At 65.6% G+C, this 56392-nt stretch carries 56 protein-coding genes, 1 tRNA gene and 1 pseudogene (2 of these 58 running past the window's edge); 42 read left to right on the forward strand and 16 right to left on the reverse strand.

What is annotated here, in order from left to right:
- On the reverse strand, positions 1-335 hold the beginning of the coding sequence (locus tag MO486_RS06485) for a hypothetical protein (protein WP_242905429.1). The gene continues 496 nt to the left of window position 1, outside the view; 335 of the gene's 831 nt are visible here — the first part of the coding sequence; it begins with the start codon at positions 333-335; its stop codon lies beyond the left edge, outside the window.
- Between the two features lie 235 nt (positions 336-570).
- Here MO486_RS06485 and MO486_RS06490 point away from each other — a divergent pair.
- Together MO486_RS06490 and MO486_RS06495 are read left to right on the forward strand one after the other, a co-directional pair.
- A pseudogene (locus MO486_RS06490) lies at positions 571-1803 on the forward strand (tryptophan--tRNA ligase); the annotation flags it as partial.
- A gap of 277 nt (positions 1804-2080) precedes the next feature.
- Positions 2081-3169, forward strand: coding sequence for a sensor domain-containing diguanylate cyclase (locus tag MO486_RS06495; protein ID WP_242905433.1), 1089 nt, complete (start codon positions 2081-2083; stop codon positions 3167-3169).
- Between the two features lie 57 nt (positions 3170-3226).
- Here the strand turns inward: MO486_RS06495 and MO486_RS06500 are convergent, their stop codons facing one another.
- The 5 genes from MO486_RS06500 to MO486_RS06520 all read right to left on the reverse strand — a co-directional run bounded on the left by MO486_RS06500 (position 3227) and on the right by MO486_RS06520 (position 11065).
- On the reverse strand, positions 3227-3613 hold the full coding sequence (locus MO486_RS06500) for a VOC family protein (protein ID WP_242905435.1): 387 nt from the start codon (positions 3611-3613) through the stop codon (positions 3227-3229).
- 144 nt (positions 3614-3757) lie between these two features.
- Positions 3758-5119: a dihydrolipoamide acetyltransferase family protein gene (locus tag MO486_RS06505; RefSeq protein ID WP_242905437.1), complete on the reverse strand. Its 1362-nt coding sequence runs from the start codon at positions 5117-5119 to the stop codon at positions 3758-3760.
- Positions 5120-5198: 79 nt separating this feature from the next.
- The gene (locus tag MO486_RS06510) at positions 5199-6188 is read right to left on the reverse strand and encodes an alpha-ketoacid dehydrogenase subunit beta (protein ID WP_242905439.1); all 990 of its coding nucleotides are present in this window, start codon (positions 6186-6188) and stop codon (positions 5199-5201) included.
- A complete protein-coding gene (gene pdhA / locus MO486_RS06515) occupies positions 6181-7257 on the reverse strand; it encodes a pyruvate dehydrogenase (acetyl-transferring) E1 component subunit alpha (protein WP_242905441.1) in 1077 nt (358 codons plus the stop codon). The genes MO486_RS06510 and pdhA overlap by 8 nt, the downstream gene beginning before the upstream one ends.
- A gap of 148 nt (positions 7258-7405) precedes the next feature.
- Positions 7406-11065, reverse strand: a complete 3660-nt coding sequence (locus MO486_RS06520) for a Calx-beta domain-containing protein (RefSeq protein WP_242905442.1) — start codon at positions 11063-11065, stop codon at positions 7406-7408.
- A 127-nt stretch (positions 11066-11192) separates the two neighbouring features.
- On the opposite strand from MO486_RS06520, the gene MO486_RS06525 reads away from it, so the two are divergent.
- The 3 genes from MO486_RS06525 (at position 11193) to MO486_RS06535 (ending at position 14128) form a co-directional block, all read left to right on the forward strand.
- Positions 11193-12077, forward strand: a complete 885-nt coding sequence (locus MO486_RS06525; RefSeq protein ID WP_242905443.1) for a tryptophan 2,3-dioxygenase family protein — start codon at positions 11193-11195, stop codon at positions 12075-12077.
- Positions 12078-12087: 10 nt separating this feature from the next.
- A complete protein-coding gene (locus tag MO486_RS06530; RefSeq protein WP_242905444.1) occupies positions 12088-12501 on the forward strand; it encodes an NUDIX domain-containing protein in 414 nt (137 codons plus the stop codon).
- 124 nt (positions 12502-12625) lie between these two features.
- Complete coding sequence (locus tag MO486_RS06535) at positions 12626-14128, forward strand: oligopeptide:H+ symporter (protein WP_242905445.1); 1503 nt, start codon at positions 12626-12628, stop codon at positions 14126-14128.
- 67 nt (positions 14129-14195) lie between these two features.
- Here MO486_RS06535 and MO486_RS06540 read toward each other — a convergent pair whose 3' ends face one another.
- A complete protein-coding gene (locus MO486_RS06540) occupies positions 14196-14663 on the reverse strand; it encodes a MarR family winged helix-turn-helix transcriptional regulator (RefSeq protein WP_242905446.1) in 468 nt (155 codons plus the stop codon).
- A gap of 131 nt (positions 14664-14794) precedes the next feature.
- Between MO486_RS06540 and hppD the strand changes: the two genes are divergently transcribed.
- A complete protein-coding gene (gene hppD / locus MO486_RS06545) occupies positions 14795-15862 on the forward strand; it encodes a 4-hydroxyphenylpyruvate dioxygenase (RefSeq protein ID WP_242905963.1) in 1068 nt (355 codons plus the stop codon).
- A 73-nt stretch (positions 15863-15935) separates the two neighbouring features.
- On the forward strand, positions 15936-17231 hold the full coding sequence (hmgA, locus tag MO486_RS06550) for a homogentisate 1,2-dioxygenase (protein ID WP_242905447.1): 1296 nt from the start codon (positions 15936-15938) through the stop codon (positions 17229-17231).
- A gap of 6 nt (positions 17232-17237) precedes the next feature.
- Here the strand turns inward: hmgA and MO486_RS06555 are convergent, their stop codons facing one another.
- A complete protein-coding gene (locus MO486_RS06555) occupies positions 17238-17852 on the reverse strand; it encodes a hypothetical protein (protein WP_242905449.1) in 615 nt (204 codons plus the stop codon).
- A gap of 118 nt (positions 17853-17970) precedes the next feature.
- Here MO486_RS06555 and MO486_RS06560 point away from each other — a divergent pair, with 118 nt between their 5' ends.
- The 5 genes from MO486_RS06560 (at position 17971) to MO486_RS06580 (ending at position 22202) form a co-directional block, all read left to right on the forward strand.
- Positions 17971-18600, forward strand: a complete 630-nt coding sequence (locus MO486_RS06560) for a hypothetical protein (protein WP_242905451.1) — start codon at positions 17971-17973, stop codon at positions 18598-18600.
- A 65-nt stretch (positions 18601-18665) separates the two neighbouring features.
- Positions 18666-19619 carry a calcium/sodium antiporter gene (locus MO486_RS06565; protein WP_242905457.1) on the forward strand — a complete coding sequence of 318 codons (954 nt, stop codon included), beginning with the start codon at positions 18666-18668 and terminating at the stop codon, positions 19617-19619.
- A gap of 3 nt (positions 19620-19622) precedes the next feature.
- Entirely contained in the window at positions 19623-20855 is a 1233-nt protein-coding gene (gene nhaA / locus MO486_RS06570) for a Na+/H+ antiporter NhaA (protein ID WP_242905461.1), read from the forward strand.
- 3 nt (positions 20856-20858) lie between these two features.
- Positions 20859-21716, forward strand: a complete 858-nt coding sequence (locus MO486_RS06575) for an NAD-dependent epimerase/dehydratase family protein (protein ID WP_242905462.1) — start codon at positions 20859-20861, stop codon at positions 21714-21716.
- A 120-nt stretch (positions 21717-21836) separates the two neighbouring features.
- A complete protein-coding gene (locus tag MO486_RS06580) occupies positions 21837-22202 on the forward strand; it encodes a DUF5329 domain-containing protein (RefSeq protein WP_242905463.1) in 366 nt (121 codons plus the stop codon).
- 56 nt (positions 22203-22258) lie between these two features.
- On the opposite strand, the gene MO486_RS06585 is transcribed toward MO486_RS06580, so the two are convergent.
- From MO486_RS06585 to MO486_RS06595, 3 genes are all read right to left on the reverse strand, one after another.
- A complete protein-coding gene (locus MO486_RS06585) occupies positions 22259-23146 on the reverse strand; it encodes a DMT family transporter (RefSeq protein WP_242905464.1) in 888 nt (295 codons plus the stop codon).
- A 374-nt stretch (positions 23147-23520) separates the two neighbouring features.
- Positions 23521-24006, reverse strand: coding sequence for an Mpo1-like protein (locus tag MO486_RS06590; protein WP_242905465.1), 486 nt, complete (start codon positions 24004-24006; stop codon positions 23521-23523).
- Between the two features lie 97 nt (positions 24007-24103).
- Positions 24104-25015, reverse strand: coding sequence for a phosphoribosylaminoimidazolesuccinocarboxamide synthase (locus tag MO486_RS06595; protein WP_242905466.1), 912 nt, complete (start codon positions 25013-25015; stop codon positions 24104-24106).
- A gap of 72 nt (positions 25016-25087) precedes the next feature.
- On the opposite strand from MO486_RS06595, the gene MO486_RS06600 reads away from it, so the two are divergent.
- From MO486_RS06600 to MO486_RS06650, 11 genes are all read left to right on the forward strand, one after another.
- The gene (locus tag MO486_RS06600) at positions 25088-25423 is read left to right on the forward strand and encodes a DnaJ domain-containing protein (protein WP_242905468.1); all 336 of its coding nucleotides are present in this window, start codon (positions 25088-25090) and stop codon (positions 25421-25423) included.
- A gap of 77 nt (positions 25424-25500) precedes the next feature.
- On the forward strand, positions 25501-26175 hold the full coding sequence (gene rpe / locus MO486_RS06605; RefSeq protein ID WP_242905469.1) for a ribulose-phosphate 3-epimerase: 675 nt from the start codon (positions 25501-25503) through the stop codon (positions 26173-26175).
- Positions 26172-26645 (forward strand): ribonuclease E activity regulator RraA, encoded by a 474-nt coding sequence (gene rraA / locus MO486_RS06610; protein ID WP_242905470.1) that lies wholly within the window; start codon positions 26172-26174, stop codon positions 26643-26645. Before rpe ends, rraA begins: the two co-directional genes overlap by 4 nt.
- A gap of 336 nt (positions 26646-26981) precedes the next feature.
- Positions 26982-28460: an anthranilate synthase component I gene (trpE, locus tag MO486_RS06615; protein ID WP_242905471.1), complete on the forward strand. Its 1479-nt coding sequence runs from the start codon at positions 26982-26984 to the stop codon at positions 28458-28460.
- A gap of 132 nt (positions 28461-28592) precedes the next feature.
- Positions 28593-29303 (forward strand): hypothetical protein, encoded by a 711-nt coding sequence (locus tag MO486_RS06620; protein WP_242905472.1) that lies wholly within the window; start codon positions 28593-28595, stop codon positions 29301-29303.
- A gap of 261 nt (positions 29304-29564) precedes the next feature.
- Positions 29565-30389: a dienelactone hydrolase family protein gene (locus MO486_RS06625; protein WP_242905473.1), complete on the forward strand. Its 825-nt coding sequence runs from the start codon at positions 29565-29567 to the stop codon at positions 30387-30389.
- A 15-nt stretch (positions 30390-30404) separates the two neighbouring features.
- Positions 30405-30983: an aminodeoxychorismate/anthranilate synthase component II gene (locus MO486_RS06630; RefSeq protein ID WP_242905474.1), complete on the forward strand. Its 579-nt coding sequence runs from the start codon at positions 30405-30407 to the stop codon at positions 30981-30983.
- 66 nt (positions 30984-31049) lie between these two features.
- On the forward strand, positions 31050-32096 hold the full coding sequence (gene trpD / locus MO486_RS06635) for an anthranilate phosphoribosyltransferase (protein ID WP_242905475.1): 1047 nt from the start codon (positions 31050-31052) through the stop codon (positions 32094-32096).
- On the forward strand, positions 32093-32452 hold the full coding sequence (locus tag MO486_RS06640; RefSeq protein WP_242905477.1) for an antibiotic biosynthesis monooxygenase: 360 nt from the start codon (positions 32093-32095) through the stop codon (positions 32450-32452). Before trpD ends, MO486_RS06640 begins: the two co-directional genes overlap by 4 nt.
- A 1-nt stretch (position 32453) precedes the next feature.
- Entirely contained in the window at positions 32454-33281 is an 828-nt protein-coding gene (gene trpC, locus MO486_RS06645; protein ID WP_242905965.1) for an indole-3-glycerol phosphate synthase TrpC, read from the forward strand.
- Positions 33278-34033 carry a haloacid dehalogenase-like hydrolase gene (locus tag MO486_RS06650; RefSeq protein ID WP_242905478.1) on the forward strand — a complete coding sequence of 252 codons (756 nt, stop codon included), beginning with the start codon at positions 33278-33280 and terminating at the stop codon, positions 34031-34033. The genes trpC and MO486_RS06650 overlap by 4 nt, the downstream gene beginning before the upstream one ends.
- Positions 34034-34105: 72 nt before the next feature.
- Here MO486_RS06650 and MO486_RS06655 read toward each other — a convergent pair whose 3' ends face one another.
- A complete protein-coding gene (locus tag MO486_RS06655) occupies positions 34106-34561 on the reverse strand; it encodes a GNAT family N-acetyltransferase (RefSeq protein WP_242905479.1) in 456 nt (151 codons plus the stop codon).
- A gap of 1 nt (position 34562) precedes the next feature.
- Entirely contained in the window at positions 34563-35255 is a 693-nt protein-coding gene (gene crp, locus MO486_RS06660) for a cAMP-activated global transcriptional regulator CRP (protein ID WP_242905480.1), read from the reverse strand.
- Between the two features lie 152 nt (positions 35256-35407).
- Here crp and speD point away from each other — a divergent pair, with 152 nt between their 5' ends.
- Positions 35408-36199 carry an adenosylmethionine decarboxylase gene (gene speD / locus MO486_RS06665; protein ID WP_242905489.1) on the forward strand — a complete coding sequence of 264 codons (792 nt, stop codon included), beginning with the start codon at positions 35408-35410 and terminating at the stop codon, positions 36197-36199.
- A 96-nt stretch (positions 36200-36295) separates the two neighbouring features.
- Here speD and coq7 read toward each other — a convergent pair whose 3' ends face one another.
- Positions 36296-36937, reverse strand: coding sequence for a 2-polyprenyl-3-methyl-6-methoxy-1,4-benzoquinone monooxygenase (gene coq7, locus MO486_RS06670; RefSeq protein WP_242905490.1), 642 nt, complete (start codon positions 36935-36937; stop codon positions 36296-36298).
- Positions 36934-38070 carry a (Fe-S)-binding protein gene (locus MO486_RS06675; RefSeq protein WP_242905491.1) on the reverse strand — a complete coding sequence of 379 codons (1137 nt, stop codon included), beginning with the start codon at positions 38068-38070 and terminating at the stop codon, positions 36934-36936. Before MO486_RS06675 ends, coq7 begins: the two co-directional genes overlap by 4 nt.
- A gap of 195 nt (positions 38071-38265) precedes the next feature.
- Here MO486_RS06675 and rplM point away from each other — a divergent pair, with 195 nt between their 5' ends.
- From rplM to maiA, 5 genes are all read left to right on the forward strand, one after another.
- On the forward strand, positions 38266-38694 hold the full coding sequence (gene rplM, locus MO486_RS06680; RefSeq protein ID WP_242905492.1) for a 50S ribosomal protein L13: 429 nt from the start codon (positions 38266-38268) through the stop codon (positions 38692-38694).
- 3 nt (positions 38695-38697) lie between these two features.
- Complete coding sequence (rpsI, locus tag MO486_RS06685) at positions 38698-39090, forward strand: 30S ribosomal protein S9 (protein ID WP_242905493.1); 393 nt, start codon at positions 38698-38700, stop codon at positions 39088-39090.
- A gap of 27 nt (positions 39091-39117) precedes the next feature.
- A tRNA-Gln gene (locus MO486_RS06690) sits at positions 39118-39192 on the forward strand.
- Positions 39193-39354: 162 nt separating this feature from the next.
- Positions 39355-40344, forward strand: a complete 990-nt coding sequence (locus tag MO486_RS06695; RefSeq protein WP_242905494.1) for a fumarylacetoacetate hydrolase family protein — start codon at positions 39355-39357, stop codon at positions 40342-40344.
- A 110-nt stretch (positions 40345-40454) separates the two neighbouring features.
- Entirely contained in the window at positions 40455-41120 is a 666-nt protein-coding gene (maiA, locus tag MO486_RS06700; protein WP_242905495.1) for a maleylacetoacetate isomerase, read from the forward strand.
- A 68-nt stretch (positions 41121-41188) separates the two neighbouring features.
- Here maiA and MO486_RS06705 read toward each other — a convergent pair whose 3' ends face one another.
- Complete coding sequence (locus MO486_RS06705; protein WP_242905497.1) at positions 41189-42307, reverse strand: PilT/PilU family type 4a pilus ATPase; 1119 nt, start codon at positions 42305-42307, stop codon at positions 41189-41191.
- A gap of 92 nt (positions 42308-42399) precedes the next feature.
- On the opposite strand from MO486_RS06705, the gene MO486_RS06710 reads away from it, so the two are divergent.
- The 13 genes from MO486_RS06710 to MO486_RS06770 form a co-directional block, all read left to right on the forward strand.
- Positions 42400-43716, forward strand: coding sequence for an OmpA family protein (locus tag MO486_RS06710; RefSeq protein WP_242905499.1), 1317 nt, complete (start codon positions 42400-42402; stop codon positions 43714-43716).
- Between the two features lie 311 nt (positions 43717-44027).
- Entirely contained in the window at positions 44028-44246 is a 219-nt protein-coding gene (locus tag MO486_RS06715) for a YdcH family protein (RefSeq protein ID WP_242905501.1), read from the forward strand.
- A gap of 155 nt (positions 44247-44401) precedes the next feature.
- On the forward strand, positions 44402-45778 hold the full coding sequence (locus MO486_RS06720; protein ID WP_242905502.1) for a pyridoxal-phosphate dependent enzyme: 1377 nt from the start codon (positions 44402-44404) through the stop codon (positions 45776-45778).
- A 58-nt stretch (positions 45779-45836) separates the two neighbouring features.
- On the forward strand, positions 45837-47012 hold the full coding sequence (locus MO486_RS06725) for a cystathionine gamma-synthase (RefSeq protein ID WP_242905503.1): 1176 nt from the start codon (positions 45837-45839) through the stop codon (positions 47010-47012).
- A gap of 74 nt (positions 47013-47086) precedes the next feature.
- Entirely contained in the window at positions 47087-50566 is a 3480-nt protein-coding gene (locus MO486_RS06730; protein ID WP_242905504.1) for a methyltransferase domain-containing protein, read from the forward strand.
- Complete coding sequence (locus tag MO486_RS06735) at positions 50563-51591, forward strand: dehydrogenase (RefSeq protein WP_242905505.1); 1029 nt, start codon at positions 50563-50565, stop codon at positions 51589-51591. The genes MO486_RS06730 and MO486_RS06735 overlap by 4 nt, the downstream gene beginning before the upstream one ends.
- Complete coding sequence (locus MO486_RS06740) at positions 51588-52178, forward strand: D-sedoheptulose 7-phosphate isomerase (RefSeq protein ID WP_305037360.1); 591 nt, start codon at positions 51588-51590, stop codon at positions 52176-52178. Before MO486_RS06735 ends, MO486_RS06740 begins: the two co-directional genes overlap by 4 nt.
- Positions 52175-53194, forward strand: coding sequence for a class I SAM-dependent methyltransferase (locus MO486_RS06745; RefSeq protein WP_242905506.1), 1020 nt, complete (start codon positions 52175-52177; stop codon positions 53192-53194). The genes MO486_RS06740 and MO486_RS06745 overlap by 4 nt, the downstream gene beginning before the upstream one ends.
- A 3-nt stretch (positions 53195-53197) precedes the next feature.
- Complete coding sequence (locus tag MO486_RS06750; protein WP_242905507.1) at positions 53198-53902, forward strand: nucleotidyltransferase family protein; 705 nt, start codon at positions 53198-53200, stop codon at positions 53900-53902.
- Positions 53899-54468: an HAD family hydrolase gene (locus tag MO486_RS06755; RefSeq protein WP_242905508.1), complete on the forward strand. Its 570-nt coding sequence runs from the start codon at positions 53899-53901 to the stop codon at positions 54466-54468. The genes MO486_RS06750 and MO486_RS06755 overlap by 4 nt, the downstream gene beginning before the upstream one ends.
- The gene (locus tag MO486_RS06760; protein WP_242905510.1) at positions 54465-55274 is read left to right on the forward strand and encodes a class I SAM-dependent methyltransferase; all 810 of its coding nucleotides are present in this window, start codon (positions 54465-54467) and stop codon (positions 55272-55274) included. Before MO486_RS06755 ends, MO486_RS06760 begins: the two co-directional genes overlap by 4 nt.
- Before the next feature lie 25 nt (positions 55275-55299).
- Complete coding sequence (locus tag MO486_RS06765) at positions 55300-56094, forward strand: CmcI family methyltransferase (protein WP_242905512.1); 795 nt, start codon at positions 55300-55302, stop codon at positions 56092-56094.
- Between the two features lie 114 nt (positions 56095-56208).
- Positions 56209-56392 carry the start of a hypothetical protein gene (locus MO486_RS06770; RefSeq protein ID WP_242905514.1) on the forward strand. It continues 266 nt past the right edge of the window, so the window shows 184 of its 450 coding nt (coding positions 1-184); the start codon lies at positions 56209-56211; its stop codon lies beyond the right edge, outside the window.

Genomic DNA, 56392 nt, shown 5'->3' on the forward strand with positions numbered 1-56392 from the left:
AGCGATTTGCGCCAGCCGGCGATCTCGGTGCTCTGCCACGGTGCCAGCACGTAGCCGGCCTGCGACGGATGCGCGGTTTCGCCAGTGACGGCGTTGACGCCATCGACCGACAGCACCACCAGCACGCGCTCGCTGCTGGTGTTGGTCAGGCGCACCGCGTAGCGATGGCCGGGCGTGCCAGCGACCCAGGTGCGACCGCGATGTGGGGTTTCGGGTAGCCATTGCCCAGTGTCGCGATCGATCACGTCGACATCGACCAGCGGCCGGCCCCAGGCCGGGGCGCAGGCGGTGGCCGCGAGCAGGGCGGCGGTGAGCAGCATGAATTTGCGCAACATGGCGGAATCTCCTCGGTGGGCGAGGATGGGAACGCATGGGCACGAAAAACGGGGTTGCGTCTACTCCTCCCCTTGGCCGCGCAGCGGACAGGGGAGGTTGGGAGGGGGTGCGCCTGGGCATGATCGCGGACAGCTCAAAAGCACCCCTCCCCAACCCTCCCCTTCGCCTGCGGCGAAAGGGAGGGAGTAGGCGGCTGCAGGTAAACTGCGAAGCTGTTTTCGGCAGCAGCAAGCGATGACCCCCATCCGCGTCCTCACTGGCATCACCACTTCCGGTACGCCGCACCTCGGCAATTACGTCGGCGCAATCCGTCCTGCGCTTGCCACCAGTCGCCAGCCGGGGATCGAAAGCTTCTACTTCCTCGCCGACTACCACGCCCTGATCAAGGTGCAGGAACCGGCACGGGTGCAGCGCTCGACGCTGGAGATCGCCGCGACCTGGCTCGCCTGCGGGCTCGATCCGTCGAAGGTGTGGTTCTACCGCCAGAGCGACCTGCCCGAGACCAACGAGCTGACCTGGCTGCTCACCTGCGTTGCCGGCAAGGGCATCCTCAACCGCGCGCATGCCTACAAGGCTGCGGTCGACCGCAATCGCGCCGAAGGCCAGGACGACGATTACGCCGTGACCGCGGGTCTTTTCATGTACCCGGTGCTGATGGCCGCCGACATCCTGTTGTTCAACGCGCACAAGGTGCCGGTCGGCCGCGACCAGATCCAGCACATCGAGATGGCGCGCGATTTCGGCCAGCGCTTCAACCATCTCTACGGCGGGCCGGCTGGTACGGAGTATTTCACCCTGCCGGAAGCGGTGATCGAAGAACACGTCGCGACGTTGCCGGGCCTCGATGGTCGCAAGATGTCGAAGAGTTACGACAACACGATTCCGTTGTTCGCGCCGCGGGCGACGCTGAAGAAGCTGATCTTTTCGATCGTCACTGATTCGCGCGCGCCGGGCGAGGCCAAGGACGCGGACAACTCGAATGTGTTCCAGCTCTACCAGGCATTCGCCACGGCTGACGAAACCGCCGCGATGCGCAACGCGTTCGCCGACGGCATCGCCTGGGGCGAAGCGAAGCAGCAACTGTTCGAGCGCATCGATGCCGAAATCGCGCCGCTGCGTGAGCAGTACGAAGCCTTGATCGCAAAACCCGCCTACATCGAGCAACTGTTGCGCGACGGCGCCGCTCGCCTGCGCGCGCAATACGCGACGCCGCTGCTGCTACGCCTGCGCGAAGCGGTGGGGCTGCGCGATCTCGGCAAACAGGTGGCGACCGCCAAGACCGTATCCACGCAAGCGTCGTTACCGGTGTTCAAGCAGTATCGCGAGGCCGACGGCAAGTTCTACTTCAAGCTCGTCGACGGCGACCGCGTGCTGCTGCAAAGCGTCGGCCACGAATCGGCGCGTACCGCCGGACAGTTGATCGGTCGCCTCAAGCAGGAAGGCGGTGCGGCGTTGCAGCAGGCCGAGACCGTGGCGGTGAAGCTCGGCGAAGAGCTGATCGGGCATCTGCATGAAGGCGTCGAACTGGCTGAGATCGTCGAAGCGCTGGCCCAGTTCGCCGTCGAGGACGCCTGAGTCAGGCTGAATGGGGCCTCGGTGCGGCCGGCCAGCTGAACGCCGGGCATCGGGGTGCTTCGGGGCTGTAAACTGCGCGCCGCCGCACGGAAGCGGGCCCCCCGGGGTGCCATCCTGCCGCCCGTTTCCGCGCTGCCGTCCGGCGCCCGAGTAGTACGCAGTTCGTCCCATGTCCGCCGCACCCCACCATTTCTTCGATGAGCGCGAAGCCGAGCGCCAGGCAGCGCTGGATCGCTATGCCATCGTCGATACCGCACCGGAACAGGCGTTCGACGACATCGTCCGGCTGGCGGCGACCTTGTGCGACGTGCCGTCTGCGGCGATCTCGCTGATCGACCATGAACGCGTGTGGTTCAAGGCACAAATCGGGATCGACCAAGCGGAAGTACCGCGGGCGCAGTCGCTGTGCGGGCAGGTAGTCGATTCACCACGGCGCACCCTGGTCGTGCATGACCTCCTGGACGATCCGAATTACGCGAAGCGTCGCCGCATCGGCGGGCAGCCGCCGCGGTTCTACGCCGGGGTGCCGTTGTTGAGCCCCGAGGGACACGCGCTAGGTGTGGTGTGCGTGATGGACGTGAAGCCGCGGGTGCTGACGCCGCGACAACTCGAAGCGTTGGACCTGCTGGCGCGACAAACCCAGCATCTGCTTGAACTGCGCCGCTATGGCCTGGAACAGCGCCGTTTGCTGTCCGAGCGCGAAGCGAGCGCACGTCGCGCCGAACACGCGCGCGACGATCTGCAGCGTCGCCATGACGACCTGCGATACACCGCCTCGCACGATGCCCTGACCGGTTTGCTCAATCGCGTTGCGTTGGCGGAACTGCACGACGATCCGGAGTCGACCCAACGGTTGCATGGCGCGCCTTATGTCATGGCGCTGCTCGATATCGACCACTTCAAGCAGGTCAACGACCGCTACGGCCACCTGCTCGGCGACCGCGCGCTGTGCGCGGTGGCGCATGCGATCACGACATCGATCCGTGGCGGCGATATTGCCGTGCGCTACGGCGGTGAGGAATTCCTGGTAGTGCTGCCGAATACGCGCCTCGACGGCGGCGCCGAAGTCGCCGAGCGCATTCGCCTCCAGGTGCTGGCGGCGGAACTTCCGTTCGAACTGACAGTGTCGATCGGCATCGCCGACGGCATGCCTGAGCAGGACACGCCGGAGAGCGTATTCGATCGCGCCGACCAGGCGCTGTACCGCGCCAAGGCGGGCGGCCGCAATCGCATCATTGCCGACGACACACCGCGGTAGGGCGGGTCTCGACCCGCCGTTTCAACGCGTCGGAAAAGCGGCGGGTCGAGACCCGCCCTACGGCCAGACCTTCGGCGGTGTACCGCGTTCCGGGTGGTGCATCTTGACCACGCAGAAGCGTTGCCCGGTCGGCGCTTCCATCACCCACCAGCGCTTCACGAACGCGATCTTCTTCGCGCCGAGCTTCTCCAGCCGCGTCGCTTCGGCATCGACGTCATCGGATTCGATGTCCAGGTGCACGCGCGAAGGATGGTCGACCTTCTGCACCTCGATGTGGAGGTCACCCGGCGTGTCGCCGAACATCGCGTAGGTGCCGGGGACGTCGCCGGCGTCGGGATCGGCGATCGTCACCCCCAACGCTTCGCTCCAGAACGTGGCGGCGGGGTCGAGGTCGTCGGTCTGGCAATCGATGATGAAACCGGCGAGGCGGCTGCGGTGGGCCATCGTAGTGCTCCGTTTGTCGACTCTCTCTCCTGCGAAGGCAGGGAAGGTTTGGGGAGGGGTTGCGTGGTGTCGCGAAAGCACTCGTCGCTGTACGCCTCGTACCCCTCACAACCTCCCCTTGCAAGCAGGGGGGAGGCGTGTCCATTACATCGGTTTTGCCAGATCGTCGAGCATCGCTTTCAGGAACCGCGCGGCCTCGCCGCCGGTGCAGGCGCGGTGATCGAAGGTCAGCGACAGCGGGATCACCTTGTGCGATTCGAAACCGCCCATCACCGGCGTCATCTGGTGGCGGCCCTTGCCGGCAGCGATGATCGCCACGCACGGCGGCACCACGATCGGCGTGGCGTAACGGCCGGCGAAGACGCCGAAGTTGGACAGCGAGATCGTGTAGCCGCTGAGTTCCGACATCGGAATGCTGCGGTCTTCGACCTGGGTGCGCAGGCGATTGACGGCTTCGCGCACGCCGCGCGCATCGAGCACGTCGGCGTTGCGCAACGCCGGCACGAACAGGCCATCGTCTGTGTCCACGGCGATGCCGATATCGACATGCGGGTGCAGGGTGCGGGTGAGCGTCTCGCCGTCGAACCAGGCGTTGAGCGCAGGCACGGCTTTGGCGGCGGCCACGATCGCGCGCACCAGGCGGCCGGTGATGTCGTTGCCGGGCGTCCACGCGTGGATGTCGGCATCGTCGCTGAGCGTGGTCGGCACGACCTTGCTGTGTGCGTCGGCCATCACCCGCGCCATGTTGCGGCGCACGCCCTTGAGCTGTTCCGGTTGCCCGCTGGCCTGCACGCCCGGCGGCTGTGTGCGCATCGGCTTGCCGGATTGCGACAGCGTGCTGCGGGTTGCGGCTGCTGTTGTGGGAGCGACGTGAGTCGCGATGCGTGCCGGAGCAGCGCTGCCGGCCGCGACTGACGTCGCTCCTACAGCAGCGGAGCCATCGCTTGCGGCGCGCTTGACGTCATCCATCGTCACGACGCCCTCGGGACCGGTCGCCCGCACGCGTGCGAGGTCGACACCGAGCTTGCGCGCCAACGCGCGCACCGCCGGCATCGCTTTGACACCGCCGACTGCGACCGCGGCTTCGCTGCGGACCGCATCGGAAGTCTGCATCGCGCCGACGACGGTACCGCTGTCTTCGCGCAGGACTTCCGTCTTCGTTTCCGGCTCCGCGGTAGGCGCGGGCGTGGCTTTCGTCGGTGCCGCGTGGCCGCCGCCGTGGTGGTGCCCGGTGTCCTGGCCTTCGGCGCGTTGCGGCAGCGACGGATCGATCTCGAACTCCGCCAGCATCGTGCCGGTGACGACGACGGCGCCGTCGCCGCCGCCGAGCTTCAGCACCTTGCCGGACACCGGTGAGGGCACTTCGACGACGGCCTTCGCGGTTTCCATCGACACCAGCGGTTCGTCGAGGCGGATGGTATCGCCGACTTTCACGAACCACTCGACGACGGTCGCGTCGGGCAGGCCTTCGCCGAGGTCGGGTAGCAGGAATGTTTTGGTCGTCATGGTTCGTCTTCCGTAGGGCGGGTCTTGACCCGCCATGATTGTCGATGGTCTTGCGAACAGCGGCGGGTCGAGACCCGCCCTACGAATGTGTGACGGCGCGCTTGGCGGCGGCGACGATCTTGTCCACGCTCGGCAGGTATTTCATCTCGAGGCGGAACAGCGGGATGTGGGTGTCGTAACCGGTGACGCGTTCAACGGGCGCGACGAGATCGAACATCGACTCCTCTGCCAGCCGCGCAGCAATCTCGGCGCCGAACCCGGCAGTCTTGGGTGCTTCATGCACGATCACGCAGCGACCGGTCTTGCTCACCGATTCGGCGATGGTGGCGAAGTCGAGCGGCTTGAGCGTGGCGACGTCGATGACCTCGGCGCTGATGCCTTCGTTCGCCAACGCGTCGGCGGCTTCCAGCGTTTCCTTCACCTGCGCGCCCCAGGTCACCAGCGTCACGTCGCTGCCATCGCGCAGCACGTAGCAGACATCCAGCGGCAATGCCTCGCCGTCGTCGGCGACGACTTCCTTGTACTGGCGGTAGATGCGCTTGGGTTCCATGAAGATCACCGGATCCGGATCGCGGATCGCGGCAAGCAACAGCCCGTACGCGCGTGCCGGCGACGACGGCATCACCACGCGCAGCCCCGGCACGTTGGTGAAGATCGATTCGTTCGCTTCGGAATGATGTTCCGGGGCGCGGATGCCGCCGCCCCACGGCACGCGCAGCACCATCGGGCAGCTCAGGCGGCCGCGGGTGCGGTAGCGCATGCGTGCGGCGTGGCAGACGATGAAGTCGACCATCGGATACATGAAACCGTCGAACTGCGCCTCGGCCACCGGCTTCATGCCTTGCGAGGCCATGCCGACGGTCAAACCGGCGATCGTGGTTTCGTCGAGCGGCGTGTCGAGCACGCGTTCGGTGCCGAAGGTCTGCGACAGGCCCGCAGTGGCGCGGAACACGCCTCCGTTGACGCCGACGTCCTCGCCGAGCACGACGACGGATTCGTCGTGGCGCATTTCATGGGCAAGCGCCTGTGTGATCGCTTCAATGAGCGTAATCGCTGTTGGCTCAGCCATTGCGCTTCTCCAGGGCAATGGCTGCCGCACGTTGCGCGAGCAGGTCCGGTGGCGGGTCGGCGTAGAGGAAGTCGAACATCGCTTCGACCGGCTGCACCGGTGTCTGCAGGTAGGCGTTGATCTCTTCGTCCACGCGCTTGCCGCAGTCCTCGGCCCAGGCTTGTTCCTGCGTCTCGTCCCACAGTTTCTGCGCAGTGAGGTAGCTGCGCAGGCGGGTTAATGGCTCGCGCGCCCATGCCGCTTTCACTTCGTCCTCGCCGCGGTAACGGCGCGCGTCGTCGGCGGTGGTGTGGTCGTGCAGGCGGTAGGTCATGAACTCGATCACGCTGCCGCCTTCGCCGCTGCGCGCGCGCGCAACGGCGCGACGCATGCCTTCCATCACCGCGATCAGGTCGTTGCCGTCGACCTGCAGGCAGTGCAGGCCGCCGGCAATGCCTTTCTGCGCCAGCGTCTGCGCGCCGGTCTGCGCCGAACGCGGCACCGAGATCGCCCAGCCGTTGTTGACCACGCACAGGATCAGCGGGAGTTTGTACGCGCCGGCGGAATTGAGCGCGGCGTAGAAGTCGGTCTTCGACGACCCGCCATCGCCGCAGGTCGCGACAGCGAGGCGATTTTCCTTGCGCAGCTTGAACGCGAGCGCGGCGCCGGCTGCCATCAGGCATTGCGTCGAGATCGGCACGCACCAGGGATAGTCGTTGCGCGGTCCGGCGAAATCGTTGCCGCGTTCGTCGCCACCCCAGTACAACAGCACTTCGCGCGGACGCACGCCACGCATGAATTGCGCACCGTACTCGCGGTAACTCGGCGCGAACACGTCTTCCGGTTGCATCGAGGCACCGATGCCGACATGCGTCGCTTCGTGTCCGAGCGAACTCGCGTACGTGCCGAGCTTGCCGGTGCGCTGCAGCGCGATCGCCTTCGCATCGAAGGTGCGCACGAACAGCATCTGCTTGAACAACGGCAGCAGCGCCTTGGCATCGGCGAATGCCGGCGGCAGTTCCGCGACGGGCACACCGTCGGGGCCGAGGTATTGCAGGTATTCGATCTGGAACTGTGCGGCGATCGTCATCGAGGAGGAGCCCAAGCCGAAGCGTAGGCGTCGATGATACCCGCGACGCGTAAACACACCGTAGCGCGTCGGATCGGGGCGTTGTGTACAGCGTAAAAAAAAGCGCGGCCGAGCCGCGCTTTTTCTGACATGGCGCCGCGGCGTAGCGTTACGGCACGCCGACGATGCGGTTCGAATACGTCGCCGTATTGTCGGCGTGATCCGGGTCCGGCGTCGTCGCGTTGGCGGTTGCGCGCAAACTCAGGAGCTGCGTGCTGTCCGAACGCGCCGGAATCGTGATCGCGACCTCGAAGCGCTGGCTGGCACCGGCCGCGAAAGCACTGGCGTCGACGCAATTCGCTTGGAAATCGCCACCGTCGTCGACCACCGCGCACTGCCAGCCCGCTGGAGCGACGATCGCCACGTTCGCCGCCGGCGCATCGCCGCGCAACGTCACCGCCGGTTGCCATGCAGCGTCCGGTCCAGCGTTGTGCAGCATCACCTGGAAGGTTTCGGTGTAGCCGTAGTGCAGCTTCTTGATCGGGCCGCCGAGGCTGACCGACAGGTCGGCGTCGGCGAGCACGGCGACCGAGGCTGCGACCTGGTTGTCGGCGTTGGCCGGATCGGTGGTCTGCGATTGGATCGCCGCAGCCATGCGCATGGCGCTGCCGCCCAGTGCATCCGGCGCGATCACGTCGAGCGCGAAAGCGGCGGTGCTGCCGGCAGCGAAGCTGGCAGTGCTGCAGGTGACGGTGGTGGTCGCGGCGTCCTGCACTGGCGCGGCGCAGGCCCATCCGTTGGCGGCGGTGATGCTCGGTGCGACCAGCGCTTCGAACACGAAGGCCACCGCAGCGAACTCGCCCGCATTCGGGCCGGCGTTGGCGACACTGACTTCGAAGTGCGCCGTTTCGCCAACGCGCACGCTCGGCGGCGCGGCGTTGGCGGTGATCGACAGATTCGCGCTGCGGAACGCCGGCACCGCGATCGTCAGGCGGACGGGGTCATGGTCGGAGACGCGGATCGGCGTACCGGCATCGTCGAAATTGTCGACGCCGAATTCGGCGTTGATGCGTGCGTGATCCACGCTGACGCCGAGCGCATTGCCCAGCAACGCCTGGTTCACCAGCACATGGTCCAGCGTCTGCGCATTGCCGTCGAACACGTAGGAGTAGCGTTGCGCAGGATCCGTGATCAGTTCCGCGCCATCCACCAGTGGCGTACTCAGCGGACTGTCGATGTAGTCCAGCACCTGGTCGGCAGCGGCTTCCTCGCCCTTGATCACGCCCATGACGTCGGTATAGCCGTCATTGAAGGCAAACGCGTTGAAGTCGCCGAGCAGTACGATTTTTTCATCCGGCTTCTGCTGCTGCAGCGACTCGACGAGACCCGCCAGGTACAGCGCCTGCTGGCCGCGCTTGGCCCTTACGCGCATGCCTTCGGTCAACCAGCCATTGGTGCCGGGGCTGAGCGAATCGTGATCGAGGAACGAGCGCAGATGGTTGACGATCACCGTCACCGGGTAGCTCGCGCCGTTGTCCTGATGCACGACGGCGCGCAGCGCCAGCGGCGGACGATCGTTGAGCACGCTGTTGCTCTGGTCGGGATTGATGAGCTTCTTGTCCGCGCCGTGCTGTTCGACCGACACGACTTCGACGCGCGCCTGGCCGGCACCGTTGTCGCGGGTGCTGATTAGGTAACCGACGTTGATGTTGTTGTTGCTCGCGGGCGCGGGGATCAGGTGGGCGACGTAACCCGGCGCACGCACGCAGGTCGTATTGATGCGCTCGGCGAGCAGGCTGAGCACGCGCAGGTTTTCGACCTCGACCACGCCGAGGATGTCGGGTGCCTTGAGGTAGTCGCAGATCGCCAGCGCGGTCTTGCCCAGGCGCTTGTCGAGCGCAGCGGCGGTCAGGGCCGGCGCGCCGTTGCCGTCGTTGACCTCGTCGAAGAAGCGCAGCAGGTTGAAGCCGCTGATGGTGACGGCCTCGTAGGCGGCGTCCTTGACGGCCTGCGGCAGCTTGCCGCCGGTGGCGGTCGGCATCGCGCCGACGTCCTGCAGCAGCGTCCAGTTGCGGTCGGCGTAGTCGAGCACGCCACGCAGGCCGCTGACTTCCGCCTGCACGTCGACGGCCAGCGGCTGGGAACCGATCTGGCCCCAGCTGCGTACCATCAGGCGTTCTGGATTGGTGTCGAAGCGCGGCGGAATCTTGCCGGCCGGCAACGGAGTGGCATCCAGCAGCGACAGGCCCGGCTCGCGGAACGGTACGGCGACGCCGGGCAGGGTGACGTAGAACACGCCGTCGGTGGTGGCAGTGGCGTCCTTCTCGATGATGCGACCGTCGGCGGCGCCCACCACGATCGAACGGGCGACGCTCACGCGCATGCTTTCCAGGCGCTCCAGCGTGCCTGGTGCCGCATCGGCGCGCAGGTCGGCGGCGGTCAGTTCGACCGGGGCCGGCAGTGCGACGCCGCTTTCGAGCAGTTCGATGGTCGGTTCGATCAACTCGGTGATGCTGAGTTGATGCGGGTTGGACGAGGGCGTGTATTCCTTGACCTTGGCGATCACGCGCACCCGGTTGCCGACCACGGCATGCGCCGGCGCGGCGCCCGCGACGAACACGAACACCGCTTCGGAAGTCGCGGCGTCCGCGTCCTGGGTCAGGCTCTGCAGGAAGAAGCCGTGCTGCTGGGCGCTGGAGAAGAACTTGCGCGCGGTGACCACGCCTTCGGTCGCCACCACCTGGCCGTTGTAGGCCGACAGCAGTCCAGTGCCCTGGATGTCGTGGATCGCGACCTGCGGGTAATCATCGTTGCGGATGCTGCCGATGCCCTGCGCGTCGCCCACCAGCGCGCCGCTGGCGTTGACGATGTCGACGACCAAGCTTTCGTCGCCTTCCGGCACGGCATCGCCGAGCGCGTCGATGCTGATGGTGACCGAGGTCTGGCCTTCCGGGATCACGACAGTGCCCGTGGCGGCCACGTAGTCGCTGCCAGTGGTGGCACTGCCGTCGGCAGTCGCGTAGTCGATGCTGACGCCGCCGGCGCCGGCGGGCTTGCTCAGCTTGAAGGTGAAGAACAACGGCGTGGTGCCATTGTCGCCTTCGCTGATGCTGGCATCGTTGATGGTCAGCTCGGGTGGACCGGCCGACACGTCGATCGTGATGTCGTCGATGCCCACCCATTCGTCGTTGCCGACGGCGTTGCTGGTGATGATCCTCACCTGGACCAGCGGTTGGTCGTCCGCCGCCGCAGGCAGCAGCGCGGACACCGGCGTGACCAGGTCCGCCGCATTCGGGGTGGTGGCATCGGCAACGAAGCCGGCGGGGATGTTGGTGAAATTGCCGCTGCTGCCGATGCGGTATTGCAGCGCCACCGGCTGCACCGCGTTGTCGGCGGAGCTGTCGAGGTCGCGCAGCTTGTAGGCGACGCTGATGCCGTGCTGGCCGGTAGTGTCCAGGTTGATCAGCACATACGGCGCGTCGGCGGTGCCGGAACCATTGAGCGCCGCCACCGGGTCGGCCAACTCGAACTCGGCAGCGCCGCCCGTGGAAAGCGTGTTGGGGCTGGTCTGGTTGGCGATGACGCTGACGACCACCGTGCCCTCGCCCAGCAAGGTCTGCGGATTGACGCCGGTCCCGCCGGTGATGTTGTCGCCGCGATAGCCGACCACGCCGGGAACGCCGGTCCAGTTGTCGTTGGTCGCAATCAGCGCCGTATTGGTCCAGCTCTGCGCGAAGGGCAGGGGCTGCGGCGTGTTGTCTGCGGAGGCGGCAAAAATTGCCGTGAACAACAAGGTGGCGAGCGCCAGGCGGCGCGCGAAGATCTTCATGCTGGGATTCCCCTGGAAGGCGCGGACGAACCCCGCGCGCGGACAGAATTGTGCCGCGATCTTGGGCTTCTGGCGTGACAACGCCGTGACCGGCAGGGCTCGGGTCCCGGACGCGTAGAATTGCCCAATGACCATCGAACACAACGAGCGCCCGCTCGAAACCGGCATCCACACCGACCTGTCCGGCCGCATGACCTATGCCGGCTACCTGCACCTGGATCGGCTGCTGTCGGCGCAGCAACCCTTGTCCAGCCCGCCGCACCACGACGAGATGCTGTTCATCGTCCAGCACCAGGTTGCGGAGCTGTGGATGAAGCTGATGATCCATGAGCTGCGCGCGGCCACCGATTACCTGCGTCGCGACCAGGTCTGGCAGACGCGCAAGGTCCTGGCGCGCTGCAAGGTGGTGCTACGTCAGTTGACCGAGATGTGGTCGGTGCTGGAAACGCTGACGCCGTCGGAGTACATGGAGTTCCGCGAGATCCTCGGACCTTCGTCGGGATTCCAGTCCCTGCAATACCGCACCATCGAATTCCTGCTGGGCAACAAGAACACGGCGATGTTGAAGGTGTTCGCGCACGATGCCGAAGGCCACGCCGGCCTGGCCGAAGTGCTGGCGGCACCGAGCCTGTACGACGAATTCCTCATCTACCTGTCGCGTTTCAACCACGCGATCCCGTCCGCGCACCTGCAGCGCGACTGGACCCATGCGCACGTGTCCGACCCGGCATTGCTCCCGGTGTTCGAGCGCATCTACGAAGACACCGATCGCTACTGGCGCGAGTACGCGCTGTGCGAGGACCTGGTCGACCTGGAATCAAACTTCCAGCTCTGGCGCTTCCGCCACATGCGCACCGTGCTGCGCATCATCGGGTTCAAGCGCGGCACCGGCGGTTCGTCGGGCGTTGGCTTCCTCAAGCAGGCGCTGGAATTGACCTTCTTCCCGGAGTTGTTCGAGGTGCGCACCAGCATCGGCCCGGGCGTTGGCTACGGCGCAACCTCGCCGGAGTGAGCGTGCCGAGGTGAAACGCAGCGAGCACGATTGCGTTGGTGCACTGATGGTGCGCAACGGTTTGGTGCTGCTGGGTCGCCGTAGGGACGATTGCGATTGGTTGGCCGGAGCCTGGGATGTGTTCGGCGGCCATATCGAACCGGGCGAAAGCGAACCGGAAGCGTTGCGGCGCGAACTGGGCGAGGAGTTGGGCATCGCACCCATCCAGGTCCAGCGCCTGGAAACGATCAGTGGCGACGTGCCGGAGCCCTGGCGACTCCATCTGTATGTCGTGACGGAATGGCAGGGCACACCGTGCAATCTCGCGCCGGAAGAACATGCGGAGTTGCGCTGGTGCACCTTGGCTGAAGCCCGGCAGCGGTTGGGCGCGGCGCACCACGATTTCCCGCGATTGCTGGCGATGGCATTGGCGCCCGCGGGCTAGCGATTGCTGCATTGCAGCAGTACGCAGCCGGTTTGACGCCACCCCGCCGAGCCGGTAAACCTCCCCGGTCCCGTGCCGCCGGCGTGGGCATTCCATTCAGTTTTGAGAGATCAGGGGACACCGCATGAGTAGTGCAGCGGCGACATCGGGCCACGCGCCCATTCCGGAATTCAAGCAGGTCATGGGGCATCCCAAACCGCTGTGGATGCTGTTCATGACCGAATTCTGGGAACGCTTCGCGTTCTACGGGATTCGCTGGGCGCTGGCGCTGTACATCGTCGCGCAGTTCTACGACGGCTCGGGCACGGGTGAGCAGCCGGCGAACAAGTTGTACGGCGCGTATCTGGCGCTGGTGTACGCCGCGGCGATCTTCGGCGGCTACGTCGCCGACCGGGTCCTGGGGTACCAGCGCTCGATCCTGCTCGGCGCGGTGATCATGGCGACGGGCCTGTTCCTGATCGCCATGCCCGACCAGACGATGTTCAAGCTGGGCCTGGCCACGATCATCGCGGGCAACGGCCTGTTCAAGCCGAACATCTCGACCATGGTCGGCAAGCTCTACCCGGTAGGCGATGAACGCCGCGACTCGGGCTTCACCATTTTCTACATGGGCATCAACCTCGGCGCGATGGTTTCGCCGCTGCTCACCGGCTGGCTTGCCGAACAGATTTTCGGCACGCCGGACATGCCGGCCTACAAGGTGGTCTTCATCACCGCCGGCATCGGCATGCTGATCAGCCTGGTGTGGTTCTGGTTCGGCCGTCGCCAGCTCGAAGGCATCGGCCGCCCCCTCGTGGGCGGCGAGAACAAGGCCCGCGTGCTGTACACGCTGATCGGCGCGCTGTTGGCGATTCCGGCCATCTTCTACCTGCTGACCATCGATGCCGAGACGCTGAACTGGTGGGTGCTGACCCCGATGTTCGTCGCCCTGTGCGTGCTGATCCTGATCGAAGGCGTCCGCGAAGGCGCCATCCAGCGCGACCGCGCGATCGCGATGCTGATCATCTTCGTGTTCAACATCCTGTTCTGGATGTTCTTCGAACAGGCCGGCAGCTCCTTCAACTTCCTCGCCGAGAAGATCGTCGACCGCACCTTCGGCGACTGGACGTTCCCGGTCGCGTGGTTCCAGTCGGTGAACTCGCTGGCGATCATCGCTTTCGCGCCGGTCCTGGCGTGGCTGTGGATCCGCCTGGGCAAGGCGAATCCGTCGATCCCGCGCAAGTTCGGCCTGGGCCTGATCTTCAACGGCCTGGCCTTCCTGCTGCTGATGTTCGCGCTGACCAGCCTGCTCGACATCGACAACAAGATCCCGTTCTGGACCCTCTTCATGGTCTACGTGATCCAGTCGGTCGGCGAGCTGTGCCTGTCCCCGATCGGCCTGTCGATGGTGACCAAGCTCGCGCCGCTGCGCCTGGTCGGTTTCGGCATGGGCGGCTGGTTCCTGTCGACCGGCATCGGCAACAACCTGTCGGGCATCTTCGCCGGCCACGTCAGCGGCGATACCGGCATGACCACGACCTCCGCGCTCGCTGGCTACACCTTCGGTTTCTGGCTGCTGCTGGGCGCCGGCGTGCTGTTGTTCCTGATCGCGCCGCTGATCCAGAAGTTGATGCACGGCGTGAAGTAAGCCGTCGTTCGATTGGCAAAAGAAAACGGCGGCCTCGGCCGCCGTTTTCGTTACTACGTCCTTCGATTCATTCCATCATCGCCGGCAAGCCCTGTTTCGCCAGCTTGTCGATCAGCTTGTCGAGTTGCGCACGCTCCTCGGCACTGAGCGTCGCCAGCAGCCGGCGTTCACGCTCCAGCGCCAGCGGCACGATTTCGTCGTAGATGCGGTAGCCGGCCTCGGACAGCGTCAGCACCGAACGACGACGGTCGTCGCCGTGCATCTCGCGCAGCAGTAGGCCGCGTTCGAGCAGGTGCGCGACGGCGCGGCTGACCGCGACCTTGTCCATCGCGGTGCGCTCGGCCACCGCGTTCGCCGACAACTCCGGGTAACGCCCCAGGACCGCTATCACGCGCCACTCGGTGATGCCGAAGCCGAAGCGCGCCTGGTACAGCCGTGCCACGCCCTGGCTGACCCGGTTCGACAGCACGCTGAGGCGGTAGGGCAGGAAATGGTCGAGGTCGAGCTCGGCGTGCCCGGGTTTGCGGGTGTTCATATGGCGACTTGCCTTGAATATGGTTTCAGATGAAACTATGGAGATCGAAGTCCAACCGTCCCCAACGGAAGAATGCCATGAGCACGCAGCGCGCTGTCACAACTCCGGCCGTCACTGGCCCGAATCTCGGCATGCAGGTCACCACTTTCGAGAACCCGATGGGCATCGACGGATTCGAGTTCGTCGAGTTTGCCGCGCCCGCGGCACAGGGGGAACTGCTGCACGACTACTTCCGCAAGATGGGTTTCAGCGCGGTGCTGCGCCACAAAACCCGGCCGATCACCGTCTATCGCCAGGGCGGCGTGAACTTCCTGGTCAACGAGGATCCGGATTCCTTCGCCGCCGATTTTGCCAAGGCCCACGGTCCATGCGCGTGCGGGTTCGCGATCCGCTTCCAGAAGCCGGCGCAGGTGGTGTTCGACACCGTGCTCGGCAATGGTGGTGAAGCGATCACGCACAAGGAGGCCAGCAAGGCCGTCGATGCGCCGGTGGTGAAGGGCATCGGTGACTGCATGCTGTACCTGGTCGATCGCTACGGCGACAAGGGTTCGATGTACGAAGACTTCGCGCCGATCCCGAGCGCCGACCAGCACCCGCAGGGGTTCGGCCTGACTTTCATCGACCACCTCACCCACAACCTCTACTTCGGCAACATGCAGAAGTGGTCGGATTACTACGAACGCCTGTTCAACTTCCGCGAGATCCGCTACTTCGACATCAAGGGCGCCAAGACCGGCCTGGTGTCCAAGGCGATGACCGCGCCGGACGGCGTGGTGCGCATCCCGCTCAACGAATCGTCGGATCCGAAGTCTCAGATCAACGAATATCTCGACGCCTACAAGGGCGAGGGCATCCAGCACATCGCCTGTTTCACCGACGACATCTACACGACGGTGGAAGCGATGCGCGCCGCCGGCATCGCCTTCCTCGACACGCCCGACACCTATTTCGAGGTGATCGACCAGCGTGTGCCGAACCATGGTGAAGACGTCGCGCGGCTGAAGAAGAACAAGATCCTGATCGACGCCGATGCGGAAACCAAGCAACGCAAGCTGCTGCAGATCTTTACCCAGAACGCGATCGGCCCGATCTTCTTCGAGATCATCCAGCGCAAGGGCAACGAGGGTTTCGGCGAAGGCAACTTCCAGGCGTTGTTCGAGAGCATCGAGCGCGACCAGATGAAGCGCGGGGTGTTGTAATTCGTAGGGCGGGTCTTGACCCGCCGTTGCAGGCTCGGCGGCGGGTCAAGACCCGCCCTACATGGAACGCGGAATGAAATCGAACGGTTACCAATCCGGCTTCGGCAACAGTTTCGCCACCGAGGCGGTGCTGGGCGCGTTGCCGCAGGGACAGAACTCGCCACAGCGCGTCGCGCATGGCTTGTATGCGGAACAGCTCTCGGGCACGGCATTCACCGCGCCGCGCAGCGAGAACCGGCGCAGTTGGTTGTATCGGATTCGCCCGGCGGCGATGCACGGCACGTTCGCGCCGTTCCTCCACTCACATTTCCATAACGATTTCGGCACTGGCCCGGTCACGCCGGATCAACTGCGCTGGAATCCGTTGCCGCTGCCCGCAGCGCCGGTCGATTTCATCGATGGTTTGTTCACCATGGCCGGCAACGGCTCGCCGGCGGCGCAGCATGGCGTTGGCATCCACCTGTACGCCGCGAATCGCGACATGCAGGGCCGCTTCTTCTACGACGCGGATGGCGAGTTGCTGGTCGTGCCCCAGCAGGGACGGCTGCATATCGCCACCGAACTCGGTGTGCTGGAGGTGGAACCGCAGGAGATCGCGGTGATCCCGCGCGGCGTGCGTTTCCGTGTGGAACTGCCGGATGGCGCATCGCGTGGTTATGTGTGCGAGAACTTCGGCGCGCAGTTGCGCTTGCCGGACCTCGGCCCGATCGGCAGCAACGGCCTCGCCAATTCGCGCGATTTCCTTACGCCAAATGCCGCGTATGAAGATGCGGAAGGTGAGTTCGAACTGATCGCCAAATTCCAGGGTCACCTCTGGCGCGCGACGATCGGCCACTCGCCGCTGGACGTGGTCGCCTGGCACGGCAACTACGCGCCATACAAGTACGACCTGCGCCGTTTCAACACCATCGGTTCGATCAGCTTCGATCACCCCGATCCCAGCATCTTCCTGGTGCTGACCTCGCCCAGCGACACGCCGGGCGTCGGCAACATGGACTTCGTGATCTTCCCGCCGCGCTGGCTGGTGGCGCAGCACACGTTCCGGCCGCCGTGGTTCCACCGCAATATCGCCAGCGAGTTCATGGGCCTGGTCCATGGTGCTTACGACGCCAAGGCCGAAGGTTTCGCACCTGGCGGTGCATCGCTGCACAACTGCATGACCGGACACGGCCCGGACGCGGCGACGTTCGAGAAGGCCAGCAATGCCGAGTTGTCGAAGCCGGACGTCATCGCCGACACCATGGCGTTCATGTTCGAGACGCGCGCCGTGATCCGGCCAACGCAGCAGGCGCTCGATACCGCGCATCGGCAGCGCGATTACCAGGCGTGCTGGGCGGGATTGCAGAAGCACTTCAAGCCAGTCGGCTGATGTCGCTCAGGCGACGGCAGATCCCAACGCGAGGCGTTCGATCCGCACCTGCTCCAGCTTGGGCAGGTGCACTTCCGGGATGATCTCGGCCATGCGTTCGGCCACGCGTTGCGCGTACGAGGCGTTGGCGATGGACTGGATGTGGCGTAGCGCCTTCATCATCCGGTAGACCAGTTCGTCCTCGCTGGGGCTGGTCTGGATCTCCGCCTTCAGCGCCACCGATTCCGGATCGCGTTGCAACTGCAGCATGTCGAGCAGGTACATCTTGGTGGCGGCGAGCGAGCGCCGCGATGCTGGTGCCGGGCATGCAACGACAGCGGTAGACGGTTCGCGCGCGGCTGGCACGGCGCGGAGGGGCGTCGGTGTTGTTGCGGGCGTGCTGCGAAAAACATTCGCCGCCGCTGCAAGCGTGTTCGTGGTCGCGTGCTGTTCGCCCAGGTAGCCATCGCGGACCAGCCGATCGAGCGCTGCAAGAATGTCCGGGCCGAGCAGGCCGATCAGGTCGTTGCGACTCCGCTTGCCGTCGCTGAGGATCAGCGCGCGGCGTTCGGCCAGGCTGAGGCCAGCCGAGCGTTGATCGAGCAGGGCAGCACGAGCTTTCTCGGTCTTGATGAGCAACATGGCGGCATCCCCCCGGAGGCGGGTCACCGTAAGCGGCAGGGATGAAGCCGCTGTGACAGTTTCGCGGCAGTTGACGCCGGGCGGTTAGGCTGCGGGCTTTCCGGCCAGGAGTTTGATGATGAGAACGATGCTGCCGTGGCTGCTGCCAATCCTCGTGCTGGCCGCGTGCAAGGCCGAGCGGCCTGCCGAACCCGCAGCGCCGGCAGCGGAACGCCCCGACCAGCCTGCTGCCGACATGCCACCGGCGGCCGCGACAGTCGCTGCGCCATCGCTCCCGACAGGTCCGATACCAGCCGCCGGGGCCATCACGTTCGCCGGTTTCGGTCCCGCCAGCTTCGGTGCCAACGATGAAGCAGTGCGCATGGCCTGGGGCAAGGATCTGGGTGATGTGTATGCCGGTGAGGCAGGCGGCTGCTACTACCTGTTCCCGCAACCGCAACCCGAGGGCAGCTATCGCCTCGGCTTCATGATCGAAGGCAACAAGTTCGCGCGCATCGACGTCGACACCGCCGAGATCGTCGCCCCTGGCGGGGGCAAGGTCGGCATGAGCGCCGAGGAGATCGGCAAGTTGTACGCCGGTCGCATCGAAGAGCAGCCGCACAAGTACGATCCGGACGGCAAGTACTTGCGCATCAAGGACAGCGCCGGCGGCGCTGGCGTACTGCTCTTTGAAGTCAACGCGGGCAAGGTCAGCGAATGGCGCATAGGCGTCCCGCCACAGGTTGATTACGTCGAAGGTTGCTCGTGAGGTTTTGCCAATGCCGGCATGGCTTCGGCATAGAATCGCCGGGCTGAGCCAAGGGAGGCTGGACCATGTTCGAGGCACTCGGGTTGTTCGCGCTGGGCTTGCTGCTGCTGGCGCTCGGTGGTGATTCGCTGGTCAAAGGCGCCTCCGGGCTGTCGCAGCGCTATGGCCTGTCGCCGTTCGCCACCGGCCTGTTGCTGGTCGCCTTCGGCACTTCGCTGCCGGAACTGGCGGTCAATGCACGCGCAGTGTGGGCCGGGAGCCAGGCGCTGGCATTGGGCAACGCGGTCGGCAGCAACATCGTCAATTTCGGTTTGACTCTTGGCCTCGCCGCGGTGGTCGCGCCACTGCTGGTGCGTTGGCGCGTGCTGGCGCCGCTATTGCTGTGTTTCATCGCAGTCAGCGTGCTGGTGGTCGTACTGGGCTGGGATGGCGTATTGAGCCGGATCGAAGGCATGGTGCTGCTGCTCGCCTTCGTCGCCGTGCTGGCCTTCGCTCTGGCCCGCACCAAGCACGAAGCGGCGGAACTGCGCGAGGACATCGCCGCGTTTTCGAACACCCGCACCGATCCCCTGCTCAATACCCTGCGTTTCATCATCGCCGCGGTGCTGCTGTACTTCGGCGCGAAGTGGGTGGTGCAAGCGGCGCCGATCGTCGGCGTCGGCCTCGGCATGGAACCGCTGCTCACCGGCCTGCTGCCGGTGGCGATCGGCACCGCGCTGCCGGAAATCGCCGCCGCCGTCGTCGCCGCGCGGCGCGGGCAGGGCGACATGGTGGCCGGTCATGTGATCGGTTCCAGCCTGTTCAACCTCACCGTAGTGCTCGGGGGCATGGCCGCGTTCCGCGCGACGCCGGTACCGACTTCGTTCGTCCATTTCGAAGTGCCGGCCGCGCTGGCGTTCGCGTTGGTGTTGTATCCGATGCTCAAGGGCGACCTGCGCATCAGCAGGCGCGAAGGCGGCATCCTGCTGGCGGCCTTCGTGGCGTGGGTGGCGTTCGAGCTGTACGCGATGCAGCACTGACGCATGCGGCAGAACGGTCCCGGCGCGCGTCCATTGCCGAGGCGCGCACTGCGTGCGCTGAGCGAATTCTTTCGCCTGGAAGCCGCCGGCGGCATCGTCCTGATCGCTGCTGCGGCGTTGGCACTGATTGTTGCGAACTCGCCGTTGCGTGGGCTGTACGAGAATTTCCAGCAGCTGCCGCTGGACGTACGCATCGGCAGCTTCGGGATCGCCAAGCCGTTGCTGCTATGGATCAACGACGGTCTGATGGCGTTGTTCTTCCTGCTGGTCGCGCTGGAGATCAAACGCGAAACGCTGAGCGGGCAACTGGCCGGGCGCGCCCAGATGTTGCTGCCGCTGGTCTGCGCCACGGCCGGCGTCATCGTGCCTGCGCTGTTGTTCACCGCGTTCAACCACGGCGATGCCCCCACGATGCGTGGCTGGGCGGTGCCGACCGCGACCGACATCGCGTTCGCGCTCGGCGTGCTGGCGTTACTCGGTTCGCGCGTGCCGGCGGCGATGAAACTGCTGCTGTCGACGATCGCGGTGGTCGATGACCTGATCGCGATCCTGATCATCGCGCTGTTCTATGCGCATGGCCTGTCGCTGGTCGCGCTGGCCTGGGCCGGCGCTGCGTTGTTCGCGATGTGGCTGCTCAACCGGCGCGGCGTGACTGCGTTGACACCCTATCTGTTGCTCGGGGTGGTGCTGTGGGTGTGCGTGCTGAAGTCGGGCGTGCACGCGACATTGGCCGGCGTCGCTACCGGGTTGATGATTCCGCACGTGGATTCGAGTAACGACATCCCCGACGAGATAGAACATTCGCCGCTGGAACGCCTCGAGCACGCGCTGCATCCCTGGGTCGCGTACGCGATCCTGCCGCTGTTCGCGTTCGCCAACGCCGGCCTCGCGCTCGGTGGACTCGGCGTCGACGACATGCTCTCCGCCTTGCCGCTGGGTATCGTGCTGGCGCTGGTACTGGGCAAGCCGATCGGCATCGTCGGCGCGGCGCTGTTGCTGAAGGCGTTCGGCTGGGTGCGCATGCCGGCGGGCATGGATCTGCGCGCGTTGTTCGGGCTCGGCGTGTTGTGCGGGATTGGCTTCACCATGAGCCTGTTCATCGCCTCGCTGGCGTATCACGACCCGTTGCGCTATGACGAAGCCGTGCTCGGCGTGCTCGCCGCGTCGGTGCTGGCGGCACTGGGTGGTTACGCGTGGTTGCGGGTGACGCTGCCCGCACCCGGCACGCAGGACTGACACGTGCGGCACGCGCTGGTCTTCGGCGGTAGCGGGCAGATCGGCGTGCCGCTGCTGGATCGACTCCACGATGCCGGTTGGCGCGTCACAGCGGTCTCACGCACGCCGCACCACGACCAACCCGGCTTGCATTGGTTGCAAGGCGACCTCGATCATGTCGACGGGTTGCCGCGCGCCGTCGATGCAATCTTCAGCTGCGGCCCGCTCGATCATTTCGCACGCTGGTATGCGGCCTCGAAGGTCGATGCGGTACGCGTACTCGCCTTCGGCTCGACCAGCATCGAAGTCAAGCGTGGCTCCGCCGATCCAGAAGAACGCGAAGTCGCGCAACGACTGCGCACGGGCGAACGCGGCGTGTTCGAAACCGCTGCCGCGCGTGGCGCCAACGCCACGCTGCTGCGGCCGACCCTCGTCTATGGTGCCGGCCGTGATCGCACGCTGACGCGCATCGCCACGCTCGCGCGGGAGTGGGGGCGCTTCGTGTTGCCACGCAATGCGCATGGCCTGCGCCAGCCGGTGCATGTCGATGATCTTGCCGCAGCGGCCTTCGCCGCCTGCGATGTGGTGGCGACGCACGGCCAGGCTTACGCACTGCCTGGCGGCGAGACCCTGCCGTACCGAGATATGGTCGCGCGCGTGCTCGCCGTGCTGGAGCCGCCACCGCAGTTGATCGAAGTGCCATCGCCACTGTTCACCGCCGCGTTGCTCGGCGCGCGCGCGCTCGGACGCATCGGCGGCTTCGGCGATGCAGCGGTCGCGCGCATGCGCAGCGACTTGGTATTCGACATGGAACCGGCACGTCGCGATTTTGGTTACGCACCGCGGCAGTTCCGGCCGACTGCGGCGATGTTCGGCTCGTAGGGTGGGCTTTAGCCCACCGTTTTCGCGTGATGGTGGGCTTAAGCCCACCCTACGACACCCGCAGGCAAAGATCGTTGCGATGTTCAGCGGGGATTGAGCAGGCCGCGGCATCCTGCACGTATGCAAACACTGCGTCGCCGACTCTGCCTCGCTCTCGTGGCTGGCATCGCCACGCCACTATTTGCCGCGCCGTCTTCGCCGGCCACTGAGATCGAATTGTTGATCGCCCGGGTCGAGCAGGCGCGCGGCGTGGTCTTCATCCGCAATGGCCGCGAATACAGCGCGGACGAAGCGGCCACGCACTTGCGGCGCAAGCTGAAAGCGGCGCGCGGGCGCATCCGCACGCCGGAACAGTTCATCGAACACCTTGGTACGCGCTCGTCCGTCACCGGAAAACCGTATCGCGTGCGTTTGCCGGATGGCCGTTCGCTCGACAGCGCGGCCTGGTTGCGGCAGTTGCTGCGCGACGTACGCGCGCAGCGCTGATCGTAGGGCGGGTCTTGACCCGCCGTGTCGCTAACGGTGGCGGGTCAAGACCCGCCCTACAATTCTTCTGCGCGCGGCATCGGCCGCGCCTTCGCCAGCGCGCGCAGCGCGATCAGCAGCACGCCACCGAGCACCATCGCGCCGCCGAGCAACAGGCGCGGGCCGGGACGATCGCCCCAGAACGCCATGCCGAGCGCGACCGCAATCACCGGCACGAGCAGCAGCCACGGCGTCACCCGCGCGACCGGATGTCGTTGCACCAGCACGAAATACAGGCCGTGCCCAAGCAGCGACGACACGAACGCAGCATACGCAGCACCCGCCCAGGCGACCCAGCTCGCTGACGGCAGTTGCGCGATCGCACCCGGTTCGAGCACGGCGCTGATCGCCAGCAACGGCCCCACGCTGATGACTGCGGTCCAGCCTTGCTGGCTGAACACATCGAGTCCGCGCAGGCCCCGCATCAGCACAGTACCGATCGCAAGCAGCAGCGCCGAAACCAGCATCACCAGCAGTGCGATTGGATGATCGAGCACCAGCGGATCGAAGCCGAGCACCAGCACGCCCGCAAAGCTGATCGCAACCGCAACTGCGGTGCGCCAGCCGAAGCGCTCGCCAAGCACCGCCCATGCCAGCAGCGCAGCCATCGGCACGTAGCTCTGCATCACGATCGCTGGCGAGGAGATATCGCCGGCGAGCTTGAGTGCAGCGAAACCGAGGCTGAGATGCAATACGCCGACGCAGATGCAGACCGCGAGCAGTCGCGGCCATTGCCCCGGTGCGGGACGCTTGAGGAAGAACACCAGCGGCAGTGCCAGCAGCACGAAGCGCAGCGCGGTGAACAGGAACGGAGGGATTTCGCGCAGGGCGTAGGCGGAGGTGAGGAAGTTCGCTGCCCAGGCGACGCAGATGATCAGGACCAGGACGATGTCGCGGATGGGCATTGGTTTCTATTCGCCTTTTCGCTCGTTATTCCTGCGAAAGCAGGGGTCCAGCGACTTTGCTCGTGCCCCTGCCGTCATCCCGGCAAGAGCCGGGACCCATTTGACTTCAGCTCTTGCTTTAGGAGTTGGAGCAAGAGCATTCCGCTGCTGCGCAGCGGGTCACTTTTCTTTGCTGGCCCAAAGAAAAGTAACCAAAAGAAATGGCCTCCTCGGTAAGAGCACAGCGCGCGGCGTGGAGGTCACCGAGATTTTTCGACTCGGCATCCATGCCTCGGTCGAAAAACGGCGCACATCCTGTGCGCCGCCCTCCGGGTTGTGTGCATCTTCGGCCGTTGAATTTTTTTGAAGGCGAAGAGCTGAAAGCGCAGTAAAAATCAGTACGACCAACCCAGCTTGCGATACAGCTTCGACAACACCCACGCGGGGCCGATCAGCAGGTAGCGCAGGTCGGTGAAGAAACTCGGCCGCTTGCCTTCGTACAACTTGCTGTGGCCGACGAACTGCGCGATCCAGGCGACGACGAAGACGCCGATCGCGAGGTACAGCAGGTTCATCGCCCCCAGCGTGTCGTACAGCCAACGCGTGAGCCAGGCCATCAGCACGAATACCGCGAGCATGCCGAAGCCGAGGTTGCGCGAGGCGCGGTAATAGAACATCCATGCGGCGAACATCGCCAGCGCGGCCCACAAACCCGGGCGGAACCAGGTGCCGAGCACGGGAATGCACCACAGCAGCGCGATCACGCTCCACACGATCAACGGGACCGCGAAGACGTGGATCAACTGGTTGGTGGGATTGACGTGGTCGCTGGAATAACTGGCGAACCAGCGATCGATGGGGCGTTCCGTTAGTGCGTTCATCGTCGAGTCCTCAAGCAGCCGATCCAGACACATTACGCCGCTCGGCGACGGGCGACTGTCAACCAGGCGTCAGTCATGGTGCTGCCGCACGACAGCATCAGTCGATGCGGATTCCCGCCAGCCGTTCCAGCGCCTCGGCGTACTTCGCACGCGTGCGCTCGATCACTTCCGCGGGTAACCGCGGACCTGGCGCCGTCTTGTCCCAGTCCAACGTCTCCAGGTAGTCGCGCACGAACTGCTTGTCGTAGCTCGGCGGGCTGGTGCCGACCTGGTATTCGTCCGCAGGCCAGTAGCGCGACGAATCCGGCGTCAGCATCTCGTCCATCACGTACAGGCGGCCATCGGCGTCGGTGCCGAATTCGAACTTGGTGTCGGCGAGGATGATGCCGCGTTGCGCCGCATAGTCGCGGGCGTAGCTGTACAGGCGCAGAGTCGCGTCGCGGACCTGTTCGGCGAGCTCGGCGCCGACGGTGCGGACCATGGTGTCGAAGTCGATGTTCTCGTCGTGGTCGCCAACCGCGGCCTTGGTGGACGGCGTGAAGATCGGCTGGGGCAGCTGTTCGGCCTGGCGCAGGTCGTTGGGCAAGGTGATGCCGCTGACGCGGCCGGTGCGCTGGTAGTCCTTCCAGCCGCTGCCGATCAGGTAGCCGCGGGCGATCGCCTCGATCGGCACCGGCTTCAGTTTCTTCGTCACCACCGCGCGCTTGGCGTACAGCGCCGGATCGACACCCGCCGGTAGCACGCTGGCGACATCGATGCCGGTCAGGTGGTTGGGCAGCAGGTGCGCGGTCTTGTCGAACCAGAAATTGGAGATCTGGCACAGCATCTCGCCCTTGCCCGGGATCGGGTCGGGCAGCACGACGTCGAAGGCGCTGAGCCGGTCGGTCGCCACGATGAGGAGTTTGTCGCCGGGCAGTTCGAACACATCGCGGACCTTGCCGCGATGGCGCAGGGTCAGGCCGGGCAGGTCTGATTCAAGCAAATACGGTCGAAGCAGGGTGGTCGCCACACGCAGTCCATGGGAACGGCAGGGCGGCGTAGTGTACGCCGTGGTCCGCGTGCTGGCCTGTAAACTGGGACCATGAAACAGCGTTGGTACGGAAAATTGCTCGGCTTCCTCGCCGGCGCGGCGCTGCTGCGGGCCAATCCGTTGCTCGGGGCCCTGATCGGCCTGCTGATCGGCCACGCCTTCGACTCCGACTGGTTCAAGAGCCCGCGTGACAACCCGTACCGCGTGCTCGGCCTGACCGAGGAGGCGACCGACGCCGAAGTCGACCTCGCCTACCGCCGCCTGATCACCCAGTACCACCCGGACAAATTGACCGGCGCCGCCGACGAGCTGCGCCGCCAGGCCGAAGCCAAGGCACGCGAGATCAACGGCGCCTACGACCGCATCCAGACGCTGCGCAAGCGGTAGGAGCGGCTTGCAGCCGCGAGCCTTTCGTTTTCGCGGCTGCAAGCCGCTCCTACAACAACCATGGTTCCCGAGGCGTTATGCAACCAACTGTCATCGCCCCATCGATCCTCTCCGCCAACTTCGCCAAGCTCGGCGAGGAAGTCGACCACGTGCTCAAGGCCGGCGCCGACTGGGTCCACTTCGACGTGATGGACAACCATTACGTGCCCAACCTGACCATCGGCCCGCTGGTGTGCGAGGCGCTGCGCAAGCACGGCGTAACCGCACCGATCGACGTGCACCTGATGATCGAGCCGGTCGATCGCATCGTCCCGGATTTCGCCAAGGCCGGCGCCACGCTGATCAGTTTCCATCCCGAGGCCAGCCACCACGTCCACCGCACCGTCCAGCTGATCAAGTCGCTCGGCTGCCAGGCCGGGCTGGTGCTGAATCCCGCCACGCCGGTCGAAGTGCTGGACTACGTGCTGGAGGAACTCGACCTGGTGCTGCTGATGTCGGTCAACCCCGGTTTCGGCGGCCAGGCTTTCATCCCTTCGGCGCTGGACAAGGTGCGCAAGGTGCGTGAGCGCATCGATCGCAGCGGCAAAGCGATCCGGCTCGAGATCGATGGCGGCGTGAAGGCCGACAACATCGCCGAAATCGCCGCCGCGGGCGCCGACACTTTCGTTGCAGGTTCGGCGATTTTCAATGCCGCGGACTACGCCGACGTGATCGCGCGCATGAAGGCAGCCGTCGCAGGTACGCGCCGGTGAACACCTGCGACCTGTGCGACGCGCATGAGGCGCACGTGCGGGTGCTGGACCTGCCGCTGCGCGATTTCGGCGGACGGCTCGCCTTCTACGGGGTCGTCAGCACGATCAAGGCGTTCGAAGACAACTCGCGCGTGCGCGAGGCCGTCGACGAGCCTGGGCAGGGCCGGGTGCTGGTGATCGATGGTGGCGGTTCGACGCGCCGCGCCATGCTCGGCGACCTGCTGGCCGCCAAGGCGACGGAGAACGGCTGGGCCGGCGTCGTGATCTTTGGCGTGATCCGCGACAGCGTCGAGATTGCCGCGCTCGATCTGGGGGTCAAGGCGCTCGGCACCTGCCCGCGCAAGACCGACAAGTTCGACCAGGGCGAGCGCGACGTGGACGTGCACTTCGGCGGCGTGCATATCCGTCCCGGCGACTGGCTTTACGCCGACGTGGACGGCGTGGTGCTGGCTGACACGGCCCTGGGCTGAGGTCATACGCCCAAATAAAAAAGGTCGATGCCAGTGACCTGGCATCGACCCGGGGGGAAATTGGAGGCAATCCCGCCTCCGCCAGTCGTCCTTGTTATGGCCTTCCATGCTCCGCGCCAATGGTGACGCGCGCGTGACAACGCTTTAAGCCCCTCTCCCACCGGGAGAGGGGTTGGGGTGAGGGGCGGCGGAGCGAAAGCAATTCAATGGCCCAGGGTATGGTGCCGCGATCTCGTTCTCATTGGCTTCGTCGCCCCTCATCCGGCGCTATGCGCCACCTTCTCCCGATGGGAGAAGGGAGGGCATACTGCTGCGCCGCACATCGCAATCCGCCGCATGCACCCCGACGCCGACCAGTTCCGCCAACTCGCCGATGCCGGCCACACCCGCATCCCGGTCGTGCGCGAGGTGTTGTCCGACCTCGACACGCCGCTGTCGGTCTACCTGAAACTTGCCGATGGTCCGCACACTTACCTGTTCGAGTCGATCGAAGGCGGCGAGCGCTTCGGCCGTTACTCGATCATCGGTTTGCCGGCGCGGCGCGTTTACGCGTTTGCGGGGCACACGTTGTTCGTGACCGAGAACGGCGAACTGCTCGAAAGCCGCGTGGTCGAGGATCCGTTCGCCGAAGTCGAACGCCTGCGGGCCGAGCACTCGGTGCCGAAGATTCCGGGCCTGCCGGGCTTCACCGGCGGCCTGGTCGGCTGGTTCGGCTTCGAATGCATCCAGTACATCGAACCGAGGCTGGCCGGCGGCGATAAACCCGACGAACTCGGAACGCCCGACATCCTGCTGATGCTCAGCGAGGAAGTCGCGGTGTTCGACAATCTCAAGGGCCGGTTGTACCTGATCGTGCACGCCGATCCCCGCGAACCGCAGGCCTGGGCGCGCGCCAACCGTCGTCTCGATGCGTTGAGCCATCGCCTGCGCCACGGTGGCGCGCCGTATCCGGAAACACTGGTGCCGGCCGCGCTGGACGAAAGCCACTTCGTCTCCGGTTTCACCAAGGAAGGCTTCATCGCCGCGGTGGAAAAATCGAAGGAGCTGATCCGCGCCGGCGACATCTTCCAGGTGGTGCTGTCGCAGCGCCTGAGCGTGCCGTTCCAGGCGCGCCCGGTCGATGTGTACCGTGCGCTGCGTGCGTTGAATCCGTCGCCGTACATGTATTTCCTCGATGTCGGCGACACGCAAGTGGTCGGTTCGTCGCCGGAGATCCTCGTCCGCCTGCAGGACGGCGAAATCACCGTGCGCCCGATCGCCGGCACCCGCCCGCGCGGCCAGACGCCGGAAGAAGACGCCGCGCTCGAAGCCGAATTGCTGGCCGATCCAAAGGAGCGCGCCGAACACCTGATGTTGATCGATCTCGGTCGCAACGATGCCGGCCGCGTCAGCGTCGCAGGCAGCGTCGAAGTCGGCGAGCAGTTTGTGATCGAACGCTACAGCCACGTGATGCACATCGTCAGCGAAGTCACCGGCAAGCTGCAGCCGGGCCTGAGCTATGCCGACGTGTTGCGCGCGACGTTCCCCGCCGGCACCGTTTCCGGTGCGCCCAAGATCCGCGCGCTGGAAGTGATCCGCGAACTCGAACCGGTCAAGCGCAACGTCTATTCCGGCGCCGTCGGCTACATCGGCTGGCATGGCGATGCCGACACCGCCATCGCCATCCGCACCGCCGTCATCCAGGACGGTCGCCTGCACGTGCAGGCGGGAGCCGGCATCGTCTACGACTCCGATCCGCAGAAGGAGTGGGAAGAGACGATGAACAAGGGCCGCGCCCTGTTCAGGGCAGTAGCGGAAGCCGCTCGCGGTCTCTGATCCGCCGTTCGACCGGCTGGCCTGGCCGTGGACATCTGCACACAACGTTTCCTTCACATGACAGACCGTCCAATCCTCCACGGGACGGGATAGGGGACACACCAGACGTAAAACGCGACGCGGGAGGGAGCCATGCAAGTCGTCGATGACACGAAGGTGCGGTCACGTTTCTCCATCGCCGGGCATCCGCAGGTCATCGAACTGATCTGCCCGCATTGCCTGAAGGAAGCCACGTTCACGGTCAAGGCCTGGAGCGAGCACGCGGGCCAGGTCGCTGCGACCGAAGTGCCATGCCCTCGCTGCAACATCGGCGTGTTGTTCCTGGAGTTGCTCGACCATCGCGATTCGCACGACGAGTCCACCCTCTACATGCACCCCGATCCGGTCGGGCGCGAGGGCATCGCCGGGGTCGAGCACTTGCGCACTCTGTCGTCCCCGTTGGCGCGCAGTTACGACTCCGCGCTCAAGCTGTACAACCACGGCGAATGGGGCTCAGCCGCGCTCACCGTCCGCCACCTGCTCGAAGGCCTGGCCACGCGCCTGCTAGGCGACGCCCAGCGCGACCTGCCACTGGCCCGTCAGCTCGAGGCCCTGCCCAAGGACGTCGACCTGGCCAAGCCACTACAGGACATTGCCCCGTTGCTCGCCCCCGGCGGCACATTCGGCCGCCAGTTCGACGACGAGACCAGCATCGACCAGGTCACCGCCGAACAACTGCTGGACCTGGCCGAACAACTGATCAGTTACCTGGTCGTCCTGCCCGGCACCATGGCCGAACTCAAGAGTCGCATCGCCACGGCCCCGGTCCCGCTGCGCCGCGGCGCCAGCAACAGCGCCGCCTGACTGCACCGCCCCGCGGCCACGCCGCGGGTGTGCGTCCAAAGCAATCACGCAATGCAGTAACCTGCCGGGCTTCTGCGCAGGCATCGCCCATGGGTCGAGTGCGGCCATGGCGAGGCTCTGCGTTTCGATGGGTTTTTCTGGCGGGGGTTTCCGGCGGGGCGTCGCATTGCTCGTCATTGAAGTCGGCGAACCCGGCATGGCAACGAAGGCAACCTAGTACGGTAACGAGATGAACTTTTGCTTCCAGCGAATGAGTCCTTCATGAAAGCGATCGGCATTGCGTTGCTTGTGGCACTTTGGATGGTCCGCGCACCGATTGCGATAGCGCAGGATGCCGCAGTCACGCATCAACCAACGGCGCAGTGCCACGCGACCATCGCCGATGCGAAAGCGGAGCGGCTGGCGGGTTTCTGCTACGAGCAGTTCGTGGTGAATGCCGCACCGGATAGCACCGACCTCCCAATGGTCGTTGCGCTGCACTGGATGAGATCCACGCCTGCCGAGTTCAAGCAATACTTCGCTGGTTTGCGACAACCGGCGCGCGTGGTCCTGCTACAGGGGCCTTACCCGCAGAAGGAAGGCTTCTCCTTCTTCGCGACGTCGCCACGCAATTACTACCGACTGCCGGCTGGCGAAAAGCAACAACAGCTGCTGGAAGAAACCGACAAGCTGGCCCGATTTCTTGCCGAGATTGCCGGCCGATATCCGGCCAGCAGCAGGCCGGTACTGATTGGAGCATCGCAGGGAGGCGATTTGAGCTACGCCGTCGCCGTCCGTCATCCGACGACGATCAGCTTGGCGGTGCCGCTCCTGGCGATCCTGGACGAGCGCATCATGCCGCCTGCGGCTCGCAGTGCCGTTCCGATCCATGCCTTCCACGGTACCGACGACCCGGTGGTCGCCGTCGCCGACGCCAGGAAGTATGTCGCCGCCCTCCAGCAGTCCGGATACGAAGCCAGGTTGCGGGAGTATTCGGGCCTCAAGCACGACATATCAGGCACCATGCAACGGGATTACCTCGATCTGATTGACAAGCACCTGGTTGCACGCTCCAACGCTGCGATCAACGAACACCAAAGCAAGTAGGAACCGCAATCCGCCATGGTCTTGATGATCGACAACTACGACAGCTTCACCTACAACCTCGTGCAGTACCTGCAGGCACTGGGGGCGGAGGTGAAGGTGGTGCGCAACGACGAGCTGTCGGTGGCGCAGATCGACGCGCTCGCGCCGGAGCGGATCGTGATTTCGCCGGGGCCGGGGACGCCGAGTTCGGCAGGCGTATCGGTCGAGATGATTCGTGAGCTCGGCACGCGAATACCGATCCTGGGCGTGTGCCTGGGCCACCAGAGTCTTGGCGAGGCCTACGGCGGCGATGTGATTCGCGCCAAAACCATCATGCACGGCAAGACCTCGCGCATCCGCCACGAGGGCAAGGGCGTGTTCGTCGGCTTGCCGGATGGTTATGAGGCCACCCGTTACCACTCGCTGGTGGTATCGCGCCAGACGCTGCCGGCATGCCTGGAGATCACCGCCTGGACCGACAACGAGGACGGGAGCTTCGACGAGATCATGGGGCTGCGGCACCGCGAGCACCCGGTCGAGGGCGTGCAGTTCCATCCCGAATCGATCCTGACCGAGCACGGGCATGCGTTGTTGAAGAACTTCCTTACGCGATAATCGTAGGGTGGGCCTTGGCCCACCGATTCTTACGCCGGTGGGCCAAGGCCCACCCTACAGGCCGCCATGTCAATCACCCCGCAAGAAGCCCTGCAGCGCACCATCGAGCATCGCGAGATCTTCCACGACGAGATGGTGGATCTGATGCGGCAGATCATGCGTGGCGAGATGTCGCCGGTGATGGCCGCGGCGATCATGACCGGGCTGCGGGTGAAGAAGGAAACCGTCGGCGAGATCGCCGGCGCGGCGATGGTGATGCGCGAGTTCGCGCGGCCGGTGCACGTCGCTGACAAGACGAACCTGGTCGATATCGTCGGTACCGGCGGCGATGGTGCGCACACGTTCAATATCTCGACCGCATCGATGTTCGTCGCCGCGGCGGCGGGTGCCAAGGTCGCCAAGCATGGCAACCGCAGCGTGTCGTCGAAGTCCGGGAGCGCCGACGTGCTGGAAGCGCTGGGTGCGGCGATCGAGTTGCAGCCAGCGCAGGTCGCGCGCTGCATCGATGCCTGCGCTATCGGTTTCATGTTCGCCCCCGTGCACCATCCAGCGATGAAAGTCGTCGCGCCGGTGCGGCGCGAGATGGGCGTGCGCACGCTGTTCAACATCCTCGGCCCGCTCACCAACCCGGCCGATGCGCCGAGCATCCTGATGGGCGTGTTCCATCCCGACCTGGTCGGCATCCAGGTGCGCGTGCTGCAGCGGTTGGGCGCGCAGCGCGCGCTGGTGGTATGGGGCCGCGATGGCATGGATGAAATCTCGCTCGGCGCCGCCACGCTGGTGGGCGAACTGCGCGATGGTGTGGTGCGCGAGTACGAAGTGCATCCGGAGGATTTCGGCATCAACATGGCCGCCAGTCGCAACCTGCGCGTGAATGACGCGAGCGAATCGAAGGCGATGGTGCTACAGGCGCTGGAGAACCGGCCGGGACTGCCGTTGGAAATCGTTGCGCTGAATGCTGGTGCAGCTTTGTACGTCAGCGGCGTCGCCGATTCGATCGCCGATGGCATCGCCCGCTCCCGTGAGGCGCTCGCGTCCGGCGCGGCGATGGCGAAGCTGCAGGATTTCGTGGCGACGACGCGCAAGCTCGCCAGTGAAAACGAGCGCGGATGACCATGGACATGAAGCGCTTCGCGAATACGCCGCAGCCGCCGTATTACGCGGTGATCTTTACCTCGCTGCGCAATGCCGACGATGCGGCAGGCTACGGCGAGGCGGCCGAGCGCATGGTCGAACTAGCCTCCCAGGTGCCGGGATTCCTCGGCGTGGAATCCACCCGCGACGAGGCAGGTTTCGGCCTCACAGTCAGCTACTGGGCCGACCCTGTGGCGATCACCGCCTGGCGCACGCAGGTCGAGCACGCGGAGACCCGCCAGCGCGGGCGCAGGACGTGGTACGACCATTTCGAAGTGCGCGTCGCCAGGGTCGAGCGCGCCTACAACTGGAGCAGGTGGCCCGCGAATGAGTGACATGCCGTTGAGCAGCGCGCGATCGACCGGCACGCAATTGAACGACGTGCTCCGCGCCATCCTGCGGCGCAAGGTCGAGGAAGTCGCCGAACGCAGCGCACGAATACCGCTAGCTGAGTTGTCGGCGCGCGCCGCCGATGCTCCGCCGACCCGCGGCTTCGCCACCGCGGTCGCAGCGAAGATTGCGGCCGGGCAGTCGGCGGTGATCGCCGAAGTCAAGAAAGCGAGCCCGTCCAAGGGCGTGATCCGCGCCGATTTCGATCCCGCCGCCATCGCACGCAGCTATGAAGCCGGTGGCGCGGCTTGTTTGTCCGTGCTGACCGACGTCGATTACTTCCAGGGCAGCGACGCCTATCTGCAGCAGGCGCGTGCCGCGTGCGCGTTGCCGGTGCTGCGCAAGGACTTCACCATCGATGCCTACCAGGTGCACGAGGCGCGCGTGCTCGGCGCCGATTGCATCCTGCTGATCGTGGCCGCGCTCAGCGACACGCAGCTTGCCGAACTGTCGGCGTTGGCGATGGCGCTGGACCTGGATGTGCTGGTCGAAGTACACAACCTCGATGAACTCGAACGCGCCTTGCAGGTGCCGGCGCCGCTGCTCGGCATCAATAACCGCAACCTGCGCACGTTCGATGTTTCGCTCGACACCACGCTGGCGCTCAAGGATGCGGTGCCGCGCGACCGGATCCTGGTCACCGAAAGCGGCATCCTCGCGCCGGCCGATGTACAGAAGATGCGCGCCGCCGGGATCGATGCCTTCCTGGTCGGCGAGGCCTTCATGCGTGAAGCCGATCCCGGTACGGCGCTGCGACGTCTGTTCAATCCATGAGTGCATTTACGCACCAGGATTCGCCGCAGATCACCGGCAAGCGGCCGGGGCTGCCGTACTCACCGCTGGTGGTCTTCGATTTCGATCACACCTTGTACGACGGCGATTCCGGCTTCCAGATGATCCTATGGCTGATCCGGCGCCACTGGGGACGCAGGCTTGTCGCCTTGCTGTCGGCGCCGGTGCTGCTGCCGATGATCGCGTGGCTGCCGACCCGGCGCCGCGGCATCTCCGGCTTCCTCTGGATCGGCACCTTCGGCCTGCATCGCAGGCGCGAGTTGGATGAATTGATCGACGAATACGTGCGTGCCGACGCCAAGCGCATCCGCGCGCGCCTGCTCCCGATCGCGCTGGAAGTGCTGCATCGGCATCGCGTCAGGGGCGATCGCGTGCTGATCGCCACGGGCGCGCCGCCGGAACTGGCGCGTGCAATTCTCGATTTCGTCGCGCACGAGGATCTGCCGGTGATCGGCAGCATCGCGGCGCCGTTTCTCGGAGGCCTGATCACCGGCGAGCACTGTCACGCCGAGCACAAGATGCGGATGATCTGGGCCCACGGTTACGACCAGATCTCGATGGCCTACAGCGACAGCAGCGCCGATTTGCCGCTGCTCAAGGCCGCACGCAAGCCGGTGGTAGTGAATCCGAAACGCAGTTGCGTGCAGATGTTCCGGCGCGTGCTGCCGCCGGGGACTCCGATTTTGAACTGGGGTTGCCTGCAGCGCGCTGGAGACCCTGTGGGAGCGACGTAAGTCGCGGCCCTGGAGTCTGATCGCGACTTACGTCGCTCCCACAGGTCAGATTTCGAGCAGCTCGGGTGTTGCTCAATCGCCCAGCAGTTTGGCGAAATGCCGCGATCCGTCGGTGTAGCCGCAGCCGTGATAGAAGGCATGCGCTTCGGCGCGACGCGGGTTGCTGGTGACCTCGATCCGGATCGCGCCAGCGCGGCGTGCGACCAGTTCAGCTTCGCGTAGCAGCCGGCGGCCGATGCCCTGGCGATGGCAGGCCGGGCTGACCACCATCGAGGTGATGCGGGCCACGTCGGCACCGCGGGTGAGCGAGTAGTTCAGCAGCAGCGAGACCAGGCCGCAGGCCTGGCCATCGAGTTCGGCCAGTAGCAGCTGTTGCCGAGGATCATCGTGGAAATGGCCGATGCGCTCGATCGCCTCATCGCGGCTGCAGGGATAGCCCAGCGCCTCGAGCAGGGCAGCAACGTCGCTGGCATCGCCGCGTTCCGCTGGCCGCACCCGCAACTCGGCCGCAGCAGCGGCTGATCCCATGTCAGCCGCGGGTGCCGTAGAGGACCACGGTCTTGCCGCGTGCATGCAGCTTGCCGTCGGCTTCGAGCTTCTTCAGCACGCGCCCGGCCATCTCGCGCGAGCAGCCGACCAGCCGTGCCAGCTCCTGCCGCGACACGCGCAGCTGGGTGCCCTGCGGATGACTCATCGCATCCGATTCGCGGGCCAGGTCGTGCAGGGTGCGGACGATGCGGTCGGTGACGTCGAGGAAGGCCAGGCGCCCGGCCTTGCGGCTGGTGTCGATCAAACGCTGCGACAGCTGCGCGCCGATGGCATACAGCAGCTTGGGCGCATCGGTGGCCAGCGGCCCCAGCAGCAGCTGGTACAGGCGCTCGTAGCTGATCTCGGCCAGCTCGCATGGGGTGCGGGTACGCAGTGCGACACCGCGCTTCTCGCTTTCGATGAACAGGCCCATCTCGCCGACGAATTCGCCGGCGCCGAGGTAGCCGAGCACCAGCTCACGGCCGTCATCTTCCTCGGTGATGATGCTGACCGAGCCGCTGATCAGGTAGTAGAGGGTGCCGGCCGGGTCGCCCGGACGGAACACGTCGGTGCGGGTGGGGTAACGACGGCGATGGCATTGGCCGAGGAATCTTTCGAGCGCTGCGGCATCGGGTGCGAGCGGGCTAACGGCGCGGCGGAGCGACGGCAGCAACGGGGTGACGGTCGGAGACATGGCGTCGTTGCTTCGAAAAATGAATTCTGAAGCTTAGGCCGAAGCCGTGAATACGGCAAACATCGCCGGGCGCCTGCTTCCGCCTACTGCCCCCCACCCGCGCTTTGCCGCATAATCGCGCCCCTTGCAATCCCCCGCCCCGGAGACCACCAGTGGTCAAGCCTCTCCCGCGCCTGAAGCTCCAGGGCTTCAACAACCTCACCAAGGCGCTGTCGTTCAACATCTACGACGTCTGCTACGCGGTGTCCGAAGAGCAGCGCCAGCGCTACATCGAGTACATCGATGAGGAATACAACGCCGACCGGTTGACCCAGATCCTGACCGACGTGGCCGAGATCATTGGGGCCAACATCCTCAACGTCGCGCGCCAGGACTACGACCCGCAGGGCGCGTCGGTGACGATCCTGATCTCCGAGCAGCCGGTGATCGACAAGGCCGACGCCAAGGGCGTGATCTCCGATGCGGTCGTCGCGCACATGGACAAGAGCCACATCACCGTCCATACCTATCCGGAAACGCACCCGGACAACGGCATCGCGACCTTCCGATGCGACATCGACGTCGCCACCTGCGGCGTGATCTCGCCGCTGCGCGCGTTGAACTACCTCATCGAGAGCCTCGAGTCCGACATCGTGGTGATGGACTACCGCGTGCGCGGCTTCACCCGCGACATCAAGGGCAAGAAGCATTACATCGACCACAAGATCAATTCGATCCAGGACTACCTGGCCAAGAACGTGAAGTCGCGCTACGAGATGCTCGACGTCAACGTCTACCAGGAAAACATCTTCCACACCAAGATGCACCTGAAGGACTTCGACCTCGACAATTACCTGTTCGAGGAGAAGGCCAAGAACCTGTCGTTCAAGGAACGGATGAAGATCGAGGCGCGCCTCAAGCGCGAGATCGAGGAACTGTTCCACGGGCGCAATCTGGTGGAGTGAGCACCACTGCTACGCCAACAGAAAAGGCCGGCATTGCCGGCCTTTTTACTTTTCGTGGAGCGGCTATAAGTCGCTCCTACGGGGAGCAGCGTGCTGCTAGATCCGATATGCGATCGACTTCATTAAGTTGGATGCCATCGCCATCAACGACGGCACCGGCTGCGGCAATGTGCGTGCGCCTTGCGCTGCTGCGTGCTCGGCGTGGCGCGCTTCGTCTGCCTTCATAGCGGTGACGATCGCGCGACTGCGCGCATCGGCTTCGGGCAGGGTCTGCAGGTGTTCGTCCAGGTGCGCTTCGACCTGGCGTTCGGTTTCGACCACGAAGCCGAGGTTCCAGCCGTCGCCGCGCAAACCGGCAAGCACGCCGATTGCGTAGCTGCCGGCGTACCACACCGGGTTGAGCAGGCTGGGGCGGCTGTCGAGTTCGCGCAGTCGTTCGGCGCACCAGGCAAGATGGTCGGTTTCCTCGGCGGCGGCGGCGAGCAGGTCGGCCTTGGTGGCCGGATCGCGCGCGACCGCGGCCTGGCCGACGTACAGCGCCTGCGCGCAAACCTCGCCGACATGGTTGATCCGCATCAGCCCGGCCGAGTGGTTGCGTTCGTTGTCATCGAGCACGATCTCGGCCTCGGTCGCGCCGGGGTTGGCGCGCTGCGCCACGGGCGCCCCGAACACGGTATCGAGCGCGTTCTGAGCGTCGATCAACAAACGGTCGAGCGGGGTGATATCACGTGTCGTCATGAGTCCAAACACTCGGCGAGGAATTCCAGCGGATGTTGCACCAGCGCCTGCGTGCCGTTGGCGAAATGCAGCCGGCAGCCAATGTTCGCGCTGAGCAGGCGGGTCGCGCCAGTGGCGGCGAATTGGTCGAGCAAAGGTTGGCGATAGGCCGCGGCGCGCGCCGGTTCGGTCAGCATCTGCGTGCCGGCGGCCCCGCAGCAACCGAAACCTCCATCCAGTTCGATGATCTCGAGGCCAGGTACGCGCGCGAGCAACGCGCGGGTCGCGATGTCGCTCTTCACCACGTTGCGCTGGGTGCAGGGCAGGTGCAGGGCGATGCGTTCGCGGGTGCTGCGGAAGCGTAGTCCGTCGCCGCGTTGCGCGAAGAAGTCGAGTGCGTCGAGAGTGGGAGTAGGCAACGCCTGCGCCAACGCTTCATGGCAACCGCTGGCCAGTGTCAGTACCGTCGAGGCGTTGACGAAGGAGGCGCGGTTGGCCGCGGCGAGGGCATTGGCCGTCGCCGTGTTGCCGGCATGCGCGTGCAGGCTGCCGCAGCAGGTTTGTCGGTCGGGCATAGCGATCGCAACGTCCACTGCTGCGCCCAGTCGCAGCATGGCCGCTTGCAATGAGGTTTCATAAGGGCGCGCGACGCAACCGAGGAACAGTGCAACGTCGGCGCTTTGCGAAAGCGGTAATCGGGCCGGCGCCGGGGGTTGCGGCAAAGGTCGCCATGCGGTCGGTAGCAGCGGATACAGCCTGCGGTACAGGCCAAGCAGGCGGGTGAGCATCCCGGGGCGGGCGCAGAGCCATTCCGCACCGCGTTGCTTCCAGCCCGCAGGGCGGCGCTCGCGCTGGCGGCTGCGGGCGGCGACCAGCAAAGGCCCATACTCCACGCCGGCCGGGCACACGACCTCGCAGCGGCGACAGCCGAGGCAGTGGTCGAGGTGGGTGTCGCCAGTGGGAGTCGGCGGGACCGTCGCCAGCTCCCAGGCCCGGGCCAGCGCGATACGGCCGCGCGGGGACTCGGTTTCGAGCGCTTCGAAGCGGTAGGTCGGGCAGGTCGGCAGGCATAAGCCGCATTGCACGCACTGGTCCGTCAGCGCCAGCAATCGGCCCGGCGCGGGGGTTGCGGCGGGATGGGCAGCCTCGGACATGGGACGATGCTAGCGCGGCAGACGGCTTAGGGGCAGGGCAGCTTGCGGTGCCCGGCCGGGACCGCTATCATTCCGCCTCTTTCGCCCCGCAATTGCGCTTTTCAACGGCGCCGGTGCGATCACAACGCGAGGCAAAATTCCGCCGCGACATCGGACGGAATCAGCCCGGCAAGGTACCGAGAACAGAGTTCCCTCATGAAGACTTTCATCGCCAAGAACGAGACCGTCCAGCGCGACTGGTACGTGGTCGACGCCGAGGGCAAGACCCTGGGTCGCCTCGCCACCGAACTCGCCCGCCGTCTGCGCGGCAAGCACAAGCCCGTGTTCACCCCGCACGTCGATACCGGCGATTACCTCGTCGTGATCAACGCCGAGAAGATCACGGTCACCGGCAACAAGCTGCAGGACAAGATGTACCACCGGTTCACCGGTTACGTCGGCAACCTGAAGTCCGAGAACCTGAGCCAGGCGCTGCAGCGTCACCCGGAGCGCGTCATCGAGACCGCGGTCAAGGGCATGCTGCCGAAGAATCCCCTCGGCCGTGCCATGTACCGCAAGCTCAAGGTCTACGCCGGTCCGAACCACCCGCACGCTTCCCAGCAGCCGCAGCTGCTCGAGATCTAAGACATGGCAATCACCCAGAACTACGGCACCGGCCGCCGCAAGTCTTCCACCGCCCGCGTGTTCCTGCGCAAGGGCGACGGCAAGATCACCATCAACGACCGTACGATCGAAGACTTCTTCGGCCGCGAGACCGCGCGCATGATCGTGCGCCAGCCGCTCGAGCTGACCAAGTCGAGCGACAAGTTCGACGTCGTGGCCACGGTCGAAGGTGGCGGCACCACCGGCCAGGCCGGCGCGATCCGCCTCGGCATCTCGCGCGCGCTGGTCGAGTACGACGAGTCGCTGAAGTCCGAACTGCGCAAGGCCGGTTTCATGACCCGCGACGCCCGCGAAGTCGAGCGCAAGAAGGTCGGCCTGCACAAAGCCCGCCGCGCCACCCAGTTCTCGAAGCGCTAATCCATCCGGCGTTATAGTCCGCACCATAGCCCCGTCGCCAAGCGGTAAGGCACCTGACTCTGACTCAGGCATTCGGTGGTTCGAATCCATCCGGGGCTGCCATACGGAAGCCGGTGACCTAAACGACCCGGCTCGAAAAACCCGCCCAACGGCGGGTTTTTTGTTGCCTGGGGTTGCTGCCGTGTAGCGTGTGCAGTTCGCAGCTTTCACCTGCCAAGTTACAATTGAAACTATCGCGCCCAGCGCAGGTTTTCGGAGTTCTCGATGAAGCTCGGCTCACTCAAGGAAGGCGGCCGCGACGGCACCCTGATCGTCGTCTCCCGCGACCTCACCCGTGGCGTGCGCGCCACCGGCATCGCATCGACGTTGCAACGCGCGCTGGAAGATTGGTCGAACGCCGCACCGCGGTTGAATGCATTGTCGGAAGCGCTCAATGCCGGCAGCGCCGAGGACGCCTTCGATCTCGACATGGCCCAGCTCGCTGCTCCGCTCCCGCGCGCCTACGAATTCGTCGATGGCAGCGCCTACCTGCCGCACGTCGAGCGCGTACGTCGCGCGCGTGGCGCCGAAGTGCCGGAAAGCTTCTACACCGATCCTTTGATGTACCAGGCGACCAGTGCCAGCTTTTATGGCCCGCGCGATCCGGTGCGTGTGGTCGACGAGGCGTACGGCATCGACCTGGAAGCCGAGATCGTGGTGGTGACCGATGACGTGCCGATGGCGGTGACGCCTGCGCAGGCCTCCGCCCACATCCAGCTGGTCGGCCTGGTCAACGATGTGTCGTTGCGCAACCTGATCCCGAATGAACTGGCCAAGGGTTTTGGCTTCCTGCAATCGAAGCCGCGTTCGGCGCTGTCGCCGGTGTTCGTGACGCCGGACGAACTCGGTGAAGCCTGGCGCGACAACAAGCTGCACCTCCCGTTGCTCACCCACATCAATGGTGCCTGGTTCGGCGCGCCGGAGGCGGGTGTCGACATGCAGTTCGACTTCAGCCAGTTGGTCGCGCATGCGGCCAAGACGCGGCCACTGTCGGCCGGCACCATCGTCGGTTCCGGCACCATCGCCAACGCGGACACCAGTACGGGCGCATCCTGTTTTGCCGAGAAGCGCACGGTCGAGACGCTGGAGCATGGCAAACCGCAGACGCCATTCATGACGTTCGGCGACGTGGTCCGGATCGAGATGCTCGACCGCGATGGCCGCAGCATCTTCGGCGCGATCGAGCAACGGATCGAACGCCAGCCCCTGCCTTGAGTCGCCGGACGCCACCGACGCCACGACCGACGGTCTTCCGCCCGCGGCGATGAAGGACTAAGTTGCGCAGACCGCGGCTCGAACGCGGTCCAGCGCACGGGGAGCGCAACGTGAACGAACGACTGCGACTGTTTTCGTACTGGCGCTCCAGCGCCGCCTACCGCGTGCGCATCGGCCTGAACCTGAAAGGCCTGGCCCACGAACTCGCACCTGTGCATCTGCTGCGCGGCGGCGGCGAACAGCACAGCGCCGAATTCCGCGAAACCAATCCGCAGGGCCTGGTGCCGGTGCTGCAGCACGGCCAGCGCATGCTGCGACAGTCGGTCGCGATTCTCGAATACCTGGACGAAGTGTGGCCGCAGCCGGCCCTGCTACCTGCGACTGCACGCGAGCGGCAACGGGTGCGGGCGCTGGCGCAGTTGGTCGCCTGCGATATCCATCCGCTCAATAACCTGCGCGTGTTGCAGTACTTCGAGCACGAATGGCATGTGCCGCAGCCCGAACGCGAGGAATGGGTGCGGCACTGGATCACCGAAGGCCTGTCCGCGTTCGAAGCGATGCTGGCCGATCATCCGTCGACCGACATGTTCTGCGACGGCCATGCGCCGACCATCGCCGACTGCTGCCTGATTCCGCAGCTCTACAACGCGCGTCGTTTCGGGCTGGACCTGACAGCGTATCCGACGATTCTGCGGATCGAGGCGGCGTGCCTGGCGTTGCCGGCGTTCGACGCCGCGCGACCAGAAAATCAACCGGACGCACCGGCACCCATGTAGGGCGGGCCTCGGCCCGCCGCACGACGTCGCGGGGTTGATGGCGGGCCAAGGCCCGCCCTCCGCAACCGCTAGTGTTGCTTCGCGCCGCTGTCGAACACTTCGGCGTAGGGATCGTGTTCGCCGCTCCCGCCTTCGGACAGGCGGAACTTCAAGGCCAGGCCGTCGCGCGAGTCGGCAGCCTTCAGCGCCTCTTCCTTCTCGATCTTGCCTTCCTTGTACAGGCGGAACAGGCACTGGTCGAACGACTCCATGCCTTCCTCCAGCGATTCCTCCATCGCCTGCTTGATCTCGTGGATCTGCCCACGGCGCAGCAGGTCGCGGATCATCGGCGTGTTGATCAGCACTTCCGCCGCCGGCAAGCGGCGGCCGTCGAGGCCGACCACCAGGCGCTGCGACACCACCGCCTTCAGGTTCAGCGCCAGGTTCATCAGCACGTTCTTGTGCGCGGACTCGTTGAAGAAGTTGAGGATGCGCTCGATGGTCTGGTCGGCGTTGTTGGAGTGCAGCGTGGCCAGGCAGATATGGCCGGTTTCGGCGAAAGCGATGGCGGCTTCCATCGTGGTCGCATCGAGGATTTCGCCGATCAGGATCACGTCCGGCGCCTCGCGCATCGCATTCTTCAGCGCGTTGTGGAAGGCGTGGGTGTCGAGGCCGACTTCGCGCTGGTTGACGATCGATTTCTTGTGCTTGTGCAGGTACTCGATCGGGTCCTCGATGGTGAGGATGTGGCCCGAGGTCGTGCTGTTACGGTGATCGATCATCGACGCCAGCGTGGTCGACTTGCCCGAGCCGGTCGATCCGACGATCAGCACCAGCCCGCGCGGGGCCATGATGATTTCCTTCAGCACCTGCGGCAGCTGCAACTCTTCGATCGACGGGATCACGCTGCGGATCGCGCGGATCACCATGCCGACTTCGCCGCGCTGCTTGAATACGTTGACGCGGAAGCGGCCGGAGTCCTGCAATGCGAGCGCCATGTTCAGCTCAAGGTCGCGTTCGAACTGCGGGACCTGGCCTTCGTCCATCAGCGAATAGGCGATCTTCTTGACCATGCCCGCGGGCAGGCCGGTGTTGCCGAGCGGATAGAGCTTGCCTTCGACCTTGATGTACACCGGCGCGCCGGTGGTCAGGAACATGTCGGAAGCGTTCTTTTCCGTCATCAGCTTGAGGAAATAGCCGATGTCCATACGTATGCCCCTTGGTCTGATGGCGGCGCAACGTTGCGCGCGCGCCGCTGGCTTCCCACAATGACCGCGCGCCCCTATCGCGACGGTCCCTCATGGCTATTAACGCAAGCTTCGCACAAATCCGGAACGCACTGCAGGCGATGCTGGTCACGATTGCGCTGGTGGCGTGCGCATCCACGCCACCGCCAACCGGTGAGCTCGCCGCCGCACAACAGGCGGTGGCACGCGCCGACAGCGCCGATGCGGACCAGTACGCAGCGGCGGAAATCGCCTCTGCGCGTGACGCCCTCAGCCGTGCCCAGGCTGCGCTGGCGCATGGTGACGACGACGAAGCACGCCAATATGCCGATCTCGCCGCGGCCGACGCCGACCTCGCCTATGCGCGCAGTCATGCAGCGACCACGCGAGCTGAATTCGAGCAACGTCGTGCCGAGATCGGCGACTTGCAGCAGCGTCTGCAGCTGCAAGCGGGCGGGTCCATCGAAAGCGGGCCCGCCGAGAGCGCTCTGGATTGGGCGACACCCGGTTTCGATGCCGCCGACCCGGTCGCGCAGCTGTCGCAGCGCCTCAACACGCTGGATGCCGACGCGCGCCTGCAGGGCTTCGCCGCGTACGAGCGCCTGCGCGCCCGCCAGGCGGTGGACGCGCTGGCTGCCACGCGCAGCCGCCAGCGTGCCCAGGCACAGGTGCTGGCCCAGCGCCGGGTTGAAACCGCAGAGCTGGCCGCGCGCAACGAAGCGGCGCGGCGCGATGTCGACCGCCTCGAGCGCGTGCGCAGCGAATTGCTGGTCGAAGCCAGTCGCCAGGATGCCGAACGCGCCCGCCAGGAAACCGAGCGCCTGCGCATCGAGGCGCAAATCCAGATGGAGGAGGCGCAGCGCCTGCGCGCCGCCGCCGAGTCTGAAGCCGCCGCCCGCGCGCAGGCCGAGGAAGTGATCCTCGATGTCGCCGGCGACCAGGCCGCCAAGCTCACCGCTGCCCGCGAAAAGGAAGCCGCCCTGGCGCGGCAGGAAGCCGCATTGCTGGCTGGCGGCACGCTGCCTGCCTCCACGCGCGATGCCCGCGGCGAAGTATTCACGCTTGCCGGCGATGCCTTCGCCTCCGGGCAGGCGACGTTGACCAGTAGCGCCGCGGCCAGCGTGCAAGCGCTCGCCGCCTACCTGCAGGCCGGGCCGGCGGCGAATGTCCGCATCGAAGGCCACACCGATGGCCAGGGCGAGGCGGCGGCCAACCTGCAGCTGTCGCAGCGACGCGCCAACGCCGTGCGCGACGCCCTCGCCGCGGCCGGCGTGCCGCGCAGCCGCATCCAGGCGGTGGGTCGTGGCGAAAGTGCCCCGATTGCCGATGACAGCAGTGCCGCGGGCCGCGCGAAAAACCGCCGGGTCGAAATTATCGTTGTCGGAAAATAGTATTGTTTTTCAACAAGTTGCTATGTGCGTTGACGTTGGTGTCATTGGGATTACCGGTCGTCCGCGGACCCTTGCCGAGGGCCGGAGGGAGGAGTAGGGTCAATTACCCGAGCGACCCCCAATTCGCTCGGCCAGAGAGGCCGATGACCCACACGTCTGCATCCGAGGAGCGCGCCGCCGGCAAAGAAGTCCGCGCGGGCGCCTCAATGCAGGCGCCCGCGAATCGGCCAGTGATGATCCCCGCAACGCCCCGTGCCGTGACTGGCCGGGGCGTTCGCATTTCTGCTGCAGTCTGATTAGGAGGCGATGTCATGTTCGAAGGGCAACCGCAGGCGGAACTCGACGCGATGATGAAGGGCAACAACGAGTTCCGGCAGCTGTACCAGCGCCACAAGGAACTCGACAAGCAGGTGCTCGACGCCGAGCTGGGCGTCCTGCCGATCGACGATGCCACGCTCGCGAAAATGAAGCGCGAGAAGCTAGCCGCCAAGGACAAGCTCACGCGGATGTACGACGCCAGCCACCACTGACCCGGCTAGCACACCATCAACCTCGCCGCGGGCGGCGACGACCACCTCGTCGGCCGTCGCCGCCCGCGAGCATCCAAAGCTCTGACTTTTAACCGGCTTCCGGCGGATAATCGCCGTCTTCGCCGCGCGCGGCGGCCGTCAAGTCGAGTCCTTGCATGCCGATCCACCAATCCGTACTCGAACTGATCGGCGCGACGCCGATCGTCAAGGCGCAGCGCCTAGATACCGGGGTTTGCGAGTTGTACTTCAAGCTCGAATCGCAGAATCCCGGCGGTTCGATCAAGGACCGCATCGGCCTGTCGATGATCGAAGGGGCGGAGCGCGCCGGCAAGATCAAGCCTGGCGATACCCTGGTCGAAGGCACCGCGGGCAACACCGGCATCGGCTTGGCGCTGGTGGCGCAGCAGAAGGGCTACAAGCTCCTGCTCGTGGTGCCGGACAAGATGAGCCGCGAGAAGATCTTCAATCTCAAGGCGATGGGCGCGCAGGTGGTGTTGACGCGTTCCGACGTCGCCAAAGGCCATCCCGACTACTACCAGGACCTGGCGGAACGCATCGCGCGTGAAACGCCGGGCGCCTATTTCATCAACCAGTTCGGCAATCCCGACAACCCGGCGGCACACGAATTCGGCACGGGGCCGGAGATCCTCGAGCAGATGGCCGAGGTCGGTGGCGTCGACGCGATCGTGTTCGGCTGCGGCAGCTCCGGCACCATGACCGGCCTGTCGAGTTGCCTGGCGGAAAAATCGCCGAACACCGAACTGGTCCTGGCCGATCCGGTCGGCTCGATCCTCGCCGAGTACATCAACGAAGGCACGCTCAGCGAGAAGTCGGCGAGCTGGATGGTCGAAGGCATCGGCGAGGACTTCCTGCCGCCGATTTCCGACTTCACTCGAGTGAAGAAGGCCTACGCGATCACCGACAAGGAGAGCTTCCTGACCGCGCGCGAATTGCTGGAGAAGGAAGGCATCCTAGGCGGCAGTTCGACAGGCACGTTGCTGGCCGCCGCGCTGAAATACTGCCGCGAACAGACCACGCCGAAGAAGGTGCTGACGCTGGTCCCCGACACCGGCAACAAGTACATCTCGAAGATGTACAACGACTACTGGATGCTGGACAACGGCTTCCTCGAGCGCCAGGCCTCCGGCGACCTGCGCGACCTGATCCTGCGCCCGTACTCGCAGCGCGACACCGTCGTGGTCGGGCAGGGCGACCTGCTGGTCACCGCCTACCAGCGCATGAAGCTGTACGAGATCTCGCAGCTGCCGGTGATGGACGGCGAGAAGATCGTCGGCATCGTCGACGAAAGCGACGTCCTGCTGCATGTCTACGGCGACGAGGCCCGCTTCCGCGACCCGGTCTCGACGGCGATGGTGAGCAAGCTCGACATCCTCGACGTCAAATCGCCGGTGGAGGCACTGCTGCCGGTCTTCGACCGCGGCCATGTCGCCATCGTCATGGAGGACGACAAATTCCTCGGCCTGATCACCCGGATCGACCTGCTGAACTGGCTGCGCCGCCGCGTCCAGTAACTGGCCGGAAAAGGTGCCGATGCTAGAATCGGCGGTCAAATTCCCCCGAAGTGCAGGCATGACGGAACAAAAGCATGGCGCCCGGTCGAACTGGGGCCTGGGCACCCTGGCCATCCACGCCGGGCAGGCCCCCGATCCCAGCACCGGCGCGGTGATGCCGCCGATCTATGCGACCTCGACCTACGCCCAGGCCAGCCCGGGCGTGCACCAGGGCTTCGAGTATTCCCGCACCCACAACCCGACCCGCTTCGCCTACGAGCGTTGCATCGCAGGGCTGGAGGGCGGCAGCCGCGGTTTCGCCTTCGCCTCGGGCCTCGCGGCCACCTCGACGCTGCTGGAGCTGCTCGACAGCGGCGACCACGTCGTCGCGATGGACGATATCTACGGTGGCAGCTACCGCTTGTTCGAACGCGTGCGCCGGCGTAGCGCCGGGCTCGATTTCAGCTTCGTCGACCTGACCGATCCGGTCGCCTTCGAGGCCGCGATCAAGCCCAACACCAAGCTGGTGTGGATCGAGACACCGACCAACCCGCTGCTCAAGATCGTCGACATCGCCGCGATCAGCGCCATTGCCCGCAAGCGCGGCATCCTGGTCGCGGTCGACAACACCTTCGCCTCGCCGGTCCTGCAGCGCCCGCTCGAGCACGGCGCCGACATCGTCATGCATTCGGCCACCAAGTTCCTCAACGGCCACTCCGACATGGTCGGCGGCATCCTGGTGGTCGGCGACAACGCCGAACTCGCCGAGCAGCTCGCGTTCCTGCAGAACTCGATCGGCGCGGTGCAGGGGCCGTTCGACAGCTTCCTCGCCCTGCGCGGCCTCAAGACGCTGCACTTGCGCATGCGCGCGCACTGCGACAACGCGCAGGCGCTCGCCGAGTTCCTCGAAGCCCATCCGGCGATCGAGAAAGTGATCTACCCGGGCCTGAAGTCGCACCCGCACCATGCACTCGCCGCACGCCAGATGGACGGCTTCGGCGGCATCATCTCGATCTGCCTCAAGGGCGGGTTCGAGGCGGCCAAGCGCTTTTGCGAGCGCACAGAGTTGTTCACCCTTGCGGAGTCGCTTGGCGGCGTCGAAAGCCTGATGAACCACCCCGCCGTGATGACCCATGCGTCGATCCCGCCGGACCGTCGCGCCGCGCTGGGGATCACCGATAACCTGGTCCGACTGAGCGTGGGGGTCGAATCGCTGCAGGACCTGCGCGCCGCGCTCGGCCAGGGATTGCGCTGAACTTGATTCCGTCGGTCCGTCATCGCCGCATCGATCGCGACGTGAGCCCGGAAGCCGGGGGCGTGGAATAGCGCATGGAATTCACGGGCGAGCGATACGTTCCCACGGAGGGTGGCGAAATCCGGCAGGAGCACCTGCACCGGTACGCATGGTGCCTCCCGGCAGTCGCGGGCAAGGATGTGCTGGACATCGCCAGTGGCGAAGGCTACGGGTCCGCGATGCTCGCGGCGCATGCGCGTAGCGTGGTCGGCGTCGACATCTCGGCGGAGGCCGTCGCGCATGCCGCGTCTGCCTACGGCACCGTTTCGAACCTGCGGTTCGTGCAGGGCGCCGCCGCGGAAATCCCGTTGCCTGCGGGAAGCGTCGACATCGTGGTGTCGTTCGAGACGATCGAACACCACGACCAGCACGAACAGATGCTGGCGGAAATCCGGCGCGTACTGCGCCCGGGTGGTTGCCTGGTCATTTCCTCGCCCAACAAGGAGGTCTACTCCGACCTCTCCGGCCACCACAACGAGTTCCACGTCAAGGAGCTGTACTTCAAGGAATTCGATGCGTTGCTGCATCGGTATTTCCCGGCGGTGGAGTACTTCGGCCACCGCATGGCGACAGGCTCGGCGATTTTTCCCTTGCACGCCAGCGAGCCTGCGGCCCGGTTCGATGCGATCGTCGATTCGCCGGCAGGTGCGGAGCCCGGCGTGGCGACGCTCGCCAATCCAGTCTATTTCATTGCCGTTGCCGCGGCGAAGCAGGACGACATCCCGGCGGCCAATGCCTCGGTGCTGTTTTCCGAGCGTGAGGACCTCTACGGCCGCAACCGCGAAATCATGAAATGGGCGCAGGCGCAGGACCAGGAAATCCAGACGCTGCGTGAACGATACGGCCAGGCCGTGACCGAACACGAACAAACAGTCGCATGGGCGCAAGGCCTCGACCGGGAAGTGCAAGCCCTGCGTGAACAGCACGGCGCCAGCGTGGCCGAGCACGAGAAAATGGTGGGCTGGGCGCAAGGACTCGATCGCGAGCTGCAGGCGTTGCGCGTGCAGCACGGTGTCGATGTGGCCGAGCACGAGAAGACAGTCGCATGGGCGCAGGGCCTCGACCGCGAGTTGCAGGCGTTGCGCGAGCAACACGGCATCGTCGTGCAAGGTCTCAACAGCGAGCTGGAGGCGTTGCGTGGCCTTTACGCGGACCTGGAGAAACGGATGTCCCTGCGAATCGCGGAACTCGAAGACGAACTGAAGTCCGCTTCAAAAACGCTGGAACTGCGCGCGAACGAATTGTCGGACGCATGGGGACACTTCCAGCGCGTTTCCGGAGAGCTCAGCCTGCAGAACGCACGCGTGCTGTCCCTGCATGCGGAAGGCGAGCGACAGAAGGCCGAGCTCGCGACGCAGTACGAACATGCGTCCGAGTTGCGACAGATGCTCGACGAGCGCGATCGCTATGCAGTGCAACTCCGCGCGCAGATCGGAGCCCTGCACCGGTCGCACATCTGGCGCTGGACGGCACCGTTGCGCCGGCTGATGGCAAGGATGCGTGGCACGGAAGCGGAGTCCACGCTGCCAGCAGCACCGTCCCGCTACGACCTGACGAAACGACGCTACGGCCTGTCCGACGTGCGCTTCGCGGACACCACGACGCCGCTGGTCTCCGTGGTGGTGCCGACTTACGGCAACTATGGCTATACGCTGTCGTGCCTGCGAGCGCTGCAGCTTGCAGGGGCGTCGTTCCCGTTCGAAGTGCTGGTTCTGGAAGACTGCTCGGGCGATGCGGATATCGCGGAACTCGCGAAAATCCCAGGGCTGCGCTACCACGCCAACCCGCGCAACCTCGGGTTCGTGCGCTCGTGCAACCAGGCGATCCAGCTGGCGCGGGGCGAATACCTGTGCTTCCTCAACAACGACACTGAAGTCATGCACGGCTGGCTCGACGCGCTGGTGGATGTGTTCCGCCAGCATGCGGATGCGGGCATGGCCGGCGCCAAGCTCGTGTATCCGGATGGTCGCCTGCAGGAGGCTGGCGGCATCGTCTGGCAGGATGGATCGGCCTGGAACTACGGTCGCCTTGGCGTCAGCGACGCGGGCGAATTCAATTACGTGCGCCGGGTGGATTACTGTTCCGGCGCGGCACTGATGGTGCGGCGCGCGGTGTTCGCGCAGCTTGGGGGTTTCGACGAGCATTACGCGCCGGCTTATTGCGAGGATTCCGATCTCGCTTTCCGCCTCCGCAGGCAGGGTCTGCAGACCTACTACACGCCATTCTCCGTCGTCGTGCACCACGAGGGCATTTCCCACGGCACCGACACCGGAAGCGGCATCAAGGCCTACCAGGTCACCAACCAGCGCAAGTTCCGGGAGCGTTGGGCCAGCGAGCTGGCGAGCCACTATCCGAACGGCGAGAACGTCCTGCGCGCGCGCGACCGCGCCTGGAACCGGCCGGTCGTCCTGGTCGTCGATCACTACATCCCGCAACCGGACCGCGATGCGGGTTCGCGCACGATGTTCGCGTTCCTGCAGCGGCTGGTCGAAGCGGGCTGCGTGGTGAAGTTCTGGCCCGACAACCTCTGGTACGACGTCGACTACGCGCCGCGCCTGCAGGCGATGGGCGTGGAGGTGTACCACGGCGTGCGCTGGGTCGAAGGACTGCCGGCGCTGCTGCGCGAATCGGCGGGCGATTTCGACGCGATCCTGCTGTCGCGCCCCGACGTCACCGAAAAGTTCATCGATGATGCCCGCGCCTTCAAGCGCGCGCGCATCGTCTACTACGGGCACGACCTGCACTTCCGGCGCGTGCGCCAGGAAGCGGAAGTGCTGGCGCAACCGACGCTGCTCGCGCACGCGGTAAAGCTCGAGGCGCAGGAACGCGGGATCTGGCGCAAGGCCGATGTCGTGCTGTACCCGTCGCAGGACGAAGCTGATGCCGTACGCGAGCTGGAACCGGGCGTCGACGCGCGCGCGATCCTGCCGTATGCATTCGATCGGTTCGAAACCGGGCTCACGCCGGGCGATCGGTCCGGGATCCTGTTCGTCGCCGGATTCGCCCATCCGCCGAACGTGGATGCCGCGGAGTGGCTCGTGTACGAGATCATGCCGCGTGTCTGGCGTGAAATACCGGGCGTGCGCCTGTCGCTGGTCGGCGCCAATCCCACCGCGCGCGTGCTGGAAATGGCCGGCGACCAGGTGGAAGTGACCGGCTTCGTCACCGATGCCGAGCTCGCCGAGCGCTACCGGCAGGCCCGCGTGGCCGTCGTGCCGCTGCGTTTCGGCGCCGGCGTCAAGAGCAAGGTCGTGGAAGCGCTGCAGCAGGGGTTGCCGCTGGTGACAACACCGGTCGGCGCGCAAGGCCTCGCCGGCGTGGAGCGGGTGAGTGATGTTCTCGAGCAACCCGATGCGATCGCCGATGCGATCGTTGCGCTGCTCCGCGACGATGCGCGCTGGCAGGCGCATTCGCAGGGTGGGGCGTTGTATGCGCAGGAGCGATTCTCGCGCAAGGCCATGGCCGACACATTGCTCGATGCGCTCGGCGTCGCTACCACGGGAGGACGGGCATGATCGTGCGTGCACGTGCACCCCTCAGGCTCGGACTCGCCGGCGGCGGCACCGACGTGGCGCCGTACTGCGACCAGCACGGCGGTTACGTCATGAATGCCGCCATCGACAAGTACGCCTACGTGATCGTCGATCCTTCGCCCACCGGCATGGTCGAATTCCACGCGCTCGATCGCGGCGTCTCGATGGAATGCACCGCTGGCGCCGTCGCCAACGGTGATCCGGCATTGCAGCTGCTGGCTGGCGTCTATCTGCGCATCAGCCGCGACTTCCTCGATGGTCGGCAGCCGCCGCTGCGGATTCGTACCTATTCCGACGCACCACCCGGATCCGGGTTGGGCTCCTCCTCCACGCTGGTGGTCGCCCTGGTCACTGCGCTGGCCGAATATTTCATGCTCGCTTTGGGCGAATACGAAATCGCCCACCTGGCCTATGAGATCGAACGCCGCGACCTGGCGCTGGCCGGCGGCAAGCAGGACCAGTACGCAGCCGCTTTCGGCGGTTTCAACTTCATGGAGTTCCACCGCGACGATCGCGTCATCGTCAATCCGCTGCGCATCAAGGACTGGGTGCTCGCCGAGCTCGAAGCATCGCTGCTGCTGTACTTCACCGGTGTCTCGCGCGAATCGGCGCGCATCATCGACGAACAATCGCGCAATGCGGCGACCGGCAAGCAGGTTTCGGTCGAAGCCATGCACCGGCTCAAGGACGAAGCAGTGCAGATGAAGGAAGCATTGCTCAAGGGCGACCTTCCGGCATTCGCACGCACGATGCAGGCCGGTTGGGAGGCGAAGAAGCTGATGGCCACGAGCATCACCAACCCGATGATCGATGCGGTCGAAGGCGTCGCGACGGCGAACGGCGCGCTGGCGACCAAGGTGTCCGGCGCCGGTGGCGGCGGTTTCATGATGTTCGTCTGCGATCCCGCTGACCGCGTCCGCCTGTCACGCGCACTGGCCGCGCAGGGTGGCACCCTGCTCGATTTCCACTTCAACGCGCACGGCGCGGTCGCCTGGAGAACAGGATGAAGGACACCATCGCAAGCGAGTTCGCGAAGGCGCGAACCAACTTCGACGCCATGGCCGCCGATGCGGGACTGGCGGCACAAATCATGGAGGCCGTGCGCATCAGCACGACAGCCCTGCGTGGCGGCCATCGCCTGCTGTTCGCCGGGAACGGCGGCAGTGCGGCCGATGCGCAGCACTGGGCGGGCGAGCTGGTCAGCCGCTTCTACTACGACCGGCCCGGGCTCGCGGCGATCGCGCTGACCACCGACACCAGCATCCTGACCGCGATCGGCAACGACTACGGCTACGACTATGTCTTCGCCCGCCAGGTCGAAGCGCTGGGCCAGGCGGGCGATGTCCTGTTCGCCATTTCCACGTCGGGCCGCTCGAAGAACATCCTGCGTGCGGTCGAAGCGGCGCGTAAGCGCGGCCTACTCGTGATCGGATTCACCGGCGCGAGCGGCGGCGACCTGGCTGCCGCATGCGATGTCTGTTTCCGCGTGCCCTCGGACGAGACGCCGCGCATCCAGGAAGGCCACGAGTTCCTCGGCCACATGGTCTGCGCGCTGATCGAAGCCGAAATGTTTCCTACCGGTGGTGGCGCATGAGTATCGACGAAGGGCTGCAACACGGCCGCAGGGATGACGCCTATCTCGAGAAGATCCGGCAGGAGCAGGCGAATTACCGCGACGTCCTCGACGTGAACGCGTTGCCGCCGATCTTCCATTACTGGTCGCACACCTACCTGCGTCCGATCTTCGAGGCGTTCGGCATCGGCCACCCCGACGACTGGTTCGCGCAGCACCTGGTGGCAAGCGCGCAACGCACGGGCTCGCCCCAGCCGGTCTTCGTGAGTGTCGGCGCCGGCAATTGCGATACCGAGGTCCGCGTGGCCAAGCTCATCAAGGCCGCCGGGTTGGACCAGTTCGTCATCGAATGCATCGACATCAACGACGCTATGCTGCGCCGTGGCAGGGAGTTCGCGGCGCAGGAAGGCGTGGAAGAGCATCTCAGCTTCGTCGAGGCCGACTTCAACGACTGGAAGGCAAGCCGTGTCTACGACGCGGTGATGGCCAACCAGTCGCTCCACCATGTGCTGAACCTCGAGGGACTTTTCGACGAGGTGAAACGCTCGCTGCACCCGGAGGGTTTTTTCGTCGTCAGCGACATCATTGGTCGCAACGGCCATCAGCGCTGGCCCGAGGCATTGGAAGTCCTGCATCGGTTCTGGGCGGAAATGCCGGAGGCCTATCGTTACAACCACCTGCTCAAGCGGCACGAGGCGCTGTACGAGAACTGGGATTGCTCCGGCGAAGGTTTCGAGGGCATCCGCGCCCAGGACATCCTTCCGCTCCTGCTCCAGCGATTCCAGTTCCACAAGTCCATCGCGTTCGGCAACGTGATCGATCCCTTCATCGATCGCGCGTTCGGACACAACTTCGATGCCGACGCGGCGTGGGACCGGACCTTCATCGACCGGATCCATGCGCACGACGAAGCATCGTTCCAGGACGGCACGTTGAAGCCGACCCATCTGTTCGCCGTGTTGACGATCGGCGAGCCGCCGTCGCGCGAATATTCGCGGGGACTGTCCCCGGAAGCCTGCGTGAGGATTCCGGGGTGAAGGATGGCGGTTGACGAAGCCATCGTCCTGGTCGGCGGACTCGGTACGCGCCTGCGCGCCGTGGTCAGCGACGTGCCCAAGCCGCTCGCGCCCGTTGCGGGGCGACCGTTCCTGGCTTGGATGCTCGATCACCTTGCCGCGGAAGGCATGCGCCACGTCATCCTGGCGACCGGTTTCATGGCCGACAAGGTCGAGGAACTCGTCGGCCGCCACTGGGCCGGCATGACGGTCGATTATTCGCCCGAGGAACAGCCGCTCGGCACCGGCGGCGCGGTGCGCCGCGCGACGAGCCTGCTGCGGGAGGGGGGCGGCGCCCACATCGTCAACGGCGACACCTTCCTGCGTTACTCGCCGCAGGCGCTGGAGGCGGCAACCCATCGCGTCGGTGCGACGGTGGGCGTCGCGCTGGCCCATGTCCCGGATGTCGGCCGCTATGGCGCGGTGGAATTCGACGCCGGCCGGGTCAGCAGTTTCCGCGAGAAGGGCCGCCATGGTCCCGGGCACATCAATGCCGGGTGTTACTTCATGACGGCGGACGCGTTGGCGGCGCTCCCGGACCGGGAGAATTTCTCGCTGGAAGCGGATGTCCTGGCGCCGTTGGCGATGCAGGGCGGGATCGCCGCGTTCGATTACGCCGAGCAGTTCATCGACATCGGCGTGCCGGAAGACTACCTCCGTGCGCAGGCCCTGTTCGGGGCGGGCCAGTGATCGTGTCCATCTCCGCATCGCATTACCTGGACCCGGCTGCGGATACGTTGCTGGCGCGGTTCCCCGCGCCGCGCCGCGCGCTGTTCCTGGATCGCGACGGCGTGGTCAACATCAATCATGGGTACGTCCATGCTGCCGGGCAGACGACCTGGGTCGGCGGCATCTTCGAGCTTTGCCGCGGCGCGCACGCCGCCGGGTACCTGCCGGTGATCGTCACCAATCAGGCCGGCATCGCGCGCGGTTACTACACCGAGGCGCAGTTCCTGGCGTACACCGGCTGGATCCACGCGCAATTCGCCGAACAAGGCGCGCCCCTGCTGGCGACCTACTACTGCCCGCACCACCCGACCGAGGGGCTGGGCCCACTGCTGCGCGAGTGCGAATGCCGCAAGCCGGCTCCCGGCATGCTGCTCGGTGCGGCGGACGACCTCGGCATCGATCTCGGCACCTCGGTGATGGTGGGCGATACGGAGTCCGACATCCAGGCGGCGACCGCCGCCCGGCTGCGGCAGGCGAAGCTGTTTTCCGGCGGCGACCTGCCGCCCTTCACGGAGATGTTCGGATGACGACGTGGAGCGAACCATCAACCCAAGAACAGGGACCGGGCATGCTGGCCAGTAATGCAAGCGGAGACTTCCAGCCGTCAGCGGGCGTCGACGGCATCGCGGCGTGGTTCAAGCGGCCGCGCACGTCGCGCCTGGGCAAGGACCGGGTGATGGAGCTCTACTTCACGTTCCATCCGCGCACCGCCTTCCTCAAGACCCTGCCATCGGATGCCGTGGTCGCCGACATCGGCGCCGGCGATGGTTCGTTGTCGGTGTTCCGCAAGTGGCCGGCGCCGGAGCGCACGGACCTGAAGCTCTACGCCTATTCGATCGAGAAAGGCCGCCTCTTCGACGAGTTCGAGGGGTACGAGATCAGCGACTGGAACACGTCGCCCCCGGACTTCGACGGACGCACGTTCGACGCCATCCTGTGCGCGCACTTCATCGAGCACATCGCCGACCCGACCAGTTTCGTGGCGTGGGCGGAGCGCAAGCTCAACGTGGGCGGTCGCTTGTACCTGGAGTGGCCTTCGCCCGCGTCGCTGGGCCTGCCGACGCGTACCGAGCTCGAAGCGGCCGGCGTGCCGCTGATCATTTCGCGGTTCGACGACGACCATACCCACCGCGACCTTCCAGACGGCGACACCATTACCGCGGCGCTGCAGGCCCACGGGCTCGCCATCGAGGCCCGCGGGATCGTGCGCCTGCCGTGGCTCGAGGACGAGATGCTCGCCCACTACCGGGACGATGCGGATGGCTTTGCGCGGCAGGCGGCGTTCTGGTCGCATACCGGCTGGTCGCAATACATCGTCGCGACGCGTCGCTGACGCACGCCTACAAGAACAGAACACCATGCAGGAGTTGATTGCCTTGGCGACATCCAATCCCGAACTGTTGAATGAAATCTCGCGCCTGTCGATCCGCCCGTGGGCGCTCGACCGCGGCCGCGCGATCCAGCTGGGACATCTCCGCGGCTGGGGGCTGGAATACGGCTCGCTGGTCGACGAGATCGGTCGCCAGCAGGACTTCCGCGATGCCATGGAACTGGCGAGGACGCGCGGCTCGCTGCTGACACCGGCCAAGCTCATGAACCTGTACATGTTGATCAAGTTCGGCCTGCCCCAGCTGGAGCATGGAGACATCGTCGAGTTCGGCAGCTACAAGGGTGGTTCCGCGATCTTCATGGCCTCGCTGCTGCGTTCGCTGGGTTCAACGGCGAAGGTGTTCGCACTCGACACCTACGCCGGCATGCCGGACACCGACGCCGTGCGCGACCTGCACCACAAGGGCGATTTCATCGACACCAATGTCGAGGATTTCCGCAACACGATCCGCGCCAACGGGCTCGATGCCTGGGTGACGCCGGTCCAGGGAGTCTTCAGCGACACGTTCCCCGCGCTGATGGCCGACGGTCGCAAGATCGCGCTGGCGCATGTCGACTGCGACATCTACGACGGCGTGAAATACGCGATCAACGAAGCCAAGCGCTTCATGGTCAAGGACGGCTACTTCGTCTTCGACGACCCGCTCCACGGCTCCTGCCTGGGCGCGATGCAGGCGATCGAGGAAACCCTGCTGCATGCGGACAAGCTGTTCGCCGAGCAGATGTACCCGCACCCGGTCTACCGCTATCCGCCCTTGGCATGAAGTCGCGCTGGCATTGTAGGCTGGCGTCCGACTGCACCCCCGAATTCGCGTTGCCGCCGGTACATGGGCGGTAGCGGACCCTTCGCTCCATTTATTCATTGTTGAGGATTGATCATGCGTATCCCACTCATCACCGCCATCGCCTTGCTTGCCGTGGCGACGGCCGGTTGCGATCGCAGCGGCACCGACACGTCCGCGACGGGCACTGCACCCGCCACCGCTGCAACCGTGGCAGGCCCTGCGCCGGGGCAAGTAGCGGACACGCAGCCGGCGGCACCGGTCGAGAAGGGGCCGATCT

This window comes from Lysobacter sp. CFH 32150, assembly GCF_022758295.1.
Lineage (GTDB): Bacteria > Pseudomonadota > Gammaproteobacteria > Xanthomonadales > Xanthomonadaceae > CFH-32150.

Bases quoted from the DNA above. Each gene is read 5' to 3' on its own strand.
- MO486_RS06495 (WP_242905433.1), top strand. From the start codon at position 2,081: ATGTCCGCCGCACCCCACCATTTCTTCGATGAGCGCGAAGCCGAGCGC.
- MO486_RS06500 (WP_242905435.1), bottom strand. From the start codon at position 3,613: ATGGCCCACCGCAGCCGCCTCGCCGGTTTCATCATCGATTGCCAGACC.
- MO486_RS06505 (WP_242905437.1), bottom strand. From the start codon at position 5,119: ATGACGACCAAAACATTCCTGCTACCCGACCTCGGCGAAGGCCTGCCC.
- MO486_RS06510 (WP_242905439.1), bottom strand. From the start codon at position 6,188: ATGGCTGAGCCAACAGCGATTACGCTCATTGAAGCGATCACACAGGCG.
- pdhA (WP_242905441.1), bottom strand. From the start codon at position 7,257: ATGACGATCGCCGCACAGTTCCAGATCGAATACCTGCAATACCTCGGC.
- MO486_RS06520 (WP_242905442.1), bottom strand. From the start codon at position 11,065: ATGAAGATCTTCGCGCGCCGCCTGGCGCTCGCCACCTTGTTGTTCACG.
- MO486_RS06525 (WP_242905443.1), top strand. From the start codon at position 11,193: ATGACCATCGAACACAACGAGCGCCCGCTCGAAACCGGCATCCACACC.
- MO486_RS06535 (WP_242905445.1), top strand. From the start codon at position 12,626: ATGAGTAGTGCAGCGGCGACATCGGGCCACGCGCCCATTCCGGAATTC.
- MO486_RS06540 (WP_242905446.1), bottom strand. From the start codon at position 14,663: ATGAACACCCGCAAACCCGGGCACGCCGAGCTCGACCTCGACCATTTC.
- hppD (WP_242905963.1), top strand. From the start codon at position 14,795: ATGCAGGTCACCACTTTCGAGAACCCGATGGGCATCGACGGATTCGAG.
- hmgA (WP_242905447.1), top strand. From the start codon at position 15,936: ATGAAATCGAACGGTTACCAATCCGGCTTCGGCAACAGTTTCGCCACC.
- MO486_RS06555 (WP_242905449.1), bottom strand. From the start codon at position 17,852: ATGTTGCTCATCAAGACCGAGAAAGCTCGTGCTGCCCTGCTCGATCAA.
- MO486_RS06560 (WP_242905451.1), top strand. From the start codon at position 17,971: ATGAGAACGATGCTGCCGTGGCTGCTGCCAATCCTCGTGCTGGCCGCG.
- MO486_RS06565 (WP_242905457.1), top strand. From the start codon at position 18,666: ATGTTCGAGGCACTCGGGTTGTTCGCGCTGGGCTTGCTGCTGCTGGCG.
- nhaA (WP_242905461.1), top strand. From the start codon at position 19,623: ATGCGGCAGAACGGTCCCGGCGCGCGTCCATTGCCGAGGCGCGCACTG.
- MO486_RS06580 (WP_242905463.1), top strand. From the start codon at position 21,837: ATGCAAACACTGCGTCGCCGACTCTGCCTCGCTCTCGTGGCTGGCATC.
- MO486_RS06585 (WP_242905464.1), bottom strand. From the start codon at position 23,146: ATGCCCATCCGCGACATCGTCCTGGTCCTGATCATCTGCGTCGCCTGG.
- MO486_RS06590 (WP_242905465.1), bottom strand. From the start codon at position 24,006: ATGAACGCACTAACGGAACGCCCCATCGATCGCTGGTTCGCCAGTTAT.
- MO486_RS06600 (WP_242905468.1), top strand. From the start codon at position 25,088: ATGAAACAGCGTTGGTACGGAAAATTGCTCGGCTTCCTCGCCGGCGCG.
- rpe (WP_242905469.1), top strand. From the start codon at position 25,501: ATGCAACCAACTGTCATCGCCCCATCGATCCTCTCCGCCAACTTCGCC.
- trpE (WP_242905471.1), top strand. From the start codon at position 26,982: ATGCACCCCGACGCCGACCAGTTCCGCCAACTCGCCGATGCCGGCCAC.
- MO486_RS06620 (WP_242905472.1), top strand. From the start codon at position 28,593: ATGCAAGTCGTCGATGACACGAAGGTGCGGTCACGTTTCTCCATCGCC.
- MO486_RS06625 (WP_242905473.1), top strand. From the start codon at position 29,565: ATGAAAGCGATCGGCATTGCGTTGCTTGTGGCACTTTGGATGGTCCGC.
- MO486_RS06630 (WP_242905474.1), top strand. From the start codon at position 30,405: ATGGTCTTGATGATCGACAACTACGACAGCTTCACCTACAACCTCGTG.
- trpD (WP_242905475.1), top strand. From the start codon at position 31,050: ATGTCAATCACCCCGCAAGAAGCCCTGCAGCGCACCATCGAGCATCGC.
- MO486_RS06640 (WP_242905477.1), top strand. From the start codon at position 32,093: ATGACCATGGACATGAAGCGCTTCGCGAATACGCCGCAGCCGCCGTAT.
- trpC (WP_242905965.1), top strand. From the start codon at position 32,454: ATGCCGTTGAGCAGCGCGCGATCGACCGGCACGCAATTGAACGACGTG.
- MO486_RS06650 (WP_242905478.1), top strand. From the start codon at position 33,278: ATGAGTGCATTTACGCACCAGGATTCGCCGCAGATCACCGGCAAGCGG.
- MO486_RS06655 (WP_242905479.1), bottom strand. From the start codon at position 34,561: ATGGGATCAGCCGCTGCTGCGGCCGAGTTGCGGGTGCGGCCAGCGGAA.
- crp (WP_242905480.1), bottom strand. From the start codon at position 35,255: ATGTCTCCGACCGTCACCCCGTTGCTGCCGTCGCTCCGCCGCGCCGTT.
- coq7 (WP_242905490.1), bottom strand. From the start codon at position 36,937: ATGACGACACGTGATATCACCCCGCTCGACCGTTTGTTGATCGACGCT.
- MO486_RS06675 (WP_242905491.1), bottom strand. From the start codon at position 38,070: ATGTCCGAGGCTGCCCATCCCGCCGCAACCCCCGCGCCGGGCCGATTG.
- rplM (WP_242905492.1), top strand. From the start codon at position 38,266: ATGAAGACTTTCATCGCCAAGAACGAGACCGTCCAGCGCGACTGGTAC.
- rpsI (WP_242905493.1), top strand. From the start codon at position 38,698: ATGGCAATCACCCAGAACTACGGCACCGGCCGCCGCAAGTCTTCCACC.
- MO486_RS06695 (WP_242905494.1), top strand. From the start codon at position 39,355: ATGAAGCTCGGCTCACTCAAGGAAGGCGGCCGCGACGGCACCCTGATC.
- MO486_RS06705 (WP_242905497.1), bottom strand. From the start codon at position 42,307: ATGGACATCGGCTATTTCCTCAAGCTGATGACGGAAAAGAACGCTTCC.
- MO486_RS06710 (WP_242905499.1), top strand. From the start codon at position 42,400: ATGGCTATTAACGCAAGCTTCGCACAAATCCGGAACGCACTGCAGGCG.
- MO486_RS06715 (WP_242905501.1), top strand. From the start codon at position 44,028: ATGTTCGAAGGGCAACCGCAGGCGGAACTCGACGCGATGATGAAGGGC.
- MO486_RS06720 (WP_242905502.1), top strand. From the start codon at position 44,402: ATGCCGATCCACCAATCCGTACTCGAACTGATCGGCGCGACGCCGATC.
- MO486_RS06725 (WP_242905503.1), top strand. From the start codon at position 45,837: ATGACGGAACAAAAGCATGGCGCCCGGTCGAACTGGGGCCTGGGCACC.
- MO486_RS06730 (WP_242905504.1), top strand. From the start codon at position 47,087: ATGGAATTCACGGGCGAGCGATACGTTCCCACGGAGGGTGGCGAAATC.
- MO486_RS06735 (WP_242905505.1), top strand. From the start codon at position 50,563: ATGATCGTGCGTGCACGTGCACCCCTCAGGCTCGGACTCGCCGGCGGC.
- MO486_RS06740 (WP_305037360.1), top strand. From the start codon at position 51,588: ATGAAGGACACCATCGCAAGCGAGTTCGCGAAGGCGCGAACCAACTTC.
- MO486_RS06745 (WP_242905506.1), top strand. From the start codon at position 52,175: ATGAGTATCGACGAAGGGCTGCAACACGGCCGCAGGGATGACGCCTAT.
- MO486_RS06750 (WP_242905507.1), top strand. From the start codon at position 53,198: ATGGCGGTTGACGAAGCCATCGTCCTGGTCGGCGGACTCGGTACGCGC.
- MO486_RS06760 (WP_242905510.1), top strand. From the start codon at position 54,465: ATGACGACGTGGAGCGAACCATCAACCCAAGAACAGGGACCGGGCATG.
- MO486_RS06765 (WP_242905512.1), top strand. From the start codon at position 55,300: ATGCAGGAGTTGATTGCCTTGGCGACATCCAATCCCGAACTGTTGAAT.